This window comes from Gordonia sp. BP-119, from assembly GCF_016924115.1.
In the GTDB taxonomy this organism is placed as follows: Bacteria; Actinomycetota; Actinomycetes; order Mycobacteriales; family Mycobacteriaceae; genus Gordonia; species Gordonia hongkongensis.
The window spans coordinates 1-57,671 of the sequence record NZ_JAFFZF010000032.1; the positions used below are offsets into that span (position 1 = coordinate 1).

Sequence of the window (57,671 nt, forward strand, 5' to 3'; positions counted from 1 at the left end):
ACCCGGCCGGGCCACGGTCTTCGTGTAGAAATCCGACACCGTTTCAGGGTCTCGGAGTGGTCACCGGCCGGGAAGGCTCACACAAACCAGCATCCCCTGCAGGACGCCGATCCACCCCCATTAGGGTCTCGCAAGGCGTGGCGAATTCTAGGGGTCCTCGCAACACCGGTTGGTTAGACTGGCACAAGTAAATCACGCAGACGTTCGGCTGGGTTTCTCCAGTCGAGCGTTTTGCGTGGTCGGCCGTTGAGTCTTTGGGCGACGAGTTCGAGGTCCTCGGCGCTGTGTACTGACAAGTCGGTTCCCTTTGGGAAGTATTGGCGCAGTAAGCCATTGGTGTTCTCGTTAGAGCCGCGCTGCCATGGTGAATGCGGGTCGCAGAAGTAGACCGAGACACCGGTGGTGATGCTGAACTGCTTGTGCGCCGCCATTTCACAGCCCTGGTCCCAGGTCAACGACCCTCGCAGATGCTCGGGTAGAGAACCGATCAGCGGGATCAGCACGTCGCGAACCTCCTCGGCTGTGTGCCCGCCAGGCAGATGCCCGAGCAGGACGTAGCGAGTCGTGCGTTCGACCAGCGTCACGATGGCCGATTCCGAACGGGTACCGACAATCAGGTCACCCTCCCAGTGGCCCGGAACCGCCCGGTCCTCGACCTCAGCCGGCCGATCGGAGATCATCACCATCTCGTCGACAAACCGGGCTGCGCGGCGCTCTGGAGACCGGCGAGGCTTACGACGTGTGCGTCCGGTGCGCAACGCGTCGGCGACTTCACGGCGCAACCCGCCGCGGGCCTGAATGTAGATCGCCTGGTAGATCGTCTCGGTACTCACTCGCATTGCCTTGTCATCGGGGAACTCGACGATCAAAGCGTGACAGATCTGTTCGGGAGACCACTGCTGGGCAAGTTTGTCGCGGACGTAATCCCGAAGCGGCCCAGCGGTGGCGAGTTTGGACTCCTTCGGCCGTAAACGCGCACTCGCCCAGGCTGTTTGAGCCCGACAGGGACGGTATACCCCTGACACTGAGTACGCATCAATCTCGCGTTTGATCGTCGACGCCGCCCGCCCCAACCGGCGTCCGATCTCGCGCAACGAGTCGCCGGCACGGTGCATGTCAGCGATCTGCTCACGCTCAGACAAGCTCAGGAACCGAGGATGCAGCTGGGCTTCGATCCTGGCCACCGACGGCCGTCGCCCCGCTGAGTCGTACGTTGTCATACCGGTCTTGTAGTCGATGCGGCGACCATCGGGATGAAGGCGCGCGTGAGCACCTTTGCGTATCCCTTGATCCCAATCCTGCGCAGTCCGGATATTGACGCCCACCTGCTGGGCGGCGTCGCGACGACGAACGCCAGCCGCCCGCAACTCGTCATAACGAGCGCGCCCGGGATGCCCAGAGGTCCCCGGCTTGCCAAGCCCGCGTAACCCGGCTCGACGCACCCAGCCAGACGCAGTACTGCGATTGACACCCACACGACGAGCGGCAACCGTGACACTCCCGCCTTCGCGATCCAGCGCCTCGAAGAACCGATCCTTCAACTCTGCAGAAACCACGATCCCCGCAACTCCCTGAAAGCCAGGGTGTTGCGGGGATCGCTAGAACCCGCCCGTCTCACCAGGCCCTTCGTGGCTCGTCGACCTCGACGCGCTCCTTCGTCGCGTGCTCGGCCCGGCGGCTTACGCTCCTCGCACCTCAGGGACCAGTGGGTGTGTGGCTCTTCCGGATTAGGGAGCATGTGCGGCAGCTCGCAAGCTCGCTCCTCAGGGAGCGGGGTGACGCTCGCAAGCTCGCTCTCAGGGAGCGGAGGGAGGCTCTTCTCGTCCAGCCGGTTTCGCGAGCATCCGCTCGCGAAGAGAGTCGTAGACCGGCGGCGACCCGGACAGGTGGGCGACGAGCACCGCGGCGGCGGTCGCGGCCAGCATGGGGAGGGCGACCGTGGTCGTCGCGGTCATCTCCATCACGACGACCATCCCGGTGAGCGGGGCCCGGACGACCGCACCGAACAGCGCCGCCATCCCGGCGAGGATCATCGCGCCCCGAAATCCCGATGCTCCTGAATCCGGTTGTTGCACAATGATGTCGGCGACCTCGGCGAAGGCGGCACCCCACAGGGCGCCGAGCGCGAGCAGCGGTGCGAACAGGCCACCCGGCGTGCCCGCGGCATAGGAGAGCGGACCCGCGACGAACCGGACGAGGAACAGTGCGACGAGCGCCGGGAGCACGACACCGCCGTCGACGACCGCCTGGGTGAGGCCGTCCCCGCCGCCCGCGGTGCGAGCGTCGAGGGCGAGAAGCGCACCGATCGCCGCGCCGATGAGGGCGGCGCGTCCGATCGGCGGTATCCGCGAGAACCGGCCGACCCAGCCGAGGGTGCCGAGAACCATGCGGCTGTAGGCGATCCCGATGACGCCGGACACGAGACCGAAGACCACGAAGACGGGCAGCACCGTCACCGACGGCACGTCGAGCGAGGGCACGTCGAACTCCGGGCGGTCGCCGAGGATGACCCGTCCGGCGGCGACGGCGGCCACCACGGCGAACACCGTGGGCACCACGAGGCGTAAGCGGACCGAGCGGCCGACCTCCTCGAGTGCGAAGAGCGCGCCGCCGATCGGAGCCGTGAACGCCACTGCCAGTCCGGCCCCGCTGAGTGACGTCTGCATCACCCGGACGTCGGCGTCGTCGAGACCGCCGCGCCGGCCGGTCTCCGCACCGACGACCGAACCCATGTGCACTGTCGGGCCTTCGCGGCCCAGCACGAGTCCGGAACCGATCGCGGCGAGCGCGCCGAAGAACTTGGCCGGGATGAGGCTCAGGGGCGCCGGTGACGCCTCCCCGCGCTCGACGGCCTCCACGTGTTGGATCCCGCTTCCCGCCGCGGTCGGCACCAGCCGGACGGCGAGCGCGCCGAGCGCCGCACCGGTCGCGGTGACCGCGATCGGGATGAGCCACCCGGGGACACCGAGTCCCGCCGACCAGTCGAGCATCTCGACCCGCCAGCGGTCCAGGTGGTTCAGGCACCAGCGGAAGGCTCCACCGAGTACGCCGGTCAGCAGACCGGCGATGACCGCCAGCAGACACAACCGCACCAGGCCGCGGTCGGCACGCTGTGGCGAGATCACACGTGGACGCTACCCCGCCGCGGGCATCACACCGGCTGAATCAAACGCCCCTGCACCACAAGCGAGGCGTTCTGCTTCAGCCGGCGCATCCGGATGCTGACCGAGTACCCGGTGACGCCGCCGATCGCGGCGACCCGGGTGCGCAGATAGTCGTGGAAATGCGCGGTGTCCCGGCAGATCACCGACACCATGAGGTTCCACTCGCCGCTGATCGCCGCCGCGAACGCCACCTCGTCGTGAGCCGCGAGTTCGGTGCCCACCTGATCGAGAGCCGAGGGGGTCACCGTCAACCACAGCGTGGCGCTCAGGTCGAACCCGTGCCGGTCGGGGAGGATCTCGACGTCGTAGAAGAGCGCACCCCCGCGCTCGAGCGTGCGCAGCCGGCGGCGCACTCGTCCGACCGTCCATCCGCAGATCCGGGCCAGTTCGCGGTGCGCTCGCCGACCGTCCTGGGTCAGCGCGTCGATCAGCACGGCATCGTCGGCCGTCAACCGCGCGCCACCCGCCGGGGCATCCGACGACGGATCGTCCTGCTCGGGGTCCTCCGGCATGTCGTCGACCACAGCAGCCGCAGCGGAAGCGAGGAGGTCGCGGTCCCGATCAGAGAGGTGGCCACCGAATCCGGTCCACCTCGACGCGGGGTGACCGGGATCGAAGGCGTGCAGGACGAGATCGATGCGGACGTCGGTCACCGAGGCTCGGGCGGGGAACGTCTTGGCGATGGCCTCCTCACCGGCCACGCCGAGCGGCGCCCGGATGAGACAGATGATCTCCGCACCACCGGACGCGACATACGCGAAGGCGACATCACGCCGGCGGGCGAGCGAGGACGCGAGCGGTTCCATCCGGTCCGGACGGCACCGCACCCGCGCCACCCACTCCGACTGGCCGCGGACGGACGGCTTGATGATCCCGACGACCTTCATCACGCCGGCCCGCCGCATCGCCTGGTAGCGGCGCGCCGCGGTCTGCTCCGAGATCCCGGCCACCTCACCCAGCTGGCGGAACGTCGCACGCGGCGACACCTGCAGCGCACGGAGGATCGTGCCGTCGATGTCGTCCATGGTGGAGGAAGTGTATCGCCGCGCGACCCACAGTGCCGTATCGATACCGGCACTCGGGATCTGTGCGTGGTTTCGTAGACGCGGACCAGACAATGAACTCCTGCCCCGTTCGGCGACCCTCATCGACCTGCGAAAGCGAGCGCGTTGACCGCGACCATCTCCCCCGTTCCCACCGGCGTACCGACTCCCCCGGCCCGTCGGACGGCCACCGTGGTGATGGCCTGCCTCGGCGTCTTCGTCGCCTACCTGCCCATCACGAGCGTCGCCGTCACCCTGCCGGCGATCGGCACCGCCTTCGGCGCCTCGACCGCCCAGTTGTCCTGGGTACAGGACGCGTTCGTCCTGCCGATGGCCGCATTCATCCTCACCGCCGGAGTATTCGGCGACGTGTACGGCCGACGCAAGGTCTATCTGGTGGGGCTCTGCCTCACGGCGTCGGGCGCGTTGGTGGCGCTGTGTGCGAATTCGATCAGCATGGTGTGGATCGGACAGGCGCTCGCCGGAACGGGCGCGGCCGCCCTCCTGCCCACGACCCTGGCACTGATCAGTCACGCGGTCCCCGACTCCCGGGAACGGGGCAAGTTCATCGGCATCTGGGCGTCGTCGCTCATGCTCTCGCTGACCGTCGGGCCGCTGGTCGCGGGTCCGGTCGCCGAGTCCGCCGGCTGGCGATGGATCTACCTGCTGCCGATCCCGATCGCCCTCATCGCGCTGGCGGTGGCCGCGACGATGCTCCCGGAATCCCGCGCACCCCATGCCCGTCGCCTCGACTGGTCCGGCCAGATCTCGGCCGCGATCGCCGTCACGGCACTCGTCTTCGGCGTCATCGAGGCCGGCGTCTACGGCTTCGGCGACCCCCGCGTCGTCGTCGCGCTGCTGGCCGCCGCGGTCGCCGCAGTCGGGTTCGTCGTCATCGAAAAGCGTTCGGCGAGTCCGATGCTCGACCTCGACCTCTTCCGGAGCCGCGCCTTCACCGCCACCACCCTGGTCGCGATGATCGCCTTCCTGGCTCTGATCGGGTTCATCTTCGTGCTGAGCATGTATTTCGGGCTGGTTCAGCAACTCGGCACCGTCGAGGCCGGTTGGCGGCTGGCCCTCATGAACGGCGCCTCGATGCTGGTCGGCGGGCTCGCCGGCAAGATGATGCATCGAATTCACGCCCGGTTCCTGATCGGCGGCGGACTCCTGATGGTCGCCGGCGCCCAGTTCGCGCTGCTGACCCTCGACGCCCACACCTCCTTCGCCGCCATCTCGTGGCGTCTGGTCGTGCTCGGGCTCGGCATGGGACTGGTGATGGCGCCGATGACCGCGACCGCGGTGTCGGCCGTGCCCTATCACCTGTCGGGGATGGCCGCGGCCGGGAACAACTCCTTCCGTCAGGTCGGCGGCGCGCTCGGCCCGGCCGTGCTCGGCGCCCTCCTGACCGCCGGTGCGGTGAACTCGTTGCCGCAGAAGCTGATCGATGCCGGTGTCGCCGAGCCGGTACGTGACCGGGTGATCGGTGCGGTCGACACCGAGGGCCTGGCCGCCGCGAGCGGCCTGAACCTCGGCGCCGACGCCCCGGCCGTGATGAACGCCGTCGGCGACGCCTTCCTCGACGGAATGCGTCTGTGCCTCACGTTCTCCGGCGTGCTCACCGCGGCCGCTGCGATCCTCGCACTCGTGATGCTGCGCCCCGGGCGGGCCGTCGAGGAGCAGCCGGCGGGCTGACCGCCGGTCGGTCCGTCAGCTCCGGCGGCCCCCGACGAGTGAGGTGACGTAGCGCGCCGGGACGTCGAACCACACCTCGCGCACCGGGGCCTGCTGGAGCACCGAGCCGGGCAGCTCGGTCAAGTAGGTCAGACTCAATGTTCCGCTGAAGTCGGGGTTCACGCGCTCGAGCGCCGGGATCTCGATGACGAGCCCGCCGTCGTCGATGACCGCGCGGACCATCGAACCGCGCGGGGTCGTCCACTCGTGGTCGATGGCACGACCCGCCCGACCGGGCACGCTCGACATCGTCGCGAGGACGCGTCGGGGCGTCAGGACTACAGCACCGGTGAAGGGCCGGACGTTGCCCTGCGCCGATCGACCGGGCACTTGCCCGCTGAATCTCAGTGTCACGGGCACGAATTCGACGATGAGGTACGCGCCGTCGGAGACGACCTGCGCACGGAGGTCGTCTGGGAGCTTGCCGATGCCGAGCATCCGGCGCAGGGAGGCCACCGCCACACCCTAGATCTCGGGACGCCGCGTCGTCAGGAGAACGCCGCCGCCACGTCCGCCGCGCGCCGGAGCTGACCGGGGTCCGAACTTGTCGGGATGAGTTGCACCTCGTCGGTACCGATGTCGGCAAACCGCCGCAGGACCTCGGCGAGCTCGGCCTCGGTGCCCGCCCACCCGGTGGTGGGTGCGATCGCGTCGACGAACTCCGACGGGATCCAGTTCATGTAGTGATGCAGGTGCCGGGTCACCTGCGCTCGGGGACCGTCGCCCTCACCGATCGCGAACCAGAACGACGTCGCGAGATGCGGTGCCGCCCGACCGGCATCCGCCCATGCCGACCGGGCAATATCGAAGAGCTCGTTCTGCTTGCCGGCATCGAGATCGAGGGTGACCCCGGCGATTCCGTCCGCCCACTCGACCGCGCTACGAATCGTCTTCGGCCCGGTGGTCCCGACATGCAGTACCGGACCACCCTTACGATGCGGCGGCGGACCGACCGGCAGGACCGACTCGGTGAGTTTCTCTCCGGCCCACACCCGTTTCATCGTCACGGCGCGTTCGGCCAGTTGGCGCATGGTCTGCGTCGACGGGTCCGCGCCGACCGCCCGGTAGTCCTCGTGTCGCCCGCCGACCCCGAGTGCCACGGTGAGACGTCCTCCCGACAGCATGTCGCCGGTCGCCAGCGACTTGGCGAGCATCACCGGGTCGTGCAGCTGCGGCACGACGACCGTCATCACGAGCGGCACCCGTCGGGTCCACGCCGCCAGCGCGCCGAGGAGGGTCAGGCATTCCGGATTGTCGAACGCGATGCGTTCTCCCCAGCACAGTGAGCTGAACGGACCGTCGTCGATGGTGGTGGCCCACGAGTGGAGCATCTCGGCGTCGAGATCCGGCTCCATCACAGGCATGGTCATCCCGATGCGCACGAGCGCCATTCTGACACGGACGCACGATGCCCCGGGGGTTATTCGCAGATGTCGCGCATCGTCGCGAGAAGCGCAACGATGCGCGACATCTGTTATGTCACAACTGGTTCCATGCCGGGCGGCCCGACGCGGCCCGCCCCACATGCGCCGACCGCACCGGGGAATTCTTGAGTTCACGCAACGCCGTCCGCAGACCCCGTCGCTTCCCGGTCGCCGGGTCGACGCCGAAGTGGTCACTCATGCCCTCGCGGATCGCGAAGCGCAGCTCCGACGCCGTCTCCGGCGCGTCATCCGACGTCGCCTTCAACAACGAGTTCGGCAGTGCCAGCTTCGCGATGGTCCGGAACGACTGGGCATATTGACCCAGGAGGGTCCCCGTCGTGTACGGCAGGTCGTATTTGTCACACAACTCGCGGACACGCACACCGATTTCCTCGTACCTACTGCTCGGCAGGTCGGGGAACAGGTGGTGTTCGATCTGATGACTGAGGTTCCCGCTCATGAACCGCATCAGCGGTCCGGCCTTGAAGTTGGCCGATCCCAACATCTGACGCAGATACCAGCGCGGTTGGTCCTCGTTCTCGAACTCGTCGACCGTGAACTTCTCGGCTCCGTCGGGGAAGTGACCACAGAAGATCACCATGTACGCCCAGTAGTTCCGGATGATGTTCGACGTGAAGTTCGCGGTGAGCGTCGTCTTCCAGTTCGGACCCGCCAGAGCCGGGAAGATCAGATAGTCCTTGGCCGCCTGTTTGCCGACCTTGGTGCCGATCACCCGGAGATCCTTGGCCGCCTGACGGTAGGTCTTCTCTTTGTTGCGCAGCTTCTCCGTCTCCAGATGGTGCAGCGCCACACCGTATTCGAAGAACGTGCCGAGCGTCAGGTTGTAGATCGGGTTACCGACGTTCCACCACTCCCAGGGCTGGTCCCGGGTGACGCGCAGGATTCCGTAGCCCACGTCGTCGTCCATCCCGACGACGTTCGTGTACTTGTGATGGACGAAGTTGTGCGAGTGCTTCCACTGCACGCTCGGGCAGGTGGTGTCCCACTCCCACGACGACGAGTGGACCTCCGGATCGTTCATCCAGTCCCACTGGCCGTGCATCACGTTGTGGCCCAGTTCCATGTTTTCTATGATCTTGGCGAGCGAGAGCATCGCGGTCCCGGCAGCCCAGGCGACCTTCTTGTCGCTGAACATCAGGGCGAGCCGGCCACCGGCAGCGAGGCTGCGCTGCAGGGTGATGGCCCGGCGGATGTACTTGGCGTCGGCCTCGCCCCGCGACTCCTCGATGTCACGACGGATGGCGTCCAACTCGGCGCCGAGGGTTTCGACGTCGCTCTCGGTGAGATGTGCGTATTGATCGATGTCGGTGATGGCCATGAAGCCTCCTACAGATCTAGGGTGCATTCACCAGACACGGCGCTGATGCATGTCTGGATTCGTTCTCCTTCGCGACGTTCCTCGCCGGTGCGCAGGTCACGCACGTAACCCCCGGCGAGCGGCACGACGCAGGTCTGGCAGATACCCATCCGGCAGCCGAACGCCATCTGGATTCCCAGGTTCTCCCCTGCTTCGAGAAGTGTTGTGGCGCCGTCGATCTCGGCTTCCTTGTCCGAGATCGCGAACTTCACGGTGCCGCCCTCGCCACCGTGGTCGGTGCGCGCGATGGCGAACCGCTCCACGTGGAGACGTTCACGCAGGCCGCCGTCCTCGTAGTGCGACTCCATCGCGTCGAGCAGTGCCACCGGTCCGCAGGCCCAGCATTCTCGTTCGCGCCAGTCCGGTGCCCACTCGTCCATCCGCGAGACGTCGAACTTGCCCATCTCCTTGGTCAGCTGGAGATTGAGGTCGTAGTCGTCGGCCTCCTGGGCGAGTTTCTCCATCTCGTCGAGGAAGATCACGTCGTCGCGGGTGGGCGCGGAGTGGATGTGCACGATGTCGGGTGTCTGACCGTGCGAACTCAGCTGCCGCAGCATCGCCATGACGGGAGTGATCCCGCTGCCCGCGGTCACGAACAGGATCTTGCCCGGAACCGGCTCGGGCAGATGGAAGTCGCCCTTGGGCGACTGCAGCCGGATGATCGTCCCGGGGCTGACGCCGTCGACGAGATGCGACGACAGGAATCCGTCGGGGTTCGCCTTGACCGTGATCGCGATGGTCTTGTCCTCGTTGGCGCCGAACGACGTCAACGAGTACGACCGCCAGTGCCACTTGCCCTCGATCTGCAGACCGATCCCGACGTACTGGCCCGGTTTGTACGACTCGGGGAACCCCCAGCCCGTCCGGATGGTGACGGTGGCGGTGTCGTCGGTCTCCTTGGTCACGTCGAGCACCTTGCCGCGGAGCTCGCGCGCGCTCCACAGCGGATTGATCAGGTGCAGATAGTCGTCGGGCAGCAACGGGGTAGTCGCTCGGGCCACCAGACCCCGGATGATGTTGACCTCCGGCTTCCGGGCCTCGACCCCGGCCGCCGGCCGCTTGCTCCACTTCAACAGGTTCACTCAGACTCCTCCCCTAGAAATCCCCACGGCTGGAGTTACTGACCGGTACTACCCTTCGGTGCACGACTGTACACATCAATCGGTGACCGCGGTCACACCATTTGATACTGGCAGGTCACGACCGGTGCCGCGACCCGTTCGGTCACCAGGTGAAGGCGCCGCCGGTCCAGATGCCCGTCGCGATCAGCGCGAAGAGGAGTTCGATGCCGATCGTCTTCACCGCCGCCTTCAGCGCCGAGAACGCGCCCCGCCACGCGCCGTCGAAGCTGCGCGTGCGGACGAGTTCCGATGCCAGCGCACCCACGATGAAGCCGAGCAGCAGGCCGATGACGGGGACGACGAAGAAGCCGACGATGCCGACCAGGCCGCCGACCACGATCGTGCGGTTCGGGATCGCGTCCGCGCGCAGCGACCGGCCCGCGATCAGATACTTGAGCACCTCGCCGATGCCGATGACGACGATGGCCAGAGCGAACACCGACCAGGCCCAACCACCCACGACGAGGGCCCACACGAACAGTGCGCCGACGATGAGCAAGGTGCCGGGCAGGATCGGCACGACGATGCCCACCAGGCCCACCAAGATCACCGCTGCGACCAGCAGCTCACCCCAGAACGGCACCCGGACCTCGTCCGATCACTCGCCGGGCTTCGACGACGCACCGGGGCGCGCGTCGGCGGGCCGGTCGTCGGTCTTGACCATCGAGGTCATCGCCGGGGCCTGATCGTACGGGGCCTTTTCCTGCGGGGCCGGCCGTGGCGGCGGGCCCGCCGGACGCGGCGGGGTCCCCGACGGGGGGATCGGTGCGGGCGGTACCGGGCGTGGCCCCCCAGCCGGCCGCGGTGCGGGTGGCCGGGGTCCGGGCGGCGGTCCCGGACGACCGGGCGGCTGTCCCAGCGGCGCACCCGGCGGTTTCGGTACACCGGGAGGCGGACCGACGGGTCCGCGCGGCGGGCCGACCGGGCCGGGCGGCGGCCCGGGGCGTCGCGGAGGCGCCGGGGGCGGGGTCGGCGGAAGGGTGGTGGCCTTGCGAACGGCCGGGCGGCCCGGCACGGGTGTGACGAGCGACGCGGCGCGGACGGCACGTTCACGCGCGACCGGCACGTCATCGGCTGTCGCGGTGACCACGCCCATGCGCCGGCGGTGGAAGCTCTCGGGCTTGCCGAACAGCCGGATGTCGGTCTCGGGTACGGCAAGTGCGGCGGCGACGTTCTCGAAACCGATCGCCGGCTCGTCGAGTTGCCCGTAGATGACGGCCGAGGCACCCGGGGACGCGAGCGTGACGTCGACCGGGAGACCGAGGATCGCGCGGGCATGCATCTCGAACTCGGACAGTCGCTGGGTCGCCATCGTGACGAGGCCGGTGTCATGGGGCCGCGGGCTGACCTCGGAGAAGTAGACATCGTCGCCCTTGACGAAGAGTTCGACGCCGAAAACGCCGCGCCCGGCCAGCTTTCCGTCACCGAGCGCGGTGGCGATGCGCGCCGCGATCGAGGTCGCCGAGGCGTGCGCGTCGGTGCTCATCTCATGGGGCTGCCAGCTCTCCACGTAGTCGCCGTTGATCTGTCGGTGACCGATGGGCGCACAGAAGTGGGACGTGAGCCGGCCGGTGGCCGGATCGATCGCACGAACCGTGAGAAGGGTGATCTCGTAATCGAATTCGACGAAGCCCTCGACGATGACGCGACTGCCCTGCACCCGACCACCAGTGTTCGCGGTCTCCCAGGCCGAGGCCAGCTCCTCGGGGCCCCGCACGACCGACTGTCCCTTGCCCGACGACGACATGACGGGCTTGATCACACACGGGAACCCGACCTGGCGGGCCGCGACGGTGACCTCCTCTAGAGTGTCGGCGAAGAGATACGGCGATGTCGGCAGCCCGAGTTCCTCGTCGGCGAGACGTCGGATTCCCTCGCGGTTCATGGTGGCGACGACAGCGCTCGCGGTGGGGATGACCTCGGCGATACCGCGTTCGGCGACGTCGACGAGGGCCTCGGTGGCGATCGCCTCGATCTCGGGCACCACGTACGCGGGACGATGTTTGTCGATGACCGCGTGCAGGGCGGCGGGGTCGGTCATGTCGATGACCTCGGCATGGTGGGCGACCTGGTGGCCGGGCGCGTCGGCGTAGCGATCGACGGCGACGACCTCGACGCCGAGGCGCTGGAACGCGATCACGACCTCTTTGCCGAGTTCACCTGCCCCGAGGACCATCACCTTGGTCGCGGTCGGACTCAGCGGCGTGCCGATGACGTCCGGCGGCCCGGTCGTCGGCGCCGGCTGGGCTGCGCTGGGCGCACTCTCGCTGTTCGACGTCATCCTCAAATCCTACTTGCCGCCAGCACAGATCCCGGCGCACTCCTCCACCTCGTCGAACACACCAAGGACCGTCGGGTGATCATCCCGTCACCTCGTGCACGAAGCACCAGCGCCACACCTCGTCCGGTTCGGCCGAACGCATGACCGGGTGCCCGGTCTCGTGGAAGTGACCGGTCGCGTGTCGTCGCGGGCTCGAATCGCAACAACCGATGTGCCCGCACGTCAGGCACTTCCGAAGATGTGCCCAGTGGGTCTCGCCGATCGCGACACAGTCCTGGCAACTGCGGTCGTCGCCCGATGCCGGCGCCGGGTCGGCGGCCGGCGCGGCGTCGAACGACTCCAGTTCGACGCAGCGCGCCGTGCTCGAGGCGTCGGAACCGGACCCCGCCGGCCCGGACGCGGCCGATGACTTCCGCCGAAAGATCTTCATGCCCGACATTATCCATCGGGCCGGCGCGATTAGAGTCGCTCGAATGGGCGCATCGCTACTGCTGGTCGCGGTCATCGCCGTGGCGGTCGCCGCGTTGTGTCGTCGCTATGGCTGGTCATCGCCGCTGGTGCTGGTCACCGTCGGTCTCGGGATCGCATGGATTCCCGAGTTGCCGTCGGTGGCCCTGGAACCCGAGCTCGTGCTCTTCCTCATCCTGCCGCCGCTGCTGTACTCGGCCGCGCAGGAGAGTTCATATCAGGCGTTCCGCGCCAACTGGCGTGCAATCGGATTCCTGGCGGTCGGCCTACCGCTGGTGACGACCCTGGTGGTCGGATACGTCGCATACCTCGTCGTCCCCAATCTCCCGCTCGCCGCGGCACTGGTCCTCGGCGCGGTCGTCGCGCCGCCGGACGCGGTGTCGGCGCAGGCGATCGGCCGCCGGCTCGGTCTGCCGCGCCGGATGATGACGCTGCTCGGCGGCGAGAGCCTGCTCAACGACGCGACGGCCCTCACCGCGTTCCGGATCGCGCTCGCCGCGGCGGTGGGGGCCACCGCGACGGTCGGCGAAGGCGTCCTGACGTTCGCGGTGGCCGCCCTCGGCGGCCTGGTCGTGGGCCTCCTCGTCGGGGTGGTCGTGTCCTGGGTGCGTGTCTGGCTCACCGACCCGCCGATGGAGACAGCGATCGGCATCATCGTCCCGTTCAGCACGTACTACGCGGCCGAGGAACTGCACGGTTCGGGTGTCATCGCGGTGGTCACCGCCGGTCTCTACCTCGGCCACCGGTCGGTGCGGCTGGGCTATGCGACGCGCCTGCAGGACGAGGCGGTGCGCAAGTCGATCGACACCATCCTCGAGTCGTTCGTCTTCTTGCTCATCGGGCTCCAGCTGCCCATGCTCATCGAGGGTGTCGAGAACGAGTCGTGGACGCAGATCGCCATCGACGCCGCGGCGGTCCTGGCGGCGACGATCCTCGTGCGCATCGTCTGGGTCTACCCGGCGACCTATCTGCCCCGACTGCTCTCGCGACGGATCCGCGACCGCGAGCCGCCGCCGAGTCCGGCGTCGGTGTTCGTCGTCTCCTGGGCCGGTATGCGTGGCGTGGTGTCACTGGCCGCCGCGTTCGCCATCCCCGTCTACACCGAGACGAATGAACCGTTCCCCGCCCGCGCCGAGATCCTGTTCCTGACATTCGTGGTCGTGGTGGGGACGTTGCTGATCCAGGGCACCACCCTGCCCTGGGTCATCCGCTTCCTCGGAGTGAGCGGCGACGAGCGCGCCCAGGACCGGCTGGCGTATGCGGCCGCGCAGGACCGTGCGTCCCGGGAATCCGAACGGCGCCTCGACGATTACGCCACCGAACTGTCCGACGACGATCCGCGCCGGCTCCAGGTGGCGATGCTGCGCAAGTGGATCACCACGCAGCGCAATGTGGCCTGGGAGGAACTCGGCCGGGGTCCCGAGGATCTCGGCGAGAGTCCGACGTCCGCCGGGGCACGACTCCGGACGGAGATCCTGCAGATCCAGCGCGCGGTCTTCATCGCCGAACGCGACGCCGGACGCATCGACGACGAGGTGCTGCGAATCGCGTTGCGCCGGCTCGACTTCGCCGAGGGGCAGGGCGACCGGGATCCCTAGCTCCCTGAGGAGCCCGGAGCTTGCAGGCGACACCCCCCTCGCTCCCTGAGGAGCCCGGAGCTTGCGGGCGACACCCCCCTCGCTCCCTGAGGAGCCCGGAGCTTGCGGGCGACACCCCCGTCGCTCCCTGAGGAGCCCGGAGCTTGCGGGCGACACCCCCGTCGCTCCCTGAGGAGCCCGGAGCTTGCGGAGGGCGTCTCGAAGGGTCCCCCATCCGAACGAACCCGGGGAGTTCTGCCCATTCCCACTCGACAAGCCCTGTCCTACCTTCGCTCTCATGAACACGACCATCACCCGCCTGGCCACTGCCGGCGCTTCCCTCGTCCTCACCGCCGGCGCGCTCGCCGTCGGCACCTCGACCGCGGTCGCCGCGCCCTCGGCACCGTCCTGCGATCCCGGACAGCGGACCGTCACCTCCGTCGTCACCGCCCGGTCGGCGGCGTCGATCTGTCAGTGGCGCGCCGACGGCACCCTCGAGTACCGGGGTGTCGCGCGTTCGAGTGGGAACACCCTGTGCATCCCGGTGTCCGAGGTGCACGTGCAGGAGAACGGCAGCGGCCGTCACTACTACGTCGCCTACAACAACGGGTACAAGTACTCGGTCTTCGACGGACTGGGCCTCAGCATCGTCGGCCCGGACGGGCGGCTGATCAGCTCCGAAGACGCGATCGGCTGAGCGAGGCCCTCACTCGTCGTCGACGAATGCGGCGAACACGGTCGTCTCCTCGGTCCGGCCGCGCAGCGAGGTGGTCTCCTGTTCCTCCCACCACTCGGCCTCGTCCCGCTGCGCGGCCTTGACCGCGCGTCCGGAGGCCAACGGCCGCCGCGGATCCCGTTTGGCCAGTTCCGACAGGCGGGCACTCTCGTTGACCGGGTCGCCGATGACGGTGTACTCGAATCTCTCGATGGCACCGACGTTCCCGGCGACCACGGCCCCGTGGCTGACCCCGATACCGGCCGCCAGGTCGGGCACCTCCTCGGCCAGGCCGCGGGCGATGTCGCGCGCGGCGGCGAGCGCGCTGCCCGCGGCGTCGTCGAGATCGATGGGTGCGCCGAAGATGGCGAGCACCGCGTCGCCCTCGAATTTGTTCACCAAGCCGTCGTGTTCCTCGACCGCCCGCACGATGACCGCGAAGAACTTGTTGAGGATCTCGACCACCTCGGTCGGGCGTCGTTGCGCGGCAAGCGTCGTCGAACCGATGACGTCGACGAAGAGCGTGGCGGCGAGACGTTCGGTCCCGCCGAGTTCCGGGTTCGACGACATGGCCGCCTCGGCGACTTCGTGGCCCACGTGCCGTCCGAACAGGTCCCGTATCCGTTCTCGCTCACGCAGTCCCGCGACCATCGAGTTGAAACCCACCTGCAGGTCGCCGAGTTCGGTGCCGTCGTAGACGACGAGGTCGGCGTTGTCGAGGTCACCGTCGCTGACTCGGTTCATCCCGGCGCGCACGCTGCGGATGGGGCCGGTGACGCTCATGCTCGACAGCAGCGTCAGCAGCAGGCCGGTGAAGAGTGCGGTGACCCCGAGGACCGTGGCACCGACGAACAGGTCGAGCTTGGAGGTCTCGTCCCGCGCGAGCCCGAACGCCAGCACCAGCAGGATGCCGATGATCGGGGTCGCCGAACCCACCATCCACGAGACGACCGAGCGCGCCCGCACACCGGTACGTTTGCGCCGGCGGTGGCCGGCCGAGATCAGTTCCGCCGCAACGGGACGCAGGGTGAAGTCGATGAACAGATATGAGATCGCCACCACCACAACACCACTGAGGCTCACCACGAAGATGGTCTTGGGGATCAGCTGTGGGTCGACGATCCCGTACATGATCGTGAGCATGATGGCGGCGATGCCCCACAGGAATCCCTGCACCAGTGACAACCGCCACGGCAGCCGCATCGTCCGACGGGCATCGCGCTTGGTCGGCGCGACGTCGCGGATCGCCCAGCGCAGATCACGGACGCCGACGTAGGTGCCCCATCCGATTCCCACGACGAAGGCTGCGGTGATGTAGACGGGCACCACGATGAAGTTGACCCACCACAGTTCGGCGGTGAAGATGGTCGGCTGCGGGATGCCGACCGCGGTGAGCGCGACCGCGACGATCGCCCCGAACAGGTTGGCCACCACGATCGACGCGGTCAGCAGCGTCTGGATGCGGACCCGCTGTTTGACCGAGCTCTCGCCGACGGAGCCGAGCAGGATGGACCCGTAGTCGCGACTCCCCCGCTTGGCACGCATGGGCACTAGCTAATCACGAGCAGACCGCGAATCCGCGACGAGCTCGCCGAGCGGAGCATCACCCCGCCCCAACCCTGCTCCCTAATCCGAAAAAGCGACCCCATTGCTCCCTGAGGTGTGAGGAGCGCAAGCAACTGCCCGCCGCCCCACTGGCCCCTGAGGTGCGAGGAGCGCAAGCGACGAGCCACGAAGGGCCTGGTGAGACACGTTGCGAGCCCTTCGTGGCTCGCTTCGCTCGCACCTCAGGGAGCATGAAATCAGACGCTCACGGGTGTTCTTTCGTAGACCTCGACGGCCGCCAAGCCGCCGAAACCCCAGGAGCGAAGGGTCAGACGATCTCGCGCCGCACGATCGTCTGGTCCCGTCCCGGACCCACGCCCACGCACGAGATGTGCGCACCCGAGAGCTCCTCGAGCCGCAGGATGTAGTTCTGCGCGTTCTGGGGCAGTTCGTCGAAGGTCTTGCACTGGGAGATGTCCTCCCACCAGCCGGGCATCTCCTCGTAGATCGGCTTCGCGTGGTGGAAGCCGGTCTGGGTCATCGGCATCTCCTCGACGCGCTCACCGTCGACCTCGTAGGCCACGCAGATCGGCACGGTGTCGAGGCTGGAGAGGACGTCGAGCTTGGTGAGGAAGTAGTCGGTGATGCCGTTGACGCGGGTCGCGTAGCGGGCGATCACGGCGTCGAACCAGCCGCAGCGGCGAGCGCGACCGGTGGTGACACCCACCTCGCCGCCGGTCTTGGCGAGGTAGGCGCCCCACTCGTCGAAGAGTTCGGTGGGGAACGGCCCGGAGCCCACGCGCGTGGTGTAGGCCTTCAGGATGCCCAGGACGGTGGTGATCTTGTTGGGTCCGATGCCGGCGCCGACCGCGGCGCCACCGGCGGTCGGATTCGACGACGTCACATACGGATAGGTGCCGTGGTCGACATCGAGCAGGGTGCCCTGGGAGCCCTCGAGCAGCACCGTCTCGCCGTTCTCCAGGGCCTGGTTGAGCAGCAGCCGGGTGTCGGCGATGCGGTGCTTGAATCCTTCGGCCTGCCCGAGGACCTCGTCGACGACCTGCGCCGGGTCGAGGGCCTTGCGGTTGTAGATCTTGACCAGGATCTGATTCTTCAGCTCGAGCGCCGCCTCGACCTTCTGGGTGAGGATCTTCTCGTCGAGGACGTCGGCGACGCGCACGCCGACGCGGGCGATCTTGTCCTGGTAGCAGGGACCGATGCCGCGGCCCGTGGTCCCGATCTTCTTGTTGCCCAGGAAACGCTCGGTGACCTTGTCGATCGCGACGTGGTACGGCATGAGCAGATGCGCGTCGGCGGAGATCAGCAGGCCGGAGGTGTCGACGTCGCGGTCCTCGAGGCCACCGAGCTCGGTGAGCAGCACGCCGGGGTCGACGACCACGCCGTTGCCGATGACGTTCTGCACGCCGGGCGTCAGGATGCCGGACGGGATGAGGTGCAGCGCGAAGGATTCCCCGGTGGGGAGTACGACGGTGTGCCCGGCGTTGTTGCCACCTTGGTAGCGGACAACCCAGTTGATCCGGCCTCCGAGGAGGTCGGTCGCTTTGCCTTTGCCCTCGTCACCCCACTGGGCTCCGATAAGCACGATCGCGGCCATGTCCGGTACTCCTTTGTGTGGCGCGCTTGGGACCAAACCTGACCAACACTACTGGGTCGGCGCGCTCGATACGCTATCCGCGTGCCGTTTGCCCTTCTGAGCCAGACCAGCCGCGCCGACGACAAGAAGGCCGTCCGCGCCGCGGTCGCCGACGCCCTCACCGATCCCGACGTCACCCGACTCGTCGTCGAGCCGCGTGTCGCGGAGCGCTTCGCACCGACCGTGGCGCACGAGAACGACATCTTCCTGTCCCAGGTGCTGGCCGCACTGATGGTCACCGAACGACTCGACGTCGAGATCGCATACGTCTCGGCCGAGGCCACGCCCGCGACGCGTCGCTACCGGTTGCCGCACGGACCGGCGGCCCGCGAGCTCGCCGAACACGGCACGGCGGTCGCGGTGCCGCTCATCCGCGACGACGCCGCGACCGTCATCGTCGGCAGCGCGCGTCACCTGGGCGCCGAGGGCGCGAAGCTGCACGGTGAGACCTACGTCGACAACGAGCGCCTCTTCGACGGCGAGGTGCGTTCGATCCTCATCGAACCGACCCTGACCGCACCCGGCCTCCGCGCGCAGGTGGAGCGGATGTTGTTGCCGGGCAAGTGGTTCACCGGGCGGGCGTGTCAGACGGGCGGGACCAACGTCGTCGTCGAGCGCGAGGGCGTCGTGAACCCGCGCGTGCTCAAGCGCTCGACGTTCTACCGCCACGTCACCGATCTCCTGCTGGTGCGCCCCTGATCCGGGACTCAGCCGACCGGCCGCGCCTGCGGGCCCGTCGTGAGGTGGAGGTCATCGCGCCGGATGAGCGTCGTGGCCACGACGCTGATGACCGCGGTAAGCACGAGGTAGCCGGCGGCGAGCCACGGTGACCCGCCGGCCGCCCCGATCAGCGCGGTGAGGATCAGCGGCGTCAGACCCGAGGCGTAGATGCCGGAGAACTGGTAGACGACCGACAGTCCGGTGTAGCGCACCGGGGTCGGGTACAGACTCGCGAACAGGGTGCCCTGCGCGCCGTAGAAGAGTGCGTGGATCACCCCGAAGACGATCACCAGTCCCACGGTGAACCACAGCAGGTTCGAGGTCCCGAACAGCGCGAACACCGGGTAGACCGCAACGCCGTAGGCGGTGATCCCGATCAGGTAGATCGTCTTGGCGCCGTACCGGTCGGTGAGCAGTCCGGAGAACGGCAGCAGGGCGGCCATCACGAGCGAGGCGATGGTCACGGCCACCAGGACCGGGACCTTCTCCATGTCCAGTTCGGTGGTCGCGTAGGCGATCGCGAAGACACCCCAGGTGTTGAAGGCCGACCCCTCACCCCATCGGGCGAGGAGGCCGAGAACGGTGTTGCGCGTGTTCGGCGGGACCACGACGTCGCGCAGTGGTGCCGTGGACTTCTTGGCGAGCTCGGCCACCTCGGCGAACGCCGGCGTCTCGTCGACCTTCAACCGCACGACGAACCCGATGACCACCAGGACGATGCTCACTCCGAACGCGATGCGCCAGCCGTAGGTCAGGAACGCCTGCTCGTCGAGGGCCACCTGCAGCAGCGCGAACACTCCGGTGCCCAAGGCGAGTCCGAGGGCCAGGCCGATCTGCGGGATGCTCCCGAACAGACCGCGCTTGCCGTCCGGGCTGTGCTCGACCGACAGCAGCACCGCACCTGCCCACTCCCCGCCCAGCGCGAAACCCTGCACGATGCGCAGGAGGAGCAGGAGGATCGGGGCGAGCACACCGACCGTCTCGGCGGTGGGCAGCACACCCATCAGGGCGGTCGCGACGCCCATCATCACCATGGTGATCGCGAGCGTGCGCTTGCGGCCGATGCGATCGCCGATGTGCCCGAAGACGACTCCGCCGATCGGGCGCACGACGAAGCCCACCGCGAACGTCGCGAAGGACAGCAGGGTGCCGACGAACGAGCTCTGGTCGGGGAAGAACAACTGGTTGAACACGAGGCTCGCCGCGGTCGCGTAGAGGAAGAAGTCGTACCACTCGACGGTGGTGCCGAGAAGGCTTGCGGCGACGACGGTCCGGAGCCGTTTGCGACGTGCGACGTCGGTCTCGCCGGCGAGCACGGGTGGAAGTGTGGAGGTAGCCATGACCGACACACGGTAACGACGCGGCCACCCGATCCGACGACTACGAATCAGCGTGAACGAAAGTTGCGGTCGGCGTCCGCACCTCGCCGTCGCCACGGGAGGGGCGGTCGGACCTCAGCGGCCCGCGGCGAAGTAATCGTCGAGTGTCACCATGCGCAGCTTGCGATTTCGGATGATCTCGACGAGTTCCGGATACACCTTGGTCACCGGATCGTGATTGGCGTGGCCGATCACGATGCTCTGCGGACGGAAGTACTTGCGCGCGCAGCGGATGAGGTACTTCTCGGTGATCAGGCCGGAGTCGGACAACGAGCCGTACCAGAGGGTCGGCACCGTGTAACCGAGGTCGGCGGCCACCGCGTCGACGCCTGCGTCGTGGTACCCGAACGGCGGGCGATAGTACGGCGTGCCGTCGACACCGAACTGGTTGCTGAGGAACCGTTTGGTCCGGCGCAGTTCGTCGGCCACCCCGCGCGAGGACAGCTCGGTGAGCGCGGGATGACTCCACGTGTGATTGCCCAGCTGGATCTGGCCGGACTCGACGAGCGGCCGCAGGGTGCTGCGGTGGTCGGTCCAGCCGTCGAACGAACCGGTGACGAAGAAGGTGAACCGGGCGCCGGTGTCCCGGGCGAACTTCACATAGGCGCCGATCACCTCCGAGCTCGCGCCGTCGTCGACCGTGAGCGCGAGACACCGGCCGGGACCGGGCAGTGCGGTGATGGCCCCGTCTGGCAGCGGTCGGCGGGTTCCGACCGCCGGCGGCAACAGTGCCGACGACGGGACGGCCGTCGTGCTGGTCGGCCGCGGCGGGGTGGACGGCCCATCGGCCGGGTCGATCTCGGCCGCCGGGACCGGCGTCGCGCAGCCCACGAGGGCGCTCGAGGTCAGAGCCCCCACGGTGCCGGCGGCGAGCACCGCGAGAAAATCGCGTCGTTCCATTCGCCGCAATGTAGGGCATAACCGACATTCACGGCGCCACGACGCACAGTCACCAGGTCATCTCGTCACGACAACGTCGCTGATGGTCGTCGGGGTCGATCTGCACCGTCGCGTGTTCGAGACCGTGGCGGGCCAGGACGGCCTGCGCGGCCGGCAACACCTCACCGTTGGGCCGACTGCTGCCGAGATGCACGGTGGCGACGTCCATCCCGGTCGTCAGCGTCCAGACATGGAGGTCGTGCACGTCGTCGACGACGGGGATGTCGGCCAGATCGGCCCGCAGGGCCTCGACGTCGATGTGGGCCGGCGCCTGCTGGTTGAGGATGCGCAGCGCGTCGAGCGCGAGTCGCACCGCCCGCGGGACCACCCACAGCGCGATCAGCACCGCGACGACGATGTCGGCGTAACCCCACCCGGTCGTCATCGCGACGACGCCGGCGATCAGCACGCCGACGCTGCCCACGGCGTCGGCCAACACCTCCAGGTAGGCGCCGCGAACCGCGATCGACTCCTTGGCGTCCGCCCGCAACAGCAGCATGACCCCGAGATTCACCAGCAGACCGATCAGGGCCACCACGATCAGCGTGAGGCCCGGGACCTGCGGGTCGCTACCGATACGCTCGACCGCCTCGTAGAGCACGAAGACCGCGACGCCCATCAGCAGCACGGCGTTGGCCACGGCGGTGAACACCTCGGCGCGATGCCACCCGAAACTACGGGTGTCGGTGGTCCGCCCGTGCCGGCCGAGCAACAGCGCGATCAGACCCATGACGAGTGCGACGACGTCGGTCAGCATGTGCCCGGCGTCGGCGATCAGCGCGAGCGAGTTCACCAGGATGCCGGTCACGAGCTCGACGACGAAGTAGCCGCCGATCAGCCCGACCGCCAGCACCATCGGCCAGAGCCGACGCTGTCCCGCAGCCGCGGCGGGAGCGTGCGAGTGCGAATGTGAGTGCCCCATGATGCCGGTCAATATATGCAGAACTTCGCATATGTGGCAACAGTCAAGTCAGCTCCGCAGGGTCGCAAGCGCGGAGGATCGGCGGAGCCCCGCGGTCATCAGCAGGTCGACGAGCAACGACCGGATCTCGGCCAGCAGGGCGGCCTCCGACAGTTCGCTGTTGGTCACCAGATCGGCACGCGCCTTGCGCACGATGCTGCGGATCACCCGCGCGGCATCGGCCTGATCGGGTTCCTCGCCGGGGTCGGCCATCATCATCGCGCGTAACACCTCGAACGCCCCGGCGAGATCGTCGATGATCTCGATCAGCTCCGGCTGCACCGCGACACCCCGCTGGGTGAGGCCGAGGGAACGCCGGGCGATGATCCGGAAGTTGCGGACCGCGTTGTCGATGGGGTCGGCCGTTGCCGAGATCCGGTCCAGCCGCATCCTCGATCCCCAGTACAAGGGCGAGATGCGGGTGACCTCGCGGCCGCCGGTCATGTCCGATCGCATCTTGTTGATCTCGGCCTGCGTCCCGCGACCTGCTTCGAGGGCGGCGGCGATCAGCTCCTCGTCGCGTTCGCGGAGTCCGGTGGCCAGCCGGCGAGCGGCATCGCGAACCGTCGCCAGGACACCCGCCGCGTCGCGTCGCGCCCGGCTGGCCGGGTTCACCGGCAGCAACGCACCCACGAGGATGCCCACCAGCCCGCCGATGAGGGCGTCGATCGCGCGATGGAAACCCGCCACCCCACCGGGCGGGAGGAGCGTCGCGACCAGCGCGGCCGACGAGGCGGCCTGCATGGGGACGAGCGGTCCGTCGTCGAGAAAGACCGCGACCGTCATCGCCAGCGCGACGACGACCATGATCTGCCAGGCGCCTTCGCCGACGAGACTGATGAAGAGGTCGCCGACGAGGATGCCGATCGCGACGCCGCCCACGAGTTCGGCCGCCCGGCGCCAACGCTGTCCCAGGGAGAGCCCGAGCGAGATCACCGCGGCGATCGGCGCGAAGAACGGATCGGGATGATCGAAGATCTCCACCGCGATCCACCACGATGCCCCCGCCGCCAGCGCGCACTGGACGATCGGGACCAGCGACACGCGCAGCCGGCGCAGGCGGCTCTTCAGCGGCGCGGGCATCGCATTGAACACCCGGCGTGGGTACGACGGGTTCGCGGCACTCGGAGCCATCAGGCGGACGTCATCCGCAGGTGACCGATCGGCTCGGTGCGCTCACACGAGTCCGAGTTCGGCGGCCGCGCGCGGGTCGCTGTCGTTGAGCAGGTCGAGGCAGCGCAGGTGCTCGTCCTCCTCGCCGATCAATTCGGCGGCCCGGGCCAATGCCCCGACGCAGCGGAGGAAGCCGCGGTTGGGTTCGTGACTCCACGGCACCGGCCCGAAACCCTTCCAACCGTGGCGTCGGAGCTGGTCGAGGCCGCGGTGGTAACCGGTCCGGGCGTAGGCATAGGCCGCGATGACCGCGGCGGTGTCGATGTCGTCGCCGGCGGAGGCCGTCTTCGACGACTCGAGAGCCGCCTCGGCCAGGTAGGCCCAGGCGATCGAGGCGGTCGGGTGTGCGGCTGCGACCGCGGCCGGCGCGGCGCCGTTGAGCAGGTCCGATTCGGCGTCGTCGTCCCCGGTGAGCAGAACGGGTTGCGGGCCGAGTAGATCTCCGAAAGACGTCATGTCCTCTATTCAAGCACCGCCTGCGGACTCCGACGCCGTTCGCTCGCGGCGGCCGGCGCCCATTCGATCAAATGCCCTAGTGCTGGACCGCCGGGCCGTTCGCTAGGGTGAATGGCGCAATCGGTCCTGCTGCCCGCCGCTGAACGGCGACGCCGGGCGGCCGGGCCGTAGTCGTGCACGGGCGAGATGCGGGGTGATTCAGTCGATGGCGCGATCCGACAGGCCGAGAGCCGCTGTCACCAAGGCACTGTCGACGCTCAAGCAGGTGCGGGACGAGCGCCGGGCTCGTCAGACGGACACGCGGCCGACCCCCGATACTGTTCCGACCGGCACCGACGCCGCTCCACCCAGCACCAGCAGAGAGGGTCACGAGCCACCCGTGGACGATCCCACCGAGAACGAGACCGCCGACGACACGGCCGCCCCGACCGAGGCGACCCCAGCGGAGTCCACGACAGACGCGTCCACGTCCGAGGAGACCACCACGCGCAAGGCAGCGACCGACAAGGACGCGACGGACAAGGACGCGCCGGACAAGGATGCGAAGCAGCCCGCGGCACCCACCCCGAGAGGTGGGCGTGGGATCGACGGCGCCACCCAGATCATCAACCGCGACAACCTCCCGTCCGCCGAGGACCTCGAAGACCTGGACGACATCGACCCGCTCAGCGAGGCGCCCGACACCGCGGAGACCGTGTCGACCGAGCCCGACGACGCCGAGGCCGCCCCGCCGGCACCGGCCCGGCTCGGCCCGAGCGACTCCGCGACCACCGTCATCCGTCGCTCGGACCTCCCGGACGCCGCCGAGCTCGAGGACCTCGACGACATCGACCCGACGGCCCCGGAGCCCGAGGCAGCGTCCGCCGGAGAAGAGAGCGCCGACTCCACGACCGAGGGTTCTGACGCCAAGGCCGCGTCCACCGAGTCCGGCTCCGCACCCGAACCTGAGTCGGACCAGGACACCGGTGCGGACGCCGAACCGGTGCTCGCCGACGACGGCACGGACCCGTCGACGGGCACCGCGGTCAGCGCCGGTGTCGCCGCGGCGGGCGCTGCGGCCGTGGCAGCCGGAACGACTCGTGACTCCGACGACGAGGCCGAGTCCGAGTCCGTGGATACCGACGTGGCGCCAGACGAGGCAGCGACGGACGAGGCGGCAGCAGACGAGGCAGAGGCGCACCAGGACCCCGTAGCCGACTCGGACGCCGAGAACGAGCCGGCCGCAGCCGAGGCCGAGGGCGTCGAGGCAGAGGGCGTCGAGACCGAACCAGCACCGGCGGAGCCGGTCGCGGAACAGCCTGCCCCGGACGAGACCCCCGCGGACGCGGCGACAGCAGACGACTCGACCGCAGACGACTCGGCCGTGACGGAGGTCGACTCGCCGACCGAGACCGATGCTGCCGCCGACGCTGACGCCGACGCCGACTCCCCCACCGAGGCGATCGCCGTCCCGACCGGCGAGGACACCGACGCCACCGAGCCGGACACCACCGACACCGACAACGAGGACGACGACTCCGGTTCGGGCGCGGCGACGGCCGTCATCCCGGCGGCAGCAGCGGCATCGGCCGCCGCCAAAGCCCGGACCGAGACCGACGCTCCGGCCGACGACGACGCGCGGACGGCCCCGGAGCCGGCCGTGGCCGCGTCGACCGCCGGATGGACGACCACCGACCGCGAGCCCCAGGTCATCCCGGGCAGCGGCCCCAAGGCACCGCGGAAGAAGCGTGGCAAGGGTCTGCTGATCGCCGCGGCGGCGATCGTGGTGGCCATCGTGGCCGTCGTCGGCGGCATCTTCGCCTACAGCAGCCTGCAGGCACCTGCGCCGGCCGACGAAGCCGCGACCGTGGCCATGGACTACACCACCGCGCTCTACGAGGGCGACCTCGGGACCCTGCGATCGGTCACCTGCGGTGAACTCAATGCGTTCTACAGCGACTTCGACGACGCCGCCTATCAGCGGACCTACGAAGCGCAGCGGGCCCGCAACGAGCTCGTTCAGACGCAGTCGATCAACGCGGTCCGGGTCGTCGAGGGCGGCGATCAGGCCGTCGTCGAAGTCGTCGCGGTGCACACCAACGCTCCGGACCAGCCCGAAACCGTCACGCTGAACCTGCAGCGCGACGGCGACGACTGGAAGGTGTGCAACCCCACGTGACGAGCGGACACCGGCCGGGCCCGCCGCCCGGACCGGGTGGCCGCTCCACGCCGGGTTTCTACACCCCGCCGTCCCGTCCGGTGGCACCCGCCGCATCGGCGCCGCGGCCGCGTCCCGCCGCGGACAACCGTCTCGGGGAGAACCGGGTACCGAACACCCGGATCCGGCCCTATCCGGTCGAACCGCCGCGGCGATCGCGGTCGCGTGTCGACCCGGCCGTCGTGATCGCGGCGCTCGTGATGATCGCTCTCGCGGGTGCGGTCGTCGTCGGACTCGCCATCACCTGAACCCGGCCGCCGCGGGGACCGGGCCTTCCAAGCCTGAAAACAGTTCTGCCCGCACCCTTTTCAGGGTGCGGGCAGAATGCTGTGCGTCCGTCAGGCGGTCAGGGACTTGCCGTTGGACTTGAGGTCGTTGCACGCCTCGACGACGCGCTCGCTCATGCTGGTCTCGGCCTTCTTGGACCAGCTACGCGGGTCGTAGACCTTCTTGTTGCCGACGTCGCCGTCGACCTTCAGCACACCGTCGTAGTTGCTGAACATGTGGCCGGCGACCGGGCGACTGTAGGCGTACTGCGTGTCGGTGTCGACGTTCATCTTCACGACGCCGTAGCTCAGGGCCTCGTCGATCTCGCTCTTCAGCGAGCCCGAACCGCCGTGGAACACGAAGTCGAAGGGCTTGGCGGCGTCGCCGAGGCCGAGCTTCTTGGCCGCGACCTCCTGGCCGGTGTTGAGGACGTCGGGACGCAGCTTGACGTTGCCCGGCTTGTAGACGCCGTGCACGTTGCCGAAGGTTGCCGCGAGCAGGTAGCGGTTGCCGGAGTCGCTGGCACCGAGCGCCTCGATCGTCTTCTCGAAGTCCTCGGGGGTGGTGAACAACTTGTCGTTGATCTCGTTCTCGACGCCGTCTTCCTCGCCGCCGACCACGCCGATCTCGATCTCCAGGATGATGTTGGCCGCTCCCGCCTTGGCCAGCAGTTCTTTGGCGATCTCCAGGTTCTCGTCGAGCGGTACGGCGCTGCCGTCCCACATGTGCGACTGGAAAAGCGGGTTGCGACCGGCGCCGACGCGCTCCTGTGAGATCTGCAGCAGCGGCCGGACGTAGGTGTCGAGCTTGTCCTTGGGGCAGTGATCGGTGTGCAGACCGATCAGGACGTCGTATTTGGCCGCGACGACGTGCGCGAACTCGGCGAGGGCGACCGCTCCGGTCACCATGTCCTTGACACCCTGGCCGGACCCGAACTCGGCGCCACCGGTCGAGAACTGGATGATCCCGTCACTGCCGGCATCGGCGAAACCCTTGATCGCGGCGTTGATCGTCGACGACGAGGTGCAGTTGATCGCGGGGAATGCGTAACCGCCCTTCTTCGCCTTGTCGAACATCTCGGCGTACTGCTCCGGGGTTGCAATGGGCATCGACGAATCCTCCAGGGTGTTGATGTGCTCTGGTGTTCGGGTTCTCTCGCCGTCGACTGATGTTTCGGTGGCGAGCAGCCGGACTTCCCGCGGCCGGACTTCTCCCAGTATGGCAGGTGCCACATCGCCCGGCGCGGGCACCATTCGTGCCCGGACCTGCTGGAAAACAGCGGTGGCGGACCCGTGAGATTCTGTCCTCGACGGACGCGCAGGTACTCTGGCTCCCCGTGATCGACTCCGCACTTGCCACCACGACCACCAACCTGGCGCTGCTACCGGGATTCCTGGATCCGGTGAACCTGCTGAATTCGTTCGGCACGTGGATGCTGGCCGGTCTGCTGCTGGTCGTGTTCATCGAGTCGGGTCTGCTCTTCCCGCTGCTCCCCGGCGACTCGCTGCTCTTCACCGCGGGCCTCATCGTCGCGGCGAAGTCGGCGGAGATCGAGCCCTTCGCCCCGCTGTGGGTGCTGCTCGTCCTGATCCCCATCGCGGCGTTCCTGGGCGACCAGGTCGGCTACTGGATCGGTAAGAAGGCGGGGTACTCGCTGTTCCGGCCGGACGCGAAGATCCTGAAGCAGGTCTACATCGAGGAAGCGCACGAGTTCTTCGAGAAGCACGGCCCGGTGACGATCATCCTCGCGCGCTTCGTCCCGATCGTGCGCACCTATGCGCCGCTCGTCGCCGGCGCCGCGAAGATGCGGTACCCGATCTTCCTCACGTACAACATCGTCGGCGCGATCGCCTGGGGTGCGGGTGTCACCCTGCTCGGCTACTTCCTGGGCCAGATCGAGTTCATCCGCGACAACATCGACTACATCTTCCTGTTCATCGTCTTCATCTCGGTGCTGCCGATCATCTCCGAGATCGTCAAGCGCATCCTGCGCTCGCGGAAGAAGGTCGTCGAGGAGGAGCCCCTCCCCGCCTCCGACGAGGCCAACAACTCCGCCCCTCCCGCCAACTGAGTCCCGTCACCACGCCTACCCCCGCTGGTTGAGCCGGCCCCGAGCGAAGCCGCCGGGCCGAGCAAGCGACGAAGGAGCGCGTCGAGGTCGAGGCGCCGAGTCGAAGCCACTCGCGCCCGTCACCACGCGGCGTCTAGGTCCGCGTGCTGCCGCACCCATGCGTGCATGGCGATCCCGGCCGCGACGCCCGCGTTGATACTGCGCGTCGAACCGAATTGCGCAATCGACACGGTGAGGTCGGCCGCGCGCTGCGCGTCGTCACTGACCCCCGGACCCTCCTGCCCGAAGACCAGCACGCAGTCGCGCGGTAGATCCGCCGTCTCGAGCGGCAGGGCTCCCGGCGTGTTGTCGACCGCCACCACGGTCAGTCCCTCGTCACGAGCCCAGTCGATGAGATCTGCCACCGTCTCGTGGTGCATCAGGTGCTGATAGCGGTCGGTCACCATCGCTCCGCGACGATTCCACCGACGTCGTCCGACGATGTGGACGGCGGCCACCGCGAAGGCGTTGGCGGTGCGCACCACGGTGCCGATGTTGGCGTCGTGGGCGAAGTTCTCGATGGCGACGTGCAGCGGATGTCGTCGGGCATCGATGTCGGCGACGATCGCCTCGCGCGACCAGTACCGATAGGCGTCGGCGACGTTGCGGGTGTCGCCGTGGGCGAGCAACTCGGCGTCGAGGCGCGGGTCGGCGGGTACGGGTTGATCGGGATGTTCGTCGGCCCAGGGCCCGACTCCCACGGCCGGCCCGGTCTGCCATTCGGTGGGACCGGGTACCGCGCCGGTCTCGTCGGCGGAGCCCGCCGGGCCGGCCTCAGGCAAGCCCGAGGTCGCCGAGATCGAGGAGCGAGCGGTACGGCACGCCTAGACCGGTGATGACCGCGTCCGCGCCGGTCGCGCGGTCGACGACAGTGGCCACCCCGACGACGTTGCCGCCGATACCGCGGACGGCTTCGACAGCCGTGGACGGTGAGGCGCCGGTCGTGCTGGTGTCCTCGACGACGAGCACGTCGCGGCCGACGATGTCGGGACCCTCGATCTGGCGTTGCATGCCGTGTGCCTTGGCGGCCTTCCGGACGACGAAGGCGTCGATCGGCCTCCCGTCGGCGTGCATGATCGACGTCGCCACCGGGTCCGCGCCGAGGGTGAGGCCGCCCACGGCGACGTAGTCCCAGTCCGCGGTCAGTTCCCGCATCAACCGGCCGATGAGGCGGGAGGCCTCGTGGTGCAGCGTCGCGCGGCGCAGGTCGACGTAGTAGTCGGCCTCCTTGCCCGACGACAGCGTCACCTTGCCGTGGACCACGGCGAGGTCGCGGACGAGCTCGGCGAGCCGCGCCTTCGCGGTCGGGTCGACCTGCGGGGTCTCGGCGGGAACCGGGGCGGACGAGGACATGCGGCTTCCCTCTCGGTCGAACATGGAGCGTTTCGCGATCAGTTGCGGTGCCGGTTGGGCCGCTCGCCGGTGTCGCGGCGGGGTGCGTCGTCGGAGGTCCCGGCGGACCCGCGGACGGGCATCGGCGACATCCGGCGGCCCCCGGTTGAAGGGGCCGGGGGCTTGCGGGCCGCAGCCGGGCTCTCGGGATCTCCGGACGCGCCGGTCTGGGACGCCGCTGCCGTCGGGGTGCCGGCGGCCTGTCGACGGCGCTTGTCGCGGAGGGATTCGGTCTTCTCGTCGGCGAGCTCGGCCCGCGTGGGTCCGTGCGGGTCGCGCGGATCGGGTGAATCCTCCGGCTCTCGCATCGGCGGCAGCACCCGGAGGAGATCGGCGAACCGGCGGACGACCTCCAGGCCGGTGTTCAGCTTGGCCGGGTCGTTGGTCACCGGCATCGAGCCGAGCGCCCAGTTGCCCTCGTTCCACAGGACCTCGACGAACGCGGGCGCCTTGTTGGCGAGGGCCACCATGCGGCGGTCGCAGACCCGGCGGGCGACGTCGAGGTTGTTCGAGAACATGACGCGCGGGCCCATCGCGCCCAGCAGTTCCACGTCTTCCTCCGCGGGCGCGAGGACGTCCTCGTGCCGGAGGTCGACGACGACGTGCGAGGGCGAGGAGCGTCGGACGGCGATCACGGTCGCGGTCTCGGACAGGTCGAAGACCACGGCCTCCACCCCGGCGTAGTGGCCGTAGGCGACGTCCTGGACCGGGATGTGGTCGCCGACGTTCATCGTGGCGCGCCGAAAGACCTTGCGCAGCTTGGTGTCCGACTCGCGGAACTTGAACTCGTGCTCATCGCCCCAGACCGCACGCTGGTGCCGTGCGACGCTCGACCGCTGGCGGTCGAGCCACAACAGGACACCCGCACCCAGTAGGGCCACGGCGGCGATCAGGAAATAGACGGTGGTCATCGCGCTACAGCCTACTATCGGCGGGCCCGCGGTGAGGTCATCCGCCTACCCGGATGTACCCGCGTTCCTTGTCGACGACGTTGACCAGCATCTCGGCCGGGTCCGCGGTACCCGCCGCGACGTAGCGCCGCAGGTTGTCGAGGACCTGCTCGGCCAGCGCCTCGCGCCATCCGACGGCATCTCCGCTCATGTGCGCCGAGATCGCGACCCCGGGCAGATCCCAGAGCGCGCTGTCGGCGGGCAGCGGCTCGGTCACGAAGACGTCGAGGGTGGCCGCACCGAGGTGGCCCGAGCGGAGCGACTCGACGAGGGCCGCCTCGTCGACGAGTTCGCCGCGGCCGACGTTGACGAGGTGGGCGCCGGGTTTCATCGCCGCCAGCACCGTCGCGTCGATCATCCCGGCGGTCTGCTCGGTCAGCGGCGCGATCGCGACGACCGTGTCGAATCCGCCGACCTGTGCGGCGAGATCGTCGGTGGCCACGACATGCCCGAAGTCCGGATCCGAGTCGCGAGCGGTCCGACCCGCCCCGACCACCCGGACACCCACGGCGCGAAGCAGTTTCGCGATCGCGCGGCCGATCCCGCCGGTCCCGATGACCAGGGCGGAGGTGCGGTGGGTCGCCACGGTCTCGCGGTGTCGCCATTCATGATCGCGCTGCAGCGCCATCGATTCGTGTAAACCCTTGTGCCGCGCGAGGACTGCGGCGAGGACGAACTCCGCGATCGGCCGGTCGAAGACGCCGTGGGCGTTGGTCACCACGACGTCGGAGGCCCGTAGCCCGTCGAAGAGCAACGAGTCGACGCCCGCCGCACACACATGAACCCAGCGCAACGATGCCGTGGCCTCGCCCCAGTGGTCGGCGAGGCCACGGGAGAAGAAGTCCCACAACACGAGAACGTCCGCACCCGGCAGGGCCGCGCCGAGATCGTCGGCCGTGCAGAGCCGTACCGTCGCGAGCTCCTCGAGCTCGGCGAGGTTCCCCGGCGGGGGATCGTCGGGCGAGATCAGCAGGGCGACCACGGGCGCGTGTGGGGTCATGACCCCACCGTAGGTGACGGGTCGGTGCGTTCGTCGATGACGAAGAGCAGCAGCGTCACCGCGAGGAAACCCGCCGGCACCCAGGCGGCGCGGCCACCCATCACCTGGGTGCAGACCGCCCCGACGAGTGCGCCGCCGGCGAACACCCCGACCACGCGGCCGTAGACCGTGAGGGCCTTGCGCGCGTCCGGTGCCCGGTCGACGGTGACGCCGTACCCGGCCTCCACGAGGCGCATCAGATTCCCGGTCGTGGCCACCGCGATGTAGTTGAGATCGCCGATGTTGCGGAACAACTCGATCTGCATGGCGGTGATGAACGAGATGGGGATGGTGACGAACGAGTGCGGGACGGAGGTGGGGACGAAGCCGATCACGACGAGGATGCTCACCTGGAGCGCCATCGTCACGCGGATCGGGTACACGAGGAGATGGTCGAAGCGGCCGGCCTTCACGTGCACCGCCAGCACGACGCCGACGAGGAACGCGAGGATCGGCCAGAGATGACCCGAGGCCTGATACCAGTGCTGCTCCGACAGATTCAACGCGAGCAGGATGACGTTCCCGGTCTGGGCGTTGGCGAACACCCCGCCCCGGGACAGATACGTGTAGCTGTCGAGGAAGCCACAGGCCGCGGTGATCAGCAGGGCGAAGCGCAGCGAGGTCGACGTGGTCATCTCACAGCACCACCGGGATCGAACCGGTCCGGCACCCCGACCGGTCGAGCAGCGAACCCAGTCGCTTCGGGGTCTCCAGCGTGACCGAGCGGTCGGCGACGACGAGTCCCGGCACCCGGCTCTCGAGCTGCTGCTCGAACTCGGACAGTTCGCCGACGGTGTGCAACCAGACAGCCATCAGGATGTTCGCGGTACCGGTGACCTCACAGCAGACCCGTACCTGGGGCAGTTCGTCGAGCGCGTCGACGAGCGCCGCGATCGACCTCGACGACGCCCGCGCCCACACGTTCGCCGTGACGGGCCATCCGCTGATCACGTGCGACACCTCGCATCTGATCGACAGGACGCGTTCGGCGACGAGTGCGGTCAGCCGACGCCGAACGGTCGGCGCGCTCAGACCACTCGCGGTCGCCAGATCGACCGCCGAACGCCGGCCGTCCTGCGCCAGGGCGGCGATGAGTCGCAGATCCATCTCATCGGGTTCGTGCGCCAGCGGGCGGTGCTCGGGTCGGTGCTCGGCGAGTACCGACTCGTCGGCGTCGGACAGTGTGTGCACCCGCCAGCGTTCGCTCTCGCCGAAGACTCGCATCACCACCCTCGTCCGGGTCCGGGCGACCCCCTCGACGTCGGCGAGTCGCTGCACCCAGTCGCCGAGGAAGCCGAGATCCGGGACCATCACGGTCAGCAGCAGGTCGCCGTCGCCCGCGGTGCGCTGGATGGTGGCCACGTGCCGGTCCGCCGACAACCGCTCGACGAGCGCCGCACGCCGTGACGAGGTCTGGACCTCGACGAACGCGCTGCAGCGGGTGTTCAGGTACGCGGCCCCGGGGTAGGTCACGATCCAGGCGAGACCGCTGTCGACGAGCCGCTCCCAGCGTCGGGCCGCGGTCGCCGCGCTCACGCCCACGACGTCGCCGACGACGCCCCACGGCGCCCTCGGCGCGACCTGCAGAGCGTGAACGATCTGATAATCGAGGTCGTCCGGCACGCAACAATCCTGCATCACGAGGTGAACTTTTTTCGGTTTCGGCAGACGCCGGGACAGTCCGCGGCAGCGCTCCTACGTTTCCTCCCAACACCCCAGTGGCCGGTCGAGCGGCCCGAGATCGAGGAGGACGATTCGTGAAGGTCTGCGTCATCGGCGGAGGTCACGGCTCTTATGCGGCCGCGGCCGAGCTCAGCGAGAAGGACCACCATGTCACCTGGTGGCGACGGGACGGCGCAGCGTTCTCGTCCCTGGTCGAGCGCGGCACGCTCGAGATCGACGACCACCGCGGCCGGCGGCAGATCGGCGTCGACGGCGGAGCGGGCGGCGGGATCTCGATCGTCGCCGACCTCGCCGAGGCGGTGTCCAACGCCGAGGTCATCGTCGCGCCGGTCCCGGCGTTCGCCCACGAGTCGCTCGCGCGGCAGCTCGCCCCGCACCTGCGCGACGGCCAGGTCGTCTACCTGCCGCCGGGCAGCTTCGGGTCGTTCGTGTTCGCGCGGGCGGTGCGCGTGGCCGGCAATCCCGCGGACGTCGCGTTCGCCGAGACCGGGACCCTGCCCTACCTCGCACGCAAGCACGGCGACACCCGGGTCGTCGTCAGCGGGTACGCCACCCGTCTGCCCACCGGAGTGTTCCCGGCCCGGCACACCGATCGGGCGCTGGCGGTCCTCGGTGAGGTCTATCCCGCCGTCGAACGCAGCGAGGACGCCCTCAGCGGCGCGCTCATGAACGCCGGCCCGATCATCCACCCGCCGCTGATCCTGATGAATGCCGGTCCGCTGGAACACTTCCCGTCGTGGGACATCCACAACGAGGGCACCCAGGACGCCATCCGGCGGGTCACCTCCGCGCTCGACGCCGAGCGCATCGCGGTCCGGGAGGCGCTCGGCTACGGCGCACCGCACTTCCCGCTCGCCGACCACTACACCGCCGACGGCGACGAGTGGATGTACGGCAACGCCGCCCACGAGAAGCTCACCGACAGCGGCGACTGGCGCGAGAACATCGACCTGCACACCCACCGCTACATGACCGAGGATGTCGAGATCGGGCTGGCGCTGCTGAGCTCGGTGGGGCGGTGGGCGGCGGTACCGACGCCGGTGGCCGACGGCCTGCTCGCCCTCGCCGGCGCGGTCACCGGCCGTCCGGCCGCAACCGGCGGCCGGACCCTGGAGAATCTGGGACTGGCCGACCTCGACCGGTCCGGCATGCAGGCACTGCTCCACGACGGACCGGCGCAGTGACGGGTCGCCACGTCGCCGTCGTCGGCGCCGGCCGGATGGGTCAGGGCATCGCCGCCGCGCTGGCCTTCGGGAACGTGTCGGTGACGGTCGTCGACCTCCGCGACCGCGGTGCCGACGCCGCGGCCTACCTCGACGGGGTTCGCACCGCGGTCCGTCAGGCACTGGCGCACAAGGTCACTCTCGGCCTGCTGGCGGTCGAGGACCTCGACGACGTCGCGGCGCTGGTCACCGTCGTCGGCGAGGTCGACGCCCTGGGTCCGATGGCCGGCGCCGATCTGGTGTTCGAGGCGGTACCCGAGGTCGCCGAGATCAAGCGCGACGCGCTCACGTGGATCGAGGCGATGGTCGGCGACACCGTCCCCATCGCGTCGACCACCTCGAGCTTCCTCGTCGACGAGCTCGCCGGGGCGTTGTCGGCCCCGGAGCGATTCCTCAACGCGCACTGGCTGAATCCGGCTGACCTCATGCCCCTCGTCGAGGTCGCGCCGGGCACCGCCACCGGCCGCGGGGTCGTCGACGCCACCCGCGACCTGCTCGTCGCGGTCGGCAAGGTACCCGTGGTGTGCGCCCCGTCGCCCGGGTACATCGTGCCCCGGCTGCAGGCGCTCGTGATGAACGAGGCGGCCCGGATGGTCGACGAGGGGGTGGCCAGCGCCGAGGACATCGACACCGCGGTGCGCATCGGATTCGGCTCGCGCTTCGCGGTTCTCGGCCTGCTCGAGTTCATCGACTGGGGTGGTTGCGACACCTTGTTCCACGCGTCGAACTACCTGCGTGGTGAACTCGGCGAGCGGTTCGCGCCCGCCCCGCTGGTCGAGTCCAACATGACCTCCGGGCGTCGTGGAATATCCGACGGCGCAGGCTTTTACGAGTTCGACCCGGCCACCGTGGCCGACTACCGCGCACAGCGGATCGCCGACTTCGCCCGCGTACTCGACGCGGTCGGGCGTCTCGCCCGCCACGAGGAGTTCAGCACGGCCGACTGACGGATCGGGAGACGACCTCACCCGCCACCGGACCCGGTTCCGGTGGCGCGGTGAAGCGTGCCCGAACGCGGCCAATAGCTCGGCGCGGTAAAGCTTTTCCCGATTCCCCCCGCCTCGCGGGTTCGACACAATCGATCCATCCACGAGTACAGCCAACGAACGACGGCCTCGAGGGTCCGTTCGCCCACCGATGAGGAGTGATCCGTGGTAACTCTCGACAATTCTGCACCACCCGACCCCTCGGCCACCGGCACCGGCCGGCCGCGCCGGGAACGGACCACCCGCGTCGCCGTCGCGTCCGGTGTCGGCACGATCATGGAGTTCTACGACTTCGCGATCTACGGCACCGCGACGGCACTGGTCTTCAACAAGATCTTCTTCAACGTCGACGATCCCTGGTTCGGCACCTTCCTGGGCTTCGCGACCTTCGCGGTCGGCTTCGTGATGGCGCCGATCGGCGCCCTGATCTTCGGACACTTCGGGGACAAATTCGGTCGACGCAAGGCGCTGACCGCCGCCTTCCTGCTCATGGGCGGATCGACCCTGGCCATGGGCGTCCTCCCCGACTACCAGGCCATCGGGATCGTGGCACCGATCATCCTGGTCTTCCTGCGCATGGTGCACGGCATCTCGCGCGGCGGTGAGATCGGCGGCGCCGCCCTGCTCGCCGCCGAACACGCGCCGACGCACCGGCGCGGTCTGTACGGCTGCTTCGTCACCCTCGGTTCGCCGGTCGGCGGCATCCTGGCCAACCTGTCGTTCGCCCTCGTCCTGCTGTTGCCGATGGAACAAGTCCTGGCCTGGGGCTGGCGGATCCCGTTCCTCATCGGCGGTGTCGTGCTGGCGATCGGGGTGTGGACCCGGTCCCGCGTCAGCGAGACTCCGGACTTCGTCGAGTCCAAGCAGGCCGAGGAGAAGTCGCCGCCGGCCTTCGCCGTGCTCCGCCAGAACTGGCGTCGCGTCGCGCTGGCCGCCGGTATCAACGTCGGACAGAACTGTTACGCCTTCCTGCTGTTCACGTTCATGCTCTCCTTCCTGACCGAGACCGATCCGGGACGCGGCTTCGACCGGTCCCCGGTGGTCTTCGGCAGCACGCTGGCGCTCGCCTGCCACGCCGCGACGGTCGTGCTGGGCAGCTACCTGTCCGACCGGCTGGGCCGCAAGACGGTGATCGGCTTCGGGATGATCACGTCGCTGCTGTTCGCTCCGATCCTGTTCTCCGTCACCGCATCCGGGTCGTTGGCCGCCTGCATCACGGTCATCTCCATCGGCTTCGCACTGACCGGGTTCGTCTATGGTCCGATGCTCACCACCTTCGCCGAGCTGTTCCCGATCACGCAGCGCTACAGCGGCATCGGGATCGGTTTCCAGGTCGGCGCGGTGCTGGGCGGCGGCCTGGCGCCGATGATCGCGAACCGGATCGTCAGCGCCACCGGCAGCGTGATCCCCGTCGGCTTCTATGCGGCGGCCCTGATGGCGATCAGCCTCTGCTGCCTGATGGTCATCCGCGAGACGGCTCCCGCGCTCGCCGGGCGACCCGCGTTGCGACAACGTCTGCGCAGCTGACCTCGCGGGCCAACTATTGACAGCATCCTGTCATTAATGACAGGATGCTGTCAATAGTCGTCCGAAGGAGGCACCATGAAGACCGTCCATCTCGCCCTGTACTCGACGCTCGCCGATTGGGAGTTCGGGTACGTCGCGTCCGGCATCAACAATCCCGAGTACCAGGCCGAGCCGGGAACGTTCCGGATCGTGACCGTCGGCGCGACGACCGAGCCGGTCCGCACCATCGGCGGGGTCACGATGGTCCCCGACACGACGCTCGACGAGATCACGCCCGACGACAGCGCGATGCTCGTCCTGCCCGGCGCCCAGATCTGGGAGACCAACGACGCCTTCGTCGACGCCGCGCGGCGCTGGTCCGAAGCCGGCACCCCGGTTGCCGGGATCTGTGGCGCGACAATGGGTCTCGCGCGGGCCGGACTACTCGACGACCGACGCCACACCAGCAACGCGCCGGAGCAGTTGTCGCCCACCGGTTATGCCGGTGCCGCCCACTACGTCGACGCCCCCGCCGTCACCGATCGCGGCGTCATCACCGCGGCGGCGATCGCCCCGATCGACTTCGCACGGGAGGTCTTCGCGCTGCTCGGCGTCTACACGCCGCCGGTGCTCGACGCCTGGTACCAGCTCTACGGCCACCAGGACCCCAGCGCCTTCTACGCGCTGGCCGGCAAGCAGTGAAAGACCCGCAAGACCTGCTGTCGGCGTCCGCGCTGACAGCGTTCCGGCTGAACGGGCAGTTCCTCGGCCTCGCCGAGCGTCTCGCCGAACCCGCCGGACTGACCGCCACGCGGTGGCAGGTGCTCGGCGCGGTGCTCGACGAACCGCTGCCGGTCGCGGGCATCGCACGGGCGATGGGGATCACGCGCCAGAGCGTGCAGCGCACCGCCGACCTCCTCGTCGCCGACGGACTGGCCGAGTACCGCGACAATCCGGCCCACCGTCGCGCCAAGCTCGTCTCTCCCACCGCGGCCGGCCTCGCGGCCGTCCGCGCGATCAACCCGGGACATCGCGCGGCGGCCATCCGGTTGGCGGCCGCACTCGACCCGGCCCGGTGGGAGCACGCCTTGACCGCACTCCGCGATCTCAGCGCCGCCCTGGACGAACTCGACGACCAGCGCTGATGTCTAATTGTTGACAATCGTACGATCGAGCGTCACCGTGTAGCCATGACTGCCGGCGTCGAGTCCCAGATCCACAGTTCCCAGGTCCGCACCGACCAGACCGCGTCGCTGAGCCCCGCCCTGAAACAGGCGACTCCCGTCGTCGTCGACACTGCGGCCGGTTCGTGGATCCGGGGCACCGACGGTCGCGACTACCTCGACTTCACCACCGGTATCGGCGTGACCAGTACCGGCCACTGCCACCCGCACGTCGTCGCGGCCGCGCAGGCGCAGTGCGCCAGGATCATCCACGCGCAGTACACCACCGTGATGCACACCCCGCTCCTCGAGCTCACCGCCCGACTCGGGGCGGTACTGCCCACGGGCCTCGACTCCGTCTTCTACGCGAACTCCGGTTCCGAAGCCGTGGAGGCCGCCGTCCGTCTCGCCCGGATGGCCACCGCGAAGCCCAACATCATCGTGTTCCAGGGCGGCTTTCACGGCCGGACCGTCGCCGCGGCCAGCCTGACGACCGCCGGAACCCGCTTCTCCGCCGGTTTTTCGCCTCTGATGAGCGGCGTGCACATGGCTCCGTTCCCCTACGCCTACCGCTACGGCTGGGACACCGACACCGCGGTCGACTTCGCACTCCGTGAACTCGACTACCTGCTGCAGTCGCGCGTCGCCCCCAACGACACCGCGGCCTTCCTCATCGAGCCGGTCCTGGGCGACGGCGGATACCTACCCACCCCGCCGCGCTTCCTGCAGGGTCTGCGCGAGCGCGCCGACCGCCACGGCATCCTCCTCGTCCTCGACGAGGTACAGGCGGGATTCGGTCGCACCGGCAGGTTCTGGGGTCACCAGCACGCGGCGGACCTGACCCCCGACATCCTCATCACCGCCAAGGGCCTGGCGTCGGGATTCCCGATCTCGGCGATCGCGGCGCCGACGGAACTGATGAGCAAGGCGTGGCCGGGGTCGCAGGGGGGCACGTACGGCGGCAACGCCGTCGCGGCCGCCGCCGCGATCGCGACCCTCGATGTGATCGAGTCAGAGGGCCTCGTCGAGAACGCGCGCGTCCGCGGTGAGCAGCTGCTCGCCGGTCTGCGGCAGGTGTGTGCACCGTTCCCGGGCGTCGGCGACGTCCGCGGGCTGGGGCTGATGGCCGGCATCGAGTTCATCACGACCGATGCCGCCGGGAACACGACGCCCGACGCGGCGGCCGCGCTCGCCGTTCAGCAGGCCAGCACCACCCAGGGGTTGCTCTCGCTCACGTGCGGGCCGTCGGCCAACGTAGTGCGCCTCATCCCCGCCCTGGTCGTCACCGCCGAGGAGATCGACCTCGGCGTCGCCCGCTTCGGTGCCGCGCTCGCCGCGGCCCTGGGCTAGACCTGACAGCCCGGTCTCACATGCCACGGGTGGACATCGCAGCCGAACTCACCGCTCTCGGTGTCGATGCGGACGCCTCGACACGTCGCCTGGCCGAATACTCCTACGACGCCTCCAATTACCGTGTCCCGCCCCTGGCGGTCACCTTCCCGCGCAGCGCCCGCGACGTCGCGACGGTGGTCGGGTGGTGTCATGACCACCGCGTCCCGGTGGTTCCCCGCGGCGGTGGGACCTCCATGGGCGGCAACGCGATCGGGCCCGGCGTCGTGCTTGACCTGTCCCGGCATCTCGACCACGTCCTGTCCGTCGACGCCGAATCCGCGACCGCGGTCGCGGGCGCCGGGATCGTCCTGACCACACTGGCCGCCGACGCACGAGCCGCCACCGGCGGCAGGCTCACCTTTGCGCCGGACCCGTCCTCGGCCTCGCGCGCGACCCTCGGCGGCGCGATCGGCAACGACGCCTGCGGCAATCACTCGGTTCGGTACGGCCGTACCAGCGACCACATCGTCGAACTGCACCTCGTCACCGCCGACGGCCTGATGCTCACCGCAACGCGTGACGGGCTCCGCGCCACCGAGGCCGCCGATGCCGCGGCAGCGGAGCGCGCGGCCGAGATCACCGCGTCGCTGCGGGAGCTGACCACCGCGAACCTCGCGATCCTGCGCACCCAGCTCGAGACCATCCCGCGGCAGGTCTCCGGCTACCATCTCGCGAAGCTGCTGCCGGAGAACGGTTTCGACGTGGCTCGCGCACTCGTCGGCAGCGAGGGGACCTGCGCGATCGTCGTGTCGGCACGCGTCACGCTGGTACCGGTCCCGACGTCTCAGCTCCTGCTGTGCGTCGGCTACCACTCCCCCGCCGACGCCGCCCGGGACGTACCGGCGATCCTTCCGTTCGCACCGTCGGCCATCGAGGGCATCGACCGCAAGATCGTCTCCACGATGGCGGCGCGGCGTGGCCACGACGCCGTCGCCGGCCTGCCCGACGGATCCGCGTGGTTGTTCATCGACGTCGACGAGGACAGCGCTGCCGCGCAATCCGAGTCGGATGTGCCGGCGACCGCCAAGCGGTTGCTCGACCACCTGCGCGCACAGGGACGGATGACCGACGCCACGGTGGTCGACGACCCCGCCCGCCGCCGGGCGCTGTGGCGGGTCCGCGAGGACGGCGCCGGTCTGTCGTCGCGCCTCGCCGACCCCGACGACGAGAGCATCGGCGCGGGCTACGAGTCGTGGCCCGGATGGGAGGACGCGGCCGTCGCACCCGAGCGCCTCGCCGACTACCTCGACGACTTCGCCGACCTACTCGACCGGCACGGCCTCACCGGCGTCATGTACGGCCACTTCGGCGCCGGGTGCATGCACGTGCGCATCACGTTCGACCTGCGCTCTCCCGAGGGGCGCGCGGTGATGGCACGCTTCTGCACCGAGGCCGCCGAACTCGTGGTGCGACACGGCGGTTCACTGTCCGGTGAACACGGCGACGGGCGGGCCCGGTCGGCGCTGCTGCCGCTCATGTACAGCCCGGCGATGATGTCGGCCTTCACCCGCTTCAAGGCGATCTGGGACCCACGCGGAATCCTCAACCCGGGCAGCATCGTCGATCCGCCCCCGATCACCGCCGACCTCGCCCTCGCCGACGTGCCGCGTCGCCACTGGCCCACCACCTTCGATCTGGGGCACGAACTCCCGCTCGTCGACCCGTTCGTCCACGCGGTGCAGGGATGCATCGGCGTCGGACGGTGCCGGGCGGATTCCGGCGGGGTGATGTGTCCGAGCTACAAGGCCACCCGCGACGAGAAGGACTCCACCCGCGGGCGGGCCCGTGTGCTGCAGGACATGGTCCGCACCGCGCCGAGCGTCGACGTGGGGTGGCGGTCCACCGACGTCGCGGAGGCGCTCGAACTCTGCCTGTCGTGCAAGGCGTGTTCCACCGACTGCCCGACCGGCGTCGACATGGCCACCTACAAGTCGGAGTTCCTCGACCACCACTATCGACGTCGGCTCCGCCCGCTGTCGCACTACTCCCTCGGCTGGATGCCCGCGTGGCTGTCGGCGGCGGGGCTCGCGGCACCGGTCCTCAACCGCGCACTGCGATCCAGGCTGAGCGGTCTCGCCGCGCGCGCCGGCGGACTCGACCCCCGGCGCACGATGCCCGCCTTTGCGACACGACGTGCGCGACGCACCCATCTCCGGCCACTCTCCCCGGTCGACGCGTCGTCCACGGTCGTGCTGTTCGTCGACTCCTTCACCCGCGCCTTCCGGCCGCAGGTGGCCACCGCGGTCGCCGAGATCCTCCGAGCCGCCGACCCCGTCGACCGTGCGTCGGATCCCGTCGACCGTGCATCAGCTTCCGTCGGCTGTGCGGCCGACAACTGCTGCGGTCTCACGTGGATCTCGACGGGACAGCTCGACCGCGCCCGAAAGGTGCTGCGCCGCACCGTCGCCGACCTCGACGACGGGACGGACCGACCGATCGTCGTTGTCGAACCCAGTTGCGCCGCGGCGCTCGCGAAGGACCTGCCCGAACTCGTGCCGACCGACGCCGCCCGTCGCGTGGCTGCACGCGTGCGAAGTTTCGCCGCCCATGTGCCCACTCTGCTCGATGCCGGCTGGCGACCACCACCACTGCCCGACGAGGTGACGTTGCAGACCCATTGCCACGAGTACGCGGTGTTCGGCGCCCGGGTCGGCATCACCGCCCTGGAGGCCCTGGGGGTCACCGTGCTCACCGCGGACGGTTGTTGTGGCGTGGCAGGCAACTTCGGTTTCGAGAAGGGTCACTACGAGGTGAGCATGGCCGTCGCCGAGAACGGACTCGCACCGGCGCTGCGGAACGCGCCGCAGCGGGCCGTCGTCACCGACGGGTTCAGCTGCGCGATGGCCGTCGAACACCTCGCCGCCGTCGACGACGCCCTCGCCCCCGCGCGCGTACGCGGAATCCATCTCGCCGAACTGCTCAGGGCATCACCCGATACCGATACTCCAGGAGTACAACCATGACGACCATCGCGCCCCAGACCGCTGCCGAAGCAGTGTCCCGCGTCCACACCGACCTGTTCGTCGACGGCGAGTGGGCTCCGGCCGCGTCGGGCAAGCGCTTCGACGTCGTGAACCCGGCCACGGAAGAGGTACTCGCCCAGGTGGCCGACGCCGACGCCGTAGACGCTCGGCGCGCGCTCGAGACCGCGGCCGCGCACCAGGCCGAGTGGGCCACGACCTCACCGCGGTTCCGCAGTGAGATCCTCTATCGCGCACATCAACTCATCATGACGCGCGCGGACGAGATCGCCGCGGCGATGACCGCGGAGATGGGCAAGCCCCTCGCTGAGGCCAAGGGCGAGGTCGCCTATGGCGCCGAGTTCTTCCGCTGGTTCGCCGAGGAAGCCGTGCGTATCGGTGGCGACTCCACCACCACCGGCGACGGATCGCACCGGGTCGTGGTGACCAGGCAGCCCGTCGGCCCGTGCATCCTCATCACGCCGTGGAACTTCCCGCTGGCCATGGCGACCCGCAAGATCGGGCCGGCCGTCGCGGCCGGTTGCACCATGGTCTTCAAGCCCGCCGAACTCACCCCGCTCACCTCCCTGCTGCTGGCCGACATCCTCGTCGAGGCCGGTCTGCCCGCGGGGGTGCTGAACATCGTCACGACCAGCGACCCGTCGACCGTCGTCACCGAGTGGATGGAGAGCGGACTCGCCCGCAAGGTCAGCTTCACCGGGTCGACCGAGGTCGGGAAACTACTCCTGCGTCAGGCGGCGGGCACGGTCATGCGGACGTCGATGGAGCTGGGCGGCAACGCGCCGTTCATCGTCTGCGCCGACGCGGACATCCCGCGGGCCGTCGACGGCCTGATGTTCGCCAAGATGCGCAACATCGGTCAGGCCTGCACGGCCGCCAATCGAGTCTTCGTGCACCGCAGCGTGATCGACGAGTTCACCGACGCCTTTGCCGCGAAGATGGCTGCGTTGCAGGTGGGTGATGGTGCGGCCGACGGTGTGCAGGTCGGCCCGCTCGTCGAATCGAAAGCCGTCGAGAAGGTCTCGGCGCTGGTGTCCGATGCCGTGGCCAAAGGCGCCACGGTCGTCTGCGGGGGCGAGAACCCGGACGGCCCGGGCTTCTTCTATCCGCCGACCGTCCTGACCGACGTCGGGCTCGACGCGGATCTCACTCGTACCGAGATCTTTGGGCCCGTCGCCGCGATCATCCCGTTCGGAAACGCCGACGACGCGGACGATCCCGCGGCCGACGACGAGGTCATCGCACTGGCCAACGACACCCCGTGGGGGTTGGTCAGCTACTTGTTCAGCCAGGACGTCGACCGCTGCGCCAGACTGTCGGCCGCGCTGGAAACCGGTATGGTCGGGGTCAACACCGGCGCCGTGTCCAATCCCGCAGCCCCGTTCGGGGGCGTCAAGGAATCGGGACTCGGCCGCGAGGGCGGACGCGTGGGCATCGAGGAATTCCTCGACATGAAGTACACCGCCACGCCGATTCCCCGTCGCTGACAGGGGTTCCGTTATCCATCCCGTTCAGACAGGAGCGAGAAGACCATGTACCTGGGTGCTCAGCTGTTCACCGACAGCGAGTACGAACAGCGCCTGACACGGGTCCGCGAACTCATGGACCGTCAGGGGCTCTCGGCCATCATCGTCACCGATCCAGCGAACATCTTCTATCTGATCGGCTACAACGCGTGGTCGTTCTACACCCCGCAGATGCTGTTCGTGCCGATCGACGGAGAGATGATCTTCTACGCTCGCGAGATGGATGCGCATGGCGCACATCGCACGTCGTGGTTGCCTGCCGACCAGATCGTCGGCTACCCGGAGAGTTACGTGCAGCGCCCACATCTGCACCCGTTCGACTGGGTCGCCTGGTCACTGCGACAGCGCCACCAGATCGCACCGGCGTCCAAGGCCGGCTCGGTGGGGCTGGAGATGGACTCGCATTTCTTCTCTCCCAAAGCCTATCGGGCGCTGTTCAACGCGATCCCGGAGTGGAAACTCGTCGACAACTTCGAACTCGTCAACTGGGTGCGGTCGGTGAAGTCCGACGCCGAGATTCAGCTGATGCGGCAAGCCGGGATGGTGTGCTCGGAGGCCATGCGCGCCGCCATCGACACCATCGACATCGGGGTCCGGCAATGCGATGCGGCCGCGGCCATCTCGCAGGCGCAGATCACGGGCACCCCGGAGTACGGCGGCGACTACCCGGCGATCGTCCCGATGATGCCCACCGGCGCGGCGGCCGACACCCCGCACCTCACATGGCACCAGGGCACTTTCGTCGAGGACGAGGCGGTCGTCATCGAATTGACCGGTGCACACAACCGATATCACTGTCCGCTCGCCCGGACGGTGTCCCTCGGCACCCCGAGCAAGGACCTCGACTACGTCGCCAAGGCAACCGCCGAGGGCCTGAACAACGTGCTGGAGGCCATCAAGCCGGGTGTGGCCACGCGCGAACTCGCCTCGACGTGGAACTGGACGCTCGCGAAGTACGGCCTCGAGAAGCCCTCGCGTTTGGGCTATTCGATCGGCATCGGCTACCCGCCCGACTGGGGTGAGCGCACGATCAGCATCCGCAGCGAGGACGAGTCGGTACTGGAGACCAACATGACCTTCCACATCGTCTGCGGAATGTGGATGGACAACTACGGTTTCGAGCTGTCCGAGTCGGTTCGGGTCAGCCCGACCGGCGTCGAATGCTTCACCGACTTCCCGCGCGAACTGATCCAGAAGTAGCCACACAACCTGATCGACACCAGCACGACGACCACACAATCTGATCCCTGAGGTGCGAGGAGCGCAAGCGACGAGCCACGAAGGGCTGCCGAGACGAGGTGAAGAAAGTGACCACAACCGAAACCGCCTACCAGAACCGGCATTCGGCACCGACACTGCCGTTGGCGGGCCGCGCCAAGGACCTCGTCGGTTCGATGATCGACTCGTCGACCTCGCTGCTCGCCGCGCAGTCCCACGACATCGTGCGGTTCGCGATGGGCTCCCCCGCGGACGAGGCCGTACCGGCCGACGAGTTCCGTCAGATCGCCGGTGAGATCCTCGATCACACCTCGTTCACCTACGGGGCCACGGAAGGCGAACCCCGGCTGCTGCAACTGCTCGTCGATTATCTCGCCACGACCCCCGACCCGTCGTCCCTCGACCGGTTGGTCATCACCACCGGCGGGATGCAGGGACTCGACCTCGCCTGCAAGCTGTTCGTCGATCCCGGGGACCTGGTCATCGTCGAATCCCCCACGTACACCAACGGCAGTGCGACCGCGCTGTCCTACGGCGCGCAGTTGCTCGAGGTTCCCGTCGACGACGACGGCATGCAGGTCGATCAGCTCGAGGCACTCGTCGCACGCACCCGTCAGACGCCGAAGGCGATCTACACGATCCCGACATTCCAGAATCCGTCCGGCGTCACCATGTCCGAGGAGCGCCGCCGCGAACTGCTGCGGCTGGCGCACACCTGGGGGTCGGTCATCATCGACGACGACCCGTACGGGCTGTTGCGATTCGCCGGCACCGACATCCCGACCTTCCAGACGCTCAGCCCCGGCGACCCGCTGATCTTCTCGGTGCGCACGTTCTCCAAGATCCTCGCGCCGGGCTGGCGTGTCGGCTGGGTCGACGCCGATCCCTCCCTACGCCAGCTGCTGATCAACGGCAAGCAGGCGATGGACACCTGCACCAACGTGCCCAACCAGCACATCGTCGCCGAGTACATCGCCCGCGGCGGACTCGAGGACCATCTCGCCGGGATTCGCCTGCTGTACCGCGAGCGCAAAGAGGCCATGCTCGACGCCATCAGACGTCACCTCGGCGATCGGGTGGTGACCACGGACCCCGAGGGCGGCTTCTTCCTGTGGGTCACGTTGCGCGACGAGTTCGCCGAGATCGACACGCGAGAACTCTTCGAGGTCGCGCTCGCGGACGGGGTGGCGTTCATTCCCGGCCCCGCGCTGTCGCCCGGTGGACGCTTCCGCAACTCGATGCGTCTCTGCTTCGCGTCGAGCACCCCGGAACGGATCGACGAGGGTGTCCGACGTCTCACGGCCAGTCTTGAGAAGATGGCCGGGTGAGTCGTGAACCAGACCTGACCGCCGCCGAGACCGCGGTGCTCGGCTTCATCGACGAGGCCGCGATCATCTCGCTCACCTCGGCACTGGTCGAGGCGCCCAGCGAGAACCCGGGCGGTACCGAGGAAGCCGCGGTCGACGTGCTCGAGAGTGCCTGCCGCGCGCTCGGTTTCGACGTCGTGACCCACGAAGTGGCACCGGGGCGGCCCAATCTCGTCGCCACCGTGCCTGCCGGCACCGGACCGGGACTGATGTTCCTCGGACATTCGGACGTGGTCCCGGCCGGTCCCGGTTGGTCAGCGGACCCGTACACGGTCCGCATCCGCGACGGCCGCATCTACGGCCGCGGTGCCACCGACATGAAAGGCGGACTCGCCGCCGTCGTCGCGGCGATGACCGCGCTACGCCGGGCCGCCGAGGTCGGGGTCGAACTCTCCGGACCGGTCCGCCTGGTGTGCACCGTCGACGAGGAGGAACACGGGACCGGGGTGCGGGACTTCGTGGGCCGCCCCGCCGACCTCGAGTTCCGCGGCTGCGTGGTCGCCGAACCCACCGACATGCAGGTGGTTCGGGGTTGCCGCGGTGCGTCGTACATCGAGATCGAGGTGACCGGTCGCGCGGCTCATTCCGGACGTCCCACCGATGGTCGCAGCGCCATCGACGCCGCGGCCGCCGTCGTCGACATCATCCGCGCCGACGGTGGACGGCTGGCCGAGACGGCCGACGACCTGCTCGGTCACGGCACCTGGAATGTCGGCACCATCACAGGCGGACAGGGCATCTCGGTGGTGGCACCGGGTTGTTCGCTCGGCATCGACCGGCGCCTGATGCCCGATGAGGACCCGCACCGGATCGCCGACGATCTGCGAAGAGCGATCAGCGACAGAGGAATCGACACCGACGGCATCAGCGTCGACGTCCGGGTGACCATGGAGATGCCCGGTTTCGCGACGGAAGCCACGCACCCGCTCGTCACCACAGCGGTCGGTGCGGTCACCGATGCCGGGGCGGACACCTCGGTCGGCGGCTGGACTGCCGCCTGCGACGGTGGCTTCGTCAGCCGCGACCTCGGTGTCCCGTCGATCGTTCTCGGTCCGGGCAACATCAACACCGACGCCCACCAACCGGACGAGTCGGTGGCCATCGCCGACCTGGTCATCGCGGCGAGAGCCTACGCCCTCGCCGCGATGCGGCTGCTGGGCCCCTAGTTCACCTTCTGCTTCTGCAGCGCCGTGAAATCGTTCTCGAGACTGGGGATCTCGGTACCGCGCAGCGAGGCACCGGCGGTCTCCTTGAGGAAGCAAAGGGCGACCATGCCGATGGCGCAGGCACCCATCATGTAGACCGCGGGGAACAGGTTCCAGTCGGTGCTCTCGACCACCGCATCGTTGACCAGCGGCGCGGTTCCGCCGAATGCCGCGGTCGCGACGTTGTAGGAGATCGCGAAACCGGCATAGCGGACCTGGGTCGGGAACATCGCCGGGAAGGTGGCCGAGATGGTCGCCAGCTGGGGGATGTACAGCACACCCAGGATGACGAATGCCACGATGGCCCAGGCGAATCCCTGCCCCATCAGCCAGTAGAGCGGCAGCGCGAGGACGAACAGGCCGATCAGCGAACCCCACCACATGGGTTTGCGGCCGGTCGAGTCCGACCACCATCCGAAGAACGGGATCAGCAGCATCATCACGAGCTGGCCGATGAGGTTGACGACGCTGGCCGAGGTCTCGGACAGATCGATGGTGTTCTGCAGGTAGGTCGGCTGGTAGGCCAGCAGGGTGTAGTTGGCCACGTTGAGCGCGATCACCAGACCGAACATGGTGATGATCGGACGCCGGTAGTTGACCAGCAGATCCTTGAACCGGGTCCAGGCCGAGCCCTTGATCTCGTTGTCCTGCTCGAGTTCCTGGAACACCGGCGTGTCTTCCATCTGCGACCGCAGGTACAGCCCGATCAGGCCCATCGGCAGCGCGAGCAGGAACGGGATGCGCCATCCCCACTGATCCATCTGGCTGTCGGACAACGCCAATTGCAGCAGGAGGACGAAGAGTGTGCCGCCGCAGAAACCGGCCAGGGTGCCGAATTCGAGGAACGAGCCGTACTTTCCGCGCTTGTTGTCGGGCGCGTACTCGGCCATGAACGTTGCGGCACCACCGTATTCGCCGCCGGTCGAGAAACCCTGGATGACACGGAGCAGGATGAGCAGGACGGGCGCCCAGAACCCGATCGACGCATGCGTCGGCAACAGGCCGATCAGTGCGGTCGCGCCGGAGATGAGCAGGATCGTCATCGCCAGAACCGATTTGCGGCCGATGCGGTCGCCGATCGGTCCCCAGACCATACCGCCGAGGGGCCGCAAGACGAAGGAGATCGCGAAACCCAGCATGGTGCCGACGGTTCCGAACTCCCCCGGGAAGAACGCCTGCGTCAGGTAGACCGAGGCCGCGGCGTAGACGCCGTAGTCATACCACTCGGTCGCGTTGCCGATCGCCGAGGCGCCGATGGCCTTGCGGAGAAGTCTCTTGCCCTCTGGTGAGTTCGGGTCTGGTGCGAGCTGCTCGTAACTGTCTGCTGTCGTCGTGTCGCTCATCTGCGCTTCCTGAGTCGTGGGGCCGCTGAGGTCGATCTCGTAGCTGCGATCGGTGGACCCGGGGCCGCGGGCGATCAGCCCCTCGCCACCTGCAGGTTCACGGCGTCCTCGCCGTTCCCGAGCAGGCGACGCAACCCGTCGGCCATGTGCTCGATCATCAGAGCATCGGCCGCCGCGGCGTCTCCCGCGGCAATGGCGTCCACCAACGCCTGGTGTTCGTCGATCCGGTCCTTTCCCGAGGAGTACGTCCCTCGCATGGCTCGCAGACACATTCGCGTCTCCACGAGGATCGTCTCGTGCAACCGCGAAAGTCGTTGACTTCCAGCATATTCCACCAAGGTCTGGTGAAAGGCCATGTCGGCCTCGGCCATCCCCGCACCGTTCGGCTCGTCGACGAAGACGCGCATCGCGTCGACCGCGCCGCCCAGTGCCTCCACCGCCTCCCGCTCGCGGTGCGCGATCACCTGTTGCACAGCAGCGCGTTCCACCGCAGTGCGCGCGACGTACATGTCCCGGATGTCGTCCTCTTCCATCGAGACGACGAACAAGCCGCGGTTACGGTGGCTGACCAGCAGTCCTTCCGCGGTCAGGCGCTGCATGGCCTCGCGCAGCGGACCACGACTGACGCCCAGATCGGCCGCCAGCCCCGACTCCGTCAACTGCGAGCCGGGCGCGAAGTCCCCGTTTGCGATCGCATCGTGCAACTTACGCGCGATGATCGCCGGTGTCGATTCCTGAACCAGCGGCGACAGCACCCGCCGACGTGGCGATTTGTCCTGTTTCGCCTGGTCGACGACGGTTCGATTCGTCCCCGGGTCCTGTGGACCCGGCGTCTTCGCCCCCACCTTCATGGTCACCGTCATTCCCTCTTTCTTACCGTGAATGGCGCGCGTAAGTCAGTGTTTCCCCGCGCGCGCCGCCCATCCAGACGTCATTGCAGGCTGCGGCGAAGTCGTCCAGACCCTCGATGATCGTGGCGAACACATTGCCCGGCACCCATCCGACGTCACCGTTGACCAGCAGATTGTTGCGGCCGTAGAACACTGCGAGGTCGATGAGGAGCCGGTGCTCGGCGGGGGCCGAGCCGAGCTCGTAGCCATACGCCGGGTTCTCGAGCACCCCGTCGAAGGTGAAGTAACACAGGTCGCCCGGGATGGGCGTGATGGTGGTGTTCTCCATGCCCGGTTCGGTCGCGGAGAAGGCCGGCAGTAGGGTGTAGATCTCGTTGCGGGCGAACTTTCCGTGAAACACCTGACCGCCCAGCGGCAATGCGTCCCAGACCGCAGCCGCGGTGCGAGGCGCCTCGGCATCGAGCATCCGGGCGACCGCCGTGACCCCGCGCTTCTCCAATGTCACGGTGATGAACCGGTCAAGTCGGGCCGCGGGGCCGGTTCGCTGTTCGTCGGTCACGCGCGGTCTCCCAACATCGTGAAGCCGGCGGCCGCCTCGTACGCTGCCGCGACGCGCAACACCGTCGCGTCGTGATGCCGGGCGCCGACGAACTGTGCGCCGGTCGGCAGACCATCGGCGAATCCACTCGGCACGGTGATCGCCGGCTGACCGGTGAGATTGAACGGGTAGCTGTAGGGGGTCCAGGATGTCCAGTCGGGCGACCCCGCCCCGTCCGGGACGATACGACCGGCCTCGAATGCCACCGTCGGCATCGACGGCGTCAGCAGGACGTCGAATTCCTCATGGAGCAGGCTCATCTGGGTACCCATCTCCATCCGTAGCGCGGTTGCGCTGACGAAATCGGTTGCAGTGAAACCGGAATGCCGTTCCACCGCGTCGATCAGCAGCGGGTCCACGTGTTCGGCCGCGTGCGGTCCGAGCCCGCGGACGACGACGTCGGCACCCGCGAACCAGATGACGTGGTAGGCCCAGGCCGGGTCCTCCCATCCGAGATCGACCTTCTCCACGGTCGCCCCGAGCTGTTCCAGTACCGACGCCACCCGGTCGGTGTTGGCCTGTACGCCTGGGTCGTTGGTGCCGAAGCCGAGATCGGCGCTGTAGCCGACACGCAGATCGGCGAGGTCGCGAACGTCGGCGACCGCGGTGACCGCACTGGTTGTCGGCAACGGCAGTGCGGACCAGTCACGGGGATCGAACCCGCTCAGGACATCCAGCAGCGCAGCGCAATCCGACACCGTCCGCGTCATCGGACCGACGTGGGCCACCGGCGCGAACGGGCTCGGCGGATACATGGGCACCCGGCCGAGTGTCGGCTTGAACCCGACGACGCCGCAGTAGGCGGCCGGTATCCGGATGGAACCGCCACCATCGGTGCCGACCGACAGCGGACCCAAGCCGGCCGCGAGCGCCGCGGCACTGCCTCCGCTCGACCCGCCCGACGTACGCGAGGTGTCCCACGGATTGCGGGTGACGCCCGTGCGCGGACTGTCGGTGACGCCTTTCCATCCGAATTCCGGTGTGGTGACCTTTCCGAGCAGGACCGCACCTGCCTCGCGCAGACGTGCCACCGCGGGAGCGTCGATGTCCCACACCATCTGATCGGGCTCGATCATCAGCGAGCCGCGCAACGTCGGCCATCCGGCGGTCAGCAGCAGGTCCTTGATCGAGACCGGAACCCCGTCGAGCGGGCCGAGGGGTGTCCCGGCGGCGAATCGCTCAGTGGACTCCCGGGCCTCGGCGCACGTGCGTTCGCGGTCGATGAGGCAGAACGCATTGATGGACGGATCGACGTCATAGATGGCGTCGAGCAGTTCCGCCGCCACCGAATCCGGCGTCAGCTCGCCGGTACGGTAGGCCTCGGCCAGTTCCGTGGCGCTGAGCCACCGCGTGGCGTCCGTCATGCGCCCCCTCGGGAGATTGGTAGATTGTTGACAATCTACCTTGGAGGTGTGGGCGTGACAACCACCGTCGCAATGCTCTATCCCGGCCACGCAGCCGAGGACGACTTCGAACTGATCGAGGCGGCGATCGGCACTGCCGAGCCCCACTCCGAGGTCCGATTGCCGGTCGTGATCACCGAGGTGGACTCCGACGACCACACCGTCGAGGCCATGGCTGCGGTCGGCGAGCAGGACCGCCTCTTCGACGGCCTGCGGCGAGCGCAGGCCCACCACCCATCGGCGGTGATGTGGGCGTGCACCTCGGGCAGCTTCGTCTACGGTTTCGACGGTGCCCGACGCCAGGCCGCCGATGTCGCCGAAAAGTCCGGCCGTCCGGCGTCGTCGACGTCACTGGCCTTCGCCGCGGCCTGCCGGCATCTCGGTCTGTCACGGGTCGCGATCGCCGCCACCTATCCGGAACCACTGGCGAGTCGCTTCACCGGGTTTCTCGCCGACGCGGGTGTCGAGGTGGTGGCCCTGCGCGCCAACGACATCGGGACGGCGACCGAGGCAGGCATGTTCGACGGCGACGGATTGTTCGACATGCTGTCGGCCGCCGATTCCGGCTCGGCACAAGCAATCCTGGTCCCCGACACCGCATTGCACACCGCGATGTGGGTCGTCGACCTCGAAGCCAAGTTCCGCAAACCCGTGCTGACCGCGAATCAGGTCACCGCGTGGGAGGGGCTCCGACTCACCGGGCTCACGGTCGACGCTCCCGGACTCGGGAGCTTGTTCACCTCTCCGCCCGGCCCACCCCCTGGTTGAGGGGTGTCCCCACCCGCTGGTTGAGGGGTGTCCCCACCCGCTGGTTGAGAGGCGTCCCCACCCGCTGGTTGAGCCGGCCCCGAGCGGAGCGAGGCGCCGTGTCGAAACCACTCACCAGTCTCGTCAGAGTGTGTCCCCCACCCGCTGGTTGAGGGGCGCCCCCACCCGCTGGTTGAGCCGGCCCCGAGCGGAGCGAGGCGCCGAGTCGAAACCACCTGGTAACCAGGCAAACCCGTAACGACCTCAGCCCTCAACCGACCAACCCGAAAGCGCCGCAAATGTGTACGTCGAGTCAATGTCTTCGCGGAGGCGTAGCCCGACAAGCTGGCGTGTCACGCCGGCAGCGAAATCCAGAGACAGTCCGGAATGACGCCGGCCTGATTGTCGGTAGTTGAGTTTCTCGGGTCACCAGGTGGTTTCGACACGGCGACTCGCCTAGCGGCTCGTTGCCGGCTCAACCAGCGGAGGGGGTGCCGGCTCAACCAGCGGAGGGGGGTGCCGCCTCAACCAGCGGAGGGGGGTGCCGGCTCAACCAGCGAGACGTGCCGGCTCAACCAGCGGAGGGAGGGCTCCTCGACCTCGACGCGCTGTCAACGAGAATCGGCGCACGGTCGACGGATCAGTCGATCACCGCTTTCGCGACGGTGATGCAGGTGGTGATCCACTCTCGGTCGGCCGGTCGGAGCGGGCGCGACGCGCGGTCGGCGTCCTCGATCGCCCAGTGCGCGTTGAGGATCATCCGGACGATGACCCAGTCGCGGGCCCGGTCCGGATTGAGGTCCGCCGCATCGGTGATGGTGTAGAAGCGGCGGCGGATGTCGTACCGAACGTCGGATACGCGCGGGCCGAGGCGATTCCACAGCATGGGGGCGAGTTCGTAGTGCGCATCCCCCGACATCGGGCTCGGGTCGATGGCGACCCAGCGGCCGTCGGCATCGGCGAGGACGTTCTCGTGGTGCAGGTCGCCGTGCACGATGACACCCACCGTGGCCGTGTCGGCCAGGAAGTCTCGGCCGACCGACAGCGCCTGCTCGACGAACCGTCGCGGTACCGGGGCGTCCCGCGGGATGCCGGCCAGGCTGTCGAGCCAGCGCTCGAGGTGGGTGGTGAGGAGCGCCAGCCGCCCCGGCGCGGGGACGTGCAACCGGCCGTAGAGCCCGGCGACCACCCGGCATGCTTCGTCATCGTCGACGGTGGTCAGATCGCGTCGCGTCAGTCGTTCGAGGAGGATCGCGCGACGACGCGGATCGGCGCGCAACATGCTTACCGCTCCGCGACCGTGCCAATGTTGCAGTCCCAGTGCCTCTTGCGCGCCTTCGTCGTCACCGTCGAAGGCCACCTTGAGGATTGCCCGCGCACCCTGCCGGTCGAGCACGGGAACGACGAGTGACTCGAACCCGTGCCACAACTCGTCGCCGTCACGACGCAATCCCCACTCGTCCAGGAGCGCCGAGACCGCGCCCGGTAGACGCGACAGCCAGTCCACCCACAGCGGACCGAGCGCGGCCTGCTCCGACAGACCGACCGGGATCTCCGACGCCGTGATCACGGTGCGCCACGGACGAACCGGTAGCCCATTCCGGCCTCGGTCAGGAGGTGCCGCGGGTGCGCCGGGTCCTCCTCGAGTTTGCGTCGAAGACTCGCCAGGTAGACGCGCAGGTAGTTGCTCTGCCCCAGGTACCCCGGGCCCCACACCGTGGTCAGGATGTCACTCTGCGACACCAGTTTTCCCTCGTGACGCACCAGCATCTCCAGGATGCCCCACTCGGTCGGCGTCAGGTGGACCGGAACCTCCCCGCGCGTCACCTGTTTGGCGGCCAGATCCACGACGAAGGCACCCGCGTCCACGACCGGTGCTTTCGACGTCGCGTTCGACACGGCTCCGCGCCGTAGCGCAGCTCGCAGCCGGGCCAGGAACTCCTCCATGCCAAAAGGTTTGGTGACGTAGTCGTCGGCCCCCGAGTCCAGCGCGACGACCTTGTCGGCAGCGTCGGTGCGCGCCGACAGGACGATGACGGGCACCGTCGTCCATCCGCGCAGTCCCTCGAGAACCGTCAGACCGTCGATGTCGGGCAGGCCGAGATCGAGCACCACGACGTGCGGGTTCTCCCGCGCGGCCGCCGTCAGCGCCGCGGCCCCGGTGGCCGCGGTCGTCACCGCGAAGCCACGCGCGTTGAGGTTGATCCGTAAGGCTCGCAACAACTGCGGTTCGTCGTCGACGACCAGGACCCGCGTCTTCTCGGCGCTCATCGAGTCGGCCCTTCGGTCTCGGCGTGCGTATCCTCGTCGGTCGCGGGCAGGTCGACGACCATGGTGGCGCCACCGCCCGGCGTGTCCTCGACGCTCAGCACGCCCCCGATTGCCGTGACGAATCCCCGCGCCACCGACAGCCCCAGGCCCACCCCCGACGACGCGCCGCTGGTGTCGCCATTCTGATGGAAGGGTACGAAGATCTGGTCTCGATCCACCATCGGGAGACCGGTTCCGTGGTCGACGACCCGGATCACGCATCGCGGCGGGTCGGCGGGGGTCAACCGGGCGGTGATCTCGAACTGCCCGCCGCCGTGTCGGCGCGCGTTGTCGATGAGGTTCGCCAGCGCACGCTCCAGCAGTCCGGGATCGGTATACGCCCAGGCATGTTCGAGATCGAAGACCGGGCCCGGTTGCCGGTCGGGTCGCCCCGCCGTCACCGCGGCGCGATGCACGACCTCGGGGAGGAAGGTCCGCTGCCGCTGCGGCCGGACCGCCCCTGCCGCGAGCCGCGAGGAGTCCAGCAGGTTCCCCACCAGCGAGGTGAGGTGGTCGACCGACTCGTCGACGGTCGCCAGCAGTTCCGCGGTGTCTTCGGCGCTGAAGGTGACGTCGTCACTGCGCAGGCTCGACACCGCCGCCTTCGCCGCGGCCAACGGTGTCCGCAGGTCGTGTCCGACCGCCGACAGCAGGGCCCGCCGTAGCTCGTCGGTGCGCGCGAGCGCGTCGGCCGTCGCCGCCTCGGCTTCGAGGGCGTGACGCTGCACGGCGCCCGCCGCCTGCCCGGCCACGGCCGACAGGACGCGACGATCCCGCGCCCCGAGCTTCGGCCCGCGCAGGAGCAGTTCGAACTCGTCACCCGGCACGACGCAGACGGTGTCGGCGTCCTCCGGGGTCGTCGGCGGTGAGTCGCCCACCGCGGCCTCGACCGTCCGGCCGACCCGCGAGGTCCGCCGTACCACCGACACGGCCGACTGATCGTAGGTCTCCCGGAACCGATCCAGCAGCACCGGGACGTCGGCGCCGCCGAGCACGACGCTGGAGAACAGCGCGAGCAGTTCGGCCTCGCGGGCGGCGTCCTGCGCCTGTGCACGTCGAACGGTCGCCGAATCCACCAGCACGGCAACCGCTATCGCGATCAACAGCATGACCAGGATGGTGATCAGATTGTCGGGCTGGCTGATCGTGAACGTGAACCTGGGATCGGTGAAGAAGTAGTTCAGCAGAAGGCCGGAGATGACCGCCGACAACGCGGCCGGCAGGATGCCACCGAGCATCGACACCGCCAGCACCGCAACGAAGTACAGCGCCGATTGGCTGGCGAAACCGAGCCACGGGTCGAGCAGCTGGAGCACCCCGGTGACGGCGGCCGGGACCAGCACCGCGAAGACCCAGCTCAACGGCCGGTGGAAGCGGGTGTCCCGGATGTCTAGTCGGGACCGCCGGGTCGTCTCGTCGTGGGTCACCATGTGCACGTCGATGCGGCCGCTCTCGCTCACCACGGCGGCGCCGACGCCTTCGTCGAAGATCCGCTGCCATCGCGGTCGGCGCGAGGTGCCGAGTACGAGCTGGGTGGCGTTGACGCCACGTGCGAAGTCCAGCAGCGTGTCCGGGATGTCGTCGCCGACGACGGTGTGGATTCGCGCCCCGAATCCCGTCGCGAGTTCCTTGAGCGCGGCGAGGTCCACGCCCGCACCGGTCAGCCCGTCGCCCCTGACCACATGGACGGCCAGCAGTTCGGCGCTCGACCGCGATGCGATCCGGCTCGCGCGGCGGAGCAGGGTCGGCGATTCGGCGCCACCGGTGACGGCCACCACGACCCGTTCACGCGCTTCCCAGGTCTCGGTGATGGAGCGCGCCGCACGATAATCCGCAAGCTTGTCGTCGACCTGGTCGGCGAGCCACAACAGCGCGAGCTCGCGCAGCGCGGTGAGATTGCCCTGCCGGAAGTAGTTGGCCAGGGCACCGTCGACCCGCCCGTTCGGATAGACCTTGCCCGCGGACAGGCGCTGGCGCAACGCTTGCGGATCGATGTCGACGAGTTCGATCTCATCGGCACCGCGCACGATGTCGTCGGGCACGGTCTCCCGTTGGACCACTCCGGTGATCTGGGCGACGACGTCGTTCAGACTCTCCAGATGCTGGATGTTGATCGTCGAGTAGACGTCGAACCCCGCGGCGAGCAACTCCTCGATGTCCTCCCACCGCTTGCGGTTTCGGAGCCCGGGGACATTCGTGTGGGCGAGCTCGTCGACCAGCACCACCTGCGGCCGGCGAGCCAGCACCGCCTCGAGATCCATGTCCTCCAGCGGTGTCCCGCGGTAGGGCCGTCTGGTGCGCGGGACGACCTCCACACCTTCCGCGAGAGCGGCAGTCGCGACCCGACCGTGGGATTCGACGACCCCGATCACGACGTCCACACCCTCGTCGACAAGGGTTCTGGCCTGCGCGAGCATCTCGTAGGTCTTGCCGACGCCGGGCGCACAACCGAGGAACACCCGCAGCTTGCCGCGACCATCGTGGT

General features: G+C 68.7%; 50 protein-coding genes (1 of these 50 running past the window's edge). 19 read left to right on the forward strand and 31 right to left on the reverse strand.

Translation table 11 applies throughout. From position 1 onward, the window contains the following. Positions 1-173: 173 nt before the first annotated feature. The 3 genes from JW364_RS17350 to JW364_RS17360 form a co-directional block, all read right to left on the reverse strand. The gene (locus JW364_RS17350; RefSeq protein ID WP_240199239.1) at positions 174-1,220 is read right to left on the reverse strand and encodes an IS30 family transposase; all 1,047 of its coding nucleotides are present in this window, start codon (positions 1,218-1,220) and stop codon (positions 174-176) included. 576 nt (positions 1,221-1,796) lie between these two features. Then, positions 1,797-3,125, reverse strand: a complete 1,329-nt coding sequence (locus JW364_RS17355; RefSeq protein ID WP_205333894.1) for a ClC family H(+)/Cl(-) exchange transporter — start codon at positions 3,123-3,125, stop codon at positions 1,797-1,799. A 26-nt stretch (positions 3,126-3,151) separates the two neighbouring features. Next, positions 3,152-4,189, reverse strand: a complete 1,038-nt coding sequence (locus tag JW364_RS17360; RefSeq protein ID WP_205333895.1) for an Lrp/AsnC family transcriptional regulator — start codon at positions 4,187-4,189, stop codon at positions 3,152-3,154. 144 nt (positions 4,190-4,333) lie between these two features. Between JW364_RS17360 and JW364_RS17365 the strand changes: the two genes are divergently transcribed. Beyond that, positions 4,334-5,899, forward strand: a complete 1,566-nt coding sequence (locus JW364_RS17365) for an MFS transporter (RefSeq protein ID WP_205333896.1) — start codon at positions 4,334-4,336, stop codon at positions 5,897-5,899. A gap of 15 nt (positions 5,900-5,914) precedes the next feature. Here JW364_RS17365 and JW364_RS17370 read toward each other — a convergent pair whose 3' ends face one another. The 7 genes from JW364_RS17370 to JW364_RS17400 form a co-directional block, all read right to left on the reverse strand. After that, complete coding sequence (locus JW364_RS17370) at positions 5,915-6,394, reverse strand: hypothetical protein (protein ID WP_223258887.1); 480 nt, start codon at positions 6,392-6,394, stop codon at positions 5,915-5,917. Between the two features lie 32 nt (positions 6,395-6,426). After that, entirely contained in the window at positions 6,427-7,329 is a 903-nt protein-coding gene (locus JW364_RS17375; protein WP_205333897.1) for an LLM class flavin-dependent oxidoreductase, read from the reverse strand. An 88-nt stretch (positions 7,330-7,417) separates the two neighbouring features. Then, complete coding sequence (locus JW364_RS17380; RefSeq protein ID WP_068970719.1) at positions 7,418-8,701, reverse strand: fatty acid desaturase; 1,284 nt, start codon at positions 8,699-8,701, stop codon at positions 7,418-7,420. 8 nt (positions 8,702-8,709) lie between these two features. After that, positions 8,710-9,822 (reverse strand): ferredoxin reductase, encoded by a 1,113-nt coding sequence (locus JW364_RS17385; protein WP_205333898.1) that lies wholly within the window; start codon positions 9,820-9,822, stop codon positions 8,710-8,712. Positions 9,823-9,964: 142 nt separating this feature from the next. After that, on the reverse strand, positions 9,965-10,444 hold the full coding sequence (locus JW364_RS17390) for a DUF456 domain-containing protein (protein ID WP_058249871.1): 480 nt from the start codon (positions 10,442-10,444) through the stop codon (positions 9,965-9,967). 15 nt (positions 10,445-10,459) lie between these two features. Next, positions 10,460-12,142 carry a formate-dependent phosphoribosylglycinamide formyltransferase gene (gene purT, locus JW364_RS17395; RefSeq protein WP_205333899.1) on the reverse strand — a complete coding sequence of 561 codons (1,683 nt, stop codon included), beginning with the start codon at positions 12,140-12,142 and terminating at the stop codon, positions 10,460-10,462. 79 nt (positions 12,143-12,221) lie between these two features. Next, positions 12,222-12,572: a UBP-type zinc finger domain-containing protein gene (locus JW364_RS17400; protein WP_078112749.1), complete on the reverse strand. Its 351-nt coding sequence runs from the start codon at positions 12,570-12,572 to the stop codon at positions 12,222-12,224. Positions 12,573-12,615: 43 nt separating this feature from the next. On the opposite strand from JW364_RS17400, the gene JW364_RS17405 reads away from it, so the two are divergent. After that, positions 12,616-14,208: a Na+/H+ antiporter gene (locus JW364_RS17405; protein ID WP_078112661.1), complete on the forward strand. Its 1,593-nt coding sequence runs from the start codon at positions 12,616-12,618 to the stop codon at positions 14,206-14,208. A gap of 277 nt (positions 14,209-14,485) precedes the next feature. Continuing rightward, a complete protein-coding gene (locus JW364_RS17410) occupies positions 14,486-14,884 on the forward strand; it encodes a hypothetical protein (protein WP_205333900.1) in 399 nt (132 codons plus the stop codon). Positions 14,885-14,893: 9 nt separating this feature from the next. Here JW364_RS17410 and JW364_RS17415 read toward each other — a convergent pair whose 3' ends face one another. Beyond that, positions 14,894-16,447, reverse strand: a complete 1,554-nt coding sequence (locus JW364_RS17415; protein WP_205333901.1) for an adenylate/guanylate cyclase domain-containing protein — start codon at positions 16,445-16,447, stop codon at positions 14,894-14,896. A gap of 328 nt (positions 16,448-16,775) precedes the next feature. Further along, positions 16,776-18,062, reverse strand: coding sequence for an adenylosuccinate synthase (locus JW364_RS17420; protein WP_065629574.1), 1,287 nt, complete (start codon positions 18,060-18,062; stop codon positions 16,776-16,778). An 81-nt stretch (positions 18,063-18,143) separates the two neighbouring features. On the opposite strand from JW364_RS17420, the gene JW364_RS17425 reads away from it, so the two are divergent. Beyond that, complete coding sequence (locus JW364_RS17425; RefSeq protein ID WP_165629638.1) at positions 18,144-18,800, forward strand: hypothetical protein; 657 nt, start codon at positions 18,144-18,146, stop codon at positions 18,798-18,800. 8 nt (positions 18,801-18,808) lie between these two features. On the opposite strand, the gene JW364_RS17430 is transcribed toward JW364_RS17425, so the two are convergent. From JW364_RS17430 to JW364_RS17450, 5 genes are all read right to left on the reverse strand, one after another. After that, complete coding sequence (locus JW364_RS17430; protein WP_205333902.1) at positions 18,809-20,161, reverse strand: MFS transporter; 1,353 nt, start codon at positions 20,159-20,161, stop codon at positions 18,809-18,811. Between the two features lie 114 nt (positions 20,162-20,275). Then, a complete protein-coding gene (locus tag JW364_RS17435) occupies positions 20,276-21,100 on the reverse strand; it encodes a polysaccharide deacetylase family protein (protein WP_205333903.1) in 825 nt (274 codons plus the stop codon). Positions 21,101-21,149: 49 nt separating this feature from the next. Continuing rightward, positions 21,150-22,061: a cation diffusion facilitator family transporter gene (locus tag JW364_RS17440; protein WP_205333904.1), complete on the reverse strand. Its 912-nt coding sequence runs from the start codon at positions 22,059-22,061 to the stop codon at positions 21,150-21,152. Between the two features lie 48 nt (positions 22,062-22,109). Beyond that, a complete protein-coding gene (locus JW364_RS17445) occupies positions 22,110-23,234 on the reverse strand; it encodes an aromatic acid exporter family protein (RefSeq protein WP_205333905.1) in 1,125 nt (374 codons plus the stop codon). A gap of 42 nt (positions 23,235-23,276) precedes the next feature. Continuing rightward, entirely contained in the window at positions 23,277-23,729 is a 453-nt protein-coding gene (locus tag JW364_RS17450) for a DUF3151 domain-containing protein (protein WP_065629570.1), read from the reverse strand. A 379-nt stretch (positions 23,730-24,108) separates the two neighbouring features. Here JW364_RS17450 and JW364_RS17455 point away from each other — a divergent pair, with 379 nt between their 5' ends. Further along, a complete protein-coding gene (locus JW364_RS17455) occupies positions 24,109-25,887 on the forward strand; it encodes a hypothetical protein (RefSeq protein WP_205333906.1) in 1,779 nt (592 codons plus the stop codon). Beyond that, complete coding sequence (locus JW364_RS17460) at positions 25,884-26,174, forward strand: hypothetical protein (protein ID WP_240199238.1); 291 nt, start codon at positions 25,884-25,886, stop codon at positions 26,172-26,174. Before JW364_RS17455 ends, JW364_RS17460 begins: the two co-directional genes overlap by 4 nt. Before the next feature lie 90 nt (positions 26,175-26,264). Here JW364_RS17460 and fbaA read toward each other — a convergent pair whose 3' ends face one another. Then, entirely contained in the window at positions 26,265-27,302 is a 1,038-nt protein-coding gene (gene fbaA / locus JW364_RS17465) for a class II fructose-bisphosphate aldolase (protein ID WP_205333907.1), read from the reverse strand. Positions 27,303-27,529: 227 nt separating this feature from the next. Between fbaA and JW364_RS17470 the strand changes: the two genes are divergently transcribed. Next, positions 27,530-28,264: a VTT domain-containing protein gene (locus tag JW364_RS17470; RefSeq protein WP_137809978.1), complete on the forward strand. Its 735-nt coding sequence runs from the start codon at positions 27,530-27,532 to the stop codon at positions 28,262-28,264. Between the two features lie 119 nt (positions 28,265-28,383). Here the strand turns inward: JW364_RS17470 and JW364_RS17475 are convergent, their stop codons facing one another. The 6 genes from JW364_RS17475 to JW364_RS17500 are packed head-to-tail and all read right to left on the reverse strand — an operon-like array spanning position 28,384 to position 33,307. Continuing rightward, on the reverse strand, positions 28,384-29,085 hold the full coding sequence (locus tag JW364_RS17475; protein WP_078112752.1) for an RNA methyltransferase: 702 nt from the start codon (positions 29,083-29,085) through the stop codon (positions 28,384-28,386). Continuing rightward, the gene (gene pyrE / locus JW364_RS17480; protein ID WP_068971819.1) at positions 29,078-29,656 is read right to left on the reverse strand and encodes an orotate phosphoribosyltransferase; all 579 of its coding nucleotides are present in this window, start codon (positions 29,654-29,656) and stop codon (positions 29,078-29,080) included. The genes JW364_RS17475 and pyrE overlap by 8 nt, the downstream gene beginning before the upstream one ends. A gap of 38 nt (positions 29,657-29,694) precedes the next feature. After that, the gene (locus JW364_RS17485; RefSeq protein ID WP_205333908.1) at positions 29,695-30,606 is read right to left on the reverse strand and encodes a hypothetical protein; all 912 of its coding nucleotides are present in this window, start codon (positions 30,604-30,606) and stop codon (positions 29,695-29,697) included. A 37-nt stretch (positions 30,607-30,643) separates the two neighbouring features. Then, positions 30,644-31,645, reverse strand: coding sequence for a D-2-hydroxyacid dehydrogenase (locus JW364_RS17490; RefSeq protein ID WP_165629632.1), 1,002 nt, complete (start codon positions 31,643-31,645; stop codon positions 30,644-30,646). After that, the gene (locus JW364_RS17495; RefSeq protein ID WP_101819762.1) at positions 31,642-32,319 is read right to left on the reverse strand and encodes a YoaK family protein; all 678 of its coding nucleotides are present in this window, start codon (positions 32,317-32,319) and stop codon (positions 31,642-31,644) included. The genes JW364_RS17490 and JW364_RS17495 overlap by 4 nt, the downstream gene beginning before the upstream one ends. 1 nt (position 32,320) lies before the next feature. Then, positions 32,321-33,307 (reverse strand): Lrp/AsnC family transcriptional regulator, encoded by a 987-nt coding sequence (locus JW364_RS17500; protein WP_205333909.1) that lies wholly within the window; start codon positions 33,305-33,307, stop codon positions 32,321-32,323. A gap of 134 nt (positions 33,308-33,441) precedes the next feature. On the opposite strand from JW364_RS17500, the gene JW364_RS24550 reads away from it, so the two are divergent. The 11 genes from JW364_RS24550 to JW364_RS17555 all read left to right on the forward strand — a co-directional run bounded on the left by JW364_RS24550 (position 33,442) and on the right by JW364_RS17555 (position 47,895). Beyond that, entirely contained in the window at positions 33,442-34,551 is a 1,110-nt protein-coding gene (locus tag JW364_RS24550; RefSeq protein ID WP_205333910.1) for an NAD/NADP-dependent octopine/nopaline dehydrogenase family protein, read from the forward strand. Next, entirely contained in the window at positions 34,548-35,537 is a 990-nt protein-coding gene (locus JW364_RS17510; protein WP_165629628.1) for a 3-hydroxybutyryl-CoA dehydrogenase, read from the forward strand. Before JW364_RS24550 ends, JW364_RS17510 begins: the two co-directional genes overlap by 4 nt. 204 nt (positions 35,538-35,741) lie before the next feature. Next, on the forward strand, positions 35,742-37,103 hold the full coding sequence (locus tag JW364_RS17515) for an MFS transporter (RefSeq protein WP_205333911.1): 1,362 nt from the start codon (positions 35,742-35,744) through the stop codon (positions 37,101-37,103). 75 nt (positions 37,104-37,178) lie between these two features. Beyond that, a complete protein-coding gene (locus JW364_RS17520) occupies positions 37,179-37,784 on the forward strand; it encodes a DJ-1/PfpI family protein (protein WP_205333912.1) in 606 nt (201 codons plus the stop codon). Beyond that, positions 37,781-38,227 carry a MarR family winged helix-turn-helix transcriptional regulator gene (locus JW364_RS17525; RefSeq protein WP_078112678.1) on the forward strand — a complete coding sequence of 149 codons (447 nt, stop codon included), beginning with the start codon at positions 37,781-37,783 and terminating at the stop codon, positions 38,225-38,227. The genes JW364_RS17520 and JW364_RS17525 overlap by 4 nt, the downstream gene beginning before the upstream one ends. A gap of 45 nt (positions 38,228-38,272) precedes the next feature. Continuing rightward, entirely contained in the window at positions 38,273-39,595 is a 1,323-nt protein-coding gene (locus tag JW364_RS17530) for an aspartate aminotransferase family protein (protein ID WP_078112679.1), read from the forward strand. A 20-nt stretch (positions 39,596-39,615) separates the two neighbouring features. Beyond that, complete coding sequence (locus tag JW364_RS17535; RefSeq protein ID WP_078112680.1) at positions 39,616-42,600, forward strand: FAD-binding and (Fe-S)-binding domain-containing protein; 2,985 nt, start codon at positions 39,616-39,618, stop codon at positions 42,598-42,600. After that, complete coding sequence (locus JW364_RS17540; RefSeq protein WP_058249841.1) at positions 42,597-44,105, forward strand: NAD-dependent succinate-semialdehyde dehydrogenase; 1,509 nt, start codon at positions 42,597-42,599, stop codon at positions 44,103-44,105. The genes JW364_RS17535 and JW364_RS17540 overlap by 4 nt, the downstream gene beginning before the upstream one ends. A gap of 45 nt (positions 44,106-44,150) precedes the next feature. Beyond that, positions 44,151-45,344, forward strand: a complete 1,194-nt coding sequence (locus JW364_RS17545; RefSeq protein ID WP_058249840.1) for a M24 family metallopeptidase — start codon at positions 44,151-44,153, stop codon at positions 45,342-45,344. 107 nt (positions 45,345-45,451) lie between these two features. Further along, positions 45,452-46,690, forward strand: a complete 1,239-nt coding sequence (locus JW364_RS17550; RefSeq protein ID WP_058249960.1) for a PLP-dependent aminotransferase family protein — start codon at positions 45,452-45,454, stop codon at positions 46,688-46,690. Continuing rightward, positions 46,687-47,895 carry a M20 family metallopeptidase gene (locus JW364_RS17555; RefSeq protein ID WP_058249839.1) on the forward strand — a complete coding sequence of 403 codons (1,209 nt, stop codon included), beginning with the start codon at positions 46,687-46,689 and terminating at the stop codon, positions 47,893-47,895. Before JW364_RS17550 ends, JW364_RS17555 begins: the two co-directional genes overlap by 4 nt. Here the strand turns inward: JW364_RS17555 and JW364_RS17560 are convergent. From JW364_RS17560 to JW364_RS17575, 4 genes are all read right to left on the reverse strand, one after another. Next, positions 47,892-49,277 (reverse strand): MFS transporter, encoded by a 1,386-nt coding sequence (locus tag JW364_RS17560; protein WP_058249838.1) that lies wholly within the window; start codon positions 49,275-49,277, stop codon positions 47,892-47,894. The genes JW364_RS17555 and JW364_RS17560 overlap by 4 nt on opposite strands. 74 nt (positions 49,278-49,351) lie before the next feature. Then, entirely contained in the window at positions 49,352-50,140 is a 789-nt protein-coding gene (locus JW364_RS17565) for a GntR family transcriptional regulator (RefSeq protein ID WP_058249837.1), read from the reverse strand. Between the two features lie 10 nt (positions 50,141-50,150). Further along, complete coding sequence (locus JW364_RS17570) at positions 50,151-50,687, reverse strand: DUF3830 family protein (protein WP_058249836.1); 537 nt, start codon at positions 50,685-50,687, stop codon at positions 50,151-50,153. Next, positions 50,684-52,090, reverse strand: a complete 1,407-nt coding sequence (locus JW364_RS17575; protein WP_058249835.1) for an amidase — start codon at positions 52,088-52,090, stop codon at positions 50,684-50,686. The genes JW364_RS17570 and JW364_RS17575 overlap by 4 nt, the downstream gene beginning before the upstream one ends. Positions 52,091-52,144: 54 nt before the next feature. Here JW364_RS17575 and JW364_RS17580 point away from each other — a divergent pair, with 54 nt between their 5' ends. Then, on the forward strand, positions 52,145-52,897 hold the full coding sequence (locus JW364_RS17580; protein ID WP_058249959.1) for a maleate cis-trans isomerase: 753 nt from the start codon (positions 52,145-52,147) through the stop codon (positions 52,895-52,897). 619 nt (positions 52,898-53,516) lie between these two features. On the opposite strand, the gene JW364_RS17585 is transcribed toward JW364_RS17580, so the two are convergent. The 3 genes in view from JW364_RS17585 to JW364_RS17595 are tightly spaced (each overlapping or abutting the next) and all read right to left on the reverse strand, a layout consistent with a single transcriptional unit that may run on beyond the window. After that, positions 53,517-54,446 carry an aminoglycoside phosphotransferase family protein gene (locus JW364_RS17585; protein WP_058249834.1) on the reverse strand — a complete coding sequence of 310 codons (930 nt, stop codon included), beginning with the start codon at positions 54,444-54,446 and terminating at the stop codon, positions 53,517-53,519. Beyond that, complete coding sequence (locus tag JW364_RS17590) at positions 54,443-55,147, reverse strand: response regulator (RefSeq protein WP_058249833.1); 705 nt, start codon at positions 55,145-55,147, stop codon at positions 54,443-54,445. The genes JW364_RS17585 and JW364_RS17590 overlap by 4 nt, the downstream gene beginning before the upstream one ends. Next, positions 55,144-57,671, reverse strand: the 3' portion of a protein-coding gene (locus tag JW364_RS17595) for a sensor histidine kinase KdpD (protein ID WP_058249832.1). The gene runs 22 nt beyond the window's last position; only the last 2,528 of its 2,550 coding nucleotides appear in the window; its start codon lies beyond the right edge, outside the window — the gene reads right to left on this strand; the stop codon is at positions 55,144-55,146. Before JW364_RS17595 ends, JW364_RS17590 begins: the two co-directional genes overlap by 4 nt.

What these genes read in the sequence shown, in the direction of transcription:
- JW364_RS17350 (WP_240199239.1), bottom strand. Translation starts at nt 1,220, where the DNA reads ATGACAACGTACGACTCAGCGGGGCGACGGCCGTCGGTGGCCAGGATC.
- JW364_RS17360 (WP_205333895.1), bottom strand. Translation starts at nt 4,189, where the DNA reads ATGGACGACATCGACGGCACGATCCTCCGTGCGCTGCAGGTGTCGCCG.
- JW364_RS17375 (WP_205333897.1), bottom strand. Translation starts at nt 7,329, where the DNA reads ATGGCGCTCGTGCGCATCGGGATGACCATGCCTGTGATGGAGCCGGAT.
- JW364_RS17380 (WP_068970719.1), bottom strand. Translation starts at nt 8,701, where the DNA reads ATGGCCATCACCGACATCGATCAATACGCACATCTCACCGAGAGCGAC.
- purT (WP_205333899.1), bottom strand. Translation starts at nt 12,142, where the DNA reads ATGACGTCGAACAGCGAGAGTGCGCCCAGCGCAGCCCAGCCGGCGCCG.
- JW364_RS17400 (WP_078112749.1), bottom strand. Translation starts at nt 12,572, where the DNA reads ATGAAGATCTTTCGGCGGAAGTCATCGGCCGCGTCCGGGCCGGCGGGG.
- JW364_RS17405 (WP_078112661.1), top strand. Translation starts at nt 12,616, where the DNA reads ATGGGCGCATCGCTACTGCTGGTCGCGGTCATCGCCGTGGCGGTCGCC.
- JW364_RS17410 (WP_205333900.1), top strand. Translation starts at nt 14,486, where the DNA reads ATGAACACGACCATCACCCGCCTGGCCACTGCCGGCGCTTCCCTCGTC.
- JW364_RS17415 (WP_205333901.1), bottom strand. Translation starts at nt 16,447, where the DNA reads ATGCGTGCCAAGCGGGGGAGTCGCGACTACGGGTCCATCCTGCTCGGC.
- JW364_RS17420 (WP_065629574.1), bottom strand. Translation starts at nt 18,062, where the DNA reads ATGGCCGCGATCGTGCTTATCGGAGCCCAGTGGGGTGACGAGGGCAAA.
- JW364_RS17430 (WP_205333902.1), bottom strand. Translation starts at nt 20,161, where the DNA reads ATGGCTACCTCCACACTTCCACCCGTGCTCGCCGGCGAGACCGACGTC.
- JW364_RS17435 (WP_205333903.1), bottom strand. Translation starts at nt 21,100, where the DNA reads ATGGAACGACGCGATTTTCTCGCGGTGCTCGCCGCCGGCACCGTGGGG.
- JW364_RS17440 (WP_205333904.1), bottom strand. Translation starts at nt 22,061, where the DNA reads ATGGGGCACTCACATTCGCACTCGCACGCTCCCGCCGCGGCTGCGGGA.
- JW364_RS17445 (WP_205333905.1), bottom strand. Translation starts at nt 23,234, where the DNA reads ATGGCTCCGAGTGCCGCGAACCCGTCGTACCCACGCCGGGTGTTCAAT.
- JW364_RS17450 (WP_065629570.1), bottom strand. Translation starts at nt 23,729, where the DNA reads ATGACGTCTTTCGGAGATCTACTCGGCCCGCAACCCGTTCTGCTCACC.
- fbaA (WP_205333907.1), bottom strand. Translation starts at nt 27,302, where the DNA reads ATGCCCATTGCAACCCCGGAGCAGTACGCCGAGATGTTCGACAAGGCG.
- pyrE (WP_068971819.1), bottom strand. Translation starts at nt 29,656, where the DNA reads ATGTCCTCGTCCGCCCCGGTTCCCGCCGAGACCCCGCAGGTCGACCCG.
- JW364_RS17485 (WP_205333908.1), bottom strand. Translation starts at nt 30,606, where the DNA reads ATGACCACCGTCTATTTCCTGATCGCCGCCGTGGCCCTACTGGGTGCG.
- JW364_RS17490 (WP_165629632.1), bottom strand. Translation starts at nt 31,645, where the DNA reads ATGACCCCACACGCGCCCGTGGTCGCCCTGCTGATCTCGCCCGACGAT.
- JW364_RS17495 (WP_101819762.1), bottom strand. Translation starts at nt 32,319, where the DNA reads ATGACCACGTCGACCTCGCTGCGCTTCGCCCTGCTGATCACCGCGGCC.
- JW364_RS17520 (WP_205333912.1), top strand. Translation starts at nt 37,179, where the DNA reads ATGAAGACCGTCCATCTCGCCCTGTACTCGACGCTCGCCGATTGGGAG.
- JW364_RS17530 (WP_078112679.1), top strand. Translation starts at nt 38,273, where the DNA reads ATGACTGCCGGCGTCGAGTCCCAGATCCACAGTTCCCAGGTCCGCACC.
- JW364_RS17535 (WP_078112680.1), top strand. Translation starts at nt 39,616, where the DNA reads ATGCCACGGGTGGACATCGCAGCCGAACTCACCGCTCTCGGTGTCGAT.
- JW364_RS17540 (WP_058249841.1), top strand. Translation starts at nt 42,597, where the DNA reads ATGACGACCATCGCGCCCCAGACCGCTGCCGAAGCAGTGTCCCGCGTC.
- JW364_RS17545 (WP_058249840.1), top strand. Translation starts at nt 44,151, where the DNA reads ATGTACCTGGGTGCTCAGCTGTTCACCGACAGCGAGTACGAACAGCGC.
- JW364_RS17560 (WP_058249838.1), bottom strand. Translation starts at nt 49,277, where the DNA reads ATGAGCGACACGACGACAGCAGACAGTTACGAGCAGCTCGCACCAGAC.
- JW364_RS17565 (WP_058249837.1), bottom strand. Translation starts at nt 50,140, where the DNA reads ATGACGGTGACCATGAAGGTGGGGGCGAAGACGCCGGGTCCACAGGAC.
- JW364_RS17575 (WP_058249835.1), bottom strand. Translation starts at nt 52,090, where the DNA reads ATGACGGACGCCACGCGGTGGCTCAGCGCCACGGAACTGGCCGAGGCC.
- JW364_RS17590 (WP_058249833.1), bottom strand. Translation starts at nt 55,147, where the DNA reads ATGAGCGCCGAGAAGACGCGGGTCCTGGTCGTCGACGACGAACCGCAG.